We start from the raw sequence: 46,986 nt of genomic DNA, 5'->3' as shown, positions 1-46,986 counted from the left end.
ACACACCCACAACCGGAAGAGCCGGAACTTCCCCACAATCACGCAGAACGCCTGGAAACTCCACAGCGGCGGGCCCCTATGAATAGCCCTCCCGGTCTCTGTGTGTAACTGGTGACGGTCTCGGTGATGGGGAGGGGATGAGGACTAGGCGCCCTGGGAGGGGGTGAGATCGTCCGCTCCCTGGTTGCCTGTGCCCTGGGTACGCACCGGCAACCAGCCGCGGCGCGGCGGCACGGTGGAGGTGACGCCCGGGCGGGAACGGTAGACCACGTAAGGCCGAGTCACATACCCCACCGGTGCGGAAACCGCGTGGACGAGTCGGGTGAAGGGCCAGACAGCGAACAGCAGCAGACCCGCCACCACGTGCAGCTTGAACACCCCGGGTACGTCCCCCATCAGCTCCGGATTCGGGTGCAGGGCGAAGATCGAACGGAACCAGGGACTGATCGTCTCCCGGTAGTCGTAGCCGCCGTCGGCGCCGCCCAGCAGCTGTGTGGAAAGCGTCGCCCACGCGCCCAGGCACACGGGCACCAGCAGCAGCACGTACATGAAGATGTCGTTCCGTGTGGTGGCCAGACGCACCGACTTGACCACAATGCGCCGGTAGAGCAGGCCGGCCAGGCCCACCAGCGTCATTAATCCGGCCAACGATCCGGGTATCACCGCCATCAGGTGGTACACGTGCTCGGGGATACCGGCTGCCTCGGTCCAACTCTTGGGGATCACCAGTCCCATGAAGTGGCCCAGCGCCACCAGCAGAATCCCGAAGTGGAACAGGGGAGAGGCCCAGCGCAAGATGGCCGACTCCTGCCACTGCGAGGACCGGCTGGTCCACCCGAACTGATCGTTGCGGTAGCGCCATATCAACCCTGCCACCAGCAGGATTAAGGACACGTAGGGAAGGGCGGTCCACAAAACCGCCGACTCGAAGGTGTTCATGGCTGCTCCTGGTTACTGGCGGGAGTGAATCCGGCCGGATGCGTCGACGGGCCGGAGGACGACGGCGGGGCGACGCCGGTGGCGTCAACGGGCTCTGACCGCGGCGGTCGGCCGACCGCCGCCACGGGCGGCATGCTCGGGAAAGGCAGGGTGTCGGTGACTCCCACCGTCTCGGTGGGCGGGCCGGCCGCCACTAAGGCCCGTACCCGCTTCGCGGTGGCGGCATCCACCGGCTCCAAGGTGGCGACGACGGCGTCAAGCAGCCGAGCGTACGGGGAGGCCGCGTCGGTCAGGGCTCGGCGCAGCACCTCCAGGCCGTCCCGGTGCGAGGACAGCAGCAGGTCGGCGACCTCATCACCGCTGCGGGCACTCAGCTCCAACACCACCGGCAGGTAGTCGGGCAGCTCATCGCGGTCCAGCTCGTAACCGACGGCAGCCAAGGCCTGCTTGAAGGCGATCAGGGCGGCCCCCCGGTAGCGGGTGTCGCCGACGGTGTAATAGCTCAGGTACAGGCAGCAGCGGCGCCGCCGGTCGAAGACCTCCACATAGTGTTCGGCCAGGGCGCGCGCACCCCGCGTCCGAGCCTGCGCCACGAATTCCGCCAGCGGCCGGGCAGCCGCCTCGGGCAGCGCGGGGGCGGTGGCCAGGGCCGCGGCGACGGCGTCGAGCCGCTCGTTGAAGGTCGCCTCGGCGGGGTAGTCGAGCAGCAGTGAGACGCTCATATGGACGATTGCCCGCCCGGCGGCGTCGATCCCCACCGCGGCGGTCGCCGCCGGCCCCATACCTGCGCTCGTCTTCAACATCATGTCAGCGGCCCCCGACCCGGTCGGCCGCACTCACTTTGACGCCGGGGCCCGCCGCCGGCACCGGGCTACGGCGCACCGTTGGCAGCGGTAGCGTGACCGGCCCGTCCGTGCCCCGCCCGACGGCGGAGCCGCAGGCGGCCGGGGCGCCCTCACCCAACAGGGTGCGCACATCCTCGCCCATGGCGGTCATGCCGCGCGGCACCTCCGGGCTGGCGGTGGGGATGACATAGCGGTCGTCATACTTGGCGATTGCCAGCAAGCGGTACATTTTCTCCAACTGCGCCCCGCTCATACCGACGGCGGCGGCGATGGCCGGATCGGCCTCACGTCCGAGCCGAACCTCGCGCATGTGTGAGCGCATGGCCGCCAGGCGCCGCAGCACCAGTTCCACCGCACCGGTGTCCCCGGCGGTGAACAGGCCCGCCAGGTACTCAAGCGGGATGCGCATCTCGGACACGGCGGTCAACAGCACCCGGTGGTCCTCGCCGTCCAGGCCCGCGGCGGCCACCTCATCCACTACCGGCGACAGCGGCGGGATGTACCAGACCATCGGCATGGTCCGGTACTCCGGGTGCAGTGGCAGCGCCACCCGGTAGGTGGAGATCAGGTCCCACACGGGGGCGTTCTGAGCGGCCTGCACCCACGAGGCGGGCACACCCGCCTCCCGTGCGGCCCGCACCACCTCCGGATCGTGTGGGTCCAGCAGGATCTCCCGCTGCGCCGCATACAGGTCCTGCGGGTCGGCGACGGCGGCCGCCTGGGAGACGCGGTCGGCGTCGTACAGCAGCACCCCCAGGTAGCGCAGGCGCCCCACGCAGGTCTCAGAGCAGACGGTAGGCTGCCCGGCCTCCAGCCGCGGGTAGCACAGGGTGCACTTCTCCGCCTTGCCGGTGGCGTGGTTGAAGTAGACCTTCTTGTACGGGCAGGCGGACACGCACATGCGCCAACCGCGGCAGGCGTCCTGATCCACCAGCACGATGCCGTCCTCGCTGCGCTTGTACATGGCGCCGGACGGGCAGGCCGACACACAGGTGGGGTTCAGACAGTGCTCGCAGATGCGCGGCAGGTAGAACATGAAGGTCTGATCAATCTCGGTGGCGATCCTCCGGCCCATGCCCGCCACGACCGGGTCCTCCGCGAGGGTTTGGGGGGAGCCGCCCAGGTCGTCGTCCCAGTTGGGACCCCACTGGATGGTGGGCATGTACTCGCCGGTCAGTTGGCTCTTGGCCCGCGCCACCGGAATGTTGGGGGAGTCCTTAGGGGCGGACAGCAGCCGGTCGTACTCGTAGGTCCACGGCTCGTAGTAGTCCTGAACGCCCGGCAGGTCCGGGTTGGCGAAAATCTGCGCGAGGCGGCGCAGCCTCCCGCCGGAGCGGGGCCGCAGCCGCCCGCCGGCGGTGCGCTCCCAACCGCCGCGCCAGCGGTCCTGATCCTCCCAACCCTTGGGGTAGCCGACGCCGGGGCGCGTCTCGACGTTGTTGAACCACATGTACTCGGTGCCCTCGCGGTTGGTCCACGCCTGCTTGCAGGTGACCGAGCACGTGTGGCAGCCGATGCACTTGTCCAGGTTCATCACCATGGCGATCTGAGCCATCACCTTCATCAGAAGGTCACCTCCTGGTTGGTGCGACGACGGATCAGCGTCACCTCGTCGCGGTTGTTGCCGGTGGGGCCGATGTAGTTGAAGGCGTAGGACAGTTGGGCGTATCCGCCCGCGAAGTGACTGGGCTTGAGCACGATGCGGGTCAACGAGTTGTGGGTACCGCCGCGGTGCCCGGAGGACTCGGTCAGCGGCGTGTTCATGGTGCGATCCTGGGCGTGGTGCATGAACACCGTGCCCTCGGGGATGCGGTGGGAGACGACCGCCCGGGCCGCCACGATCCCGTTGCGGTTGTAGGCCTCCACCCACTCGTTGTCCCGCACGCCGATCTTGTCCGCGTCCGCCGGGCTCATCCATATCGTCTGCCCGCCTCGGCCCAGGGTCAGCATGTGCAGGTTGTCATAGTACTGGGAGTGAATCGCCCACTTGTTGTGGACCGTCAGGTAGCGCACGGCCACCTGCACGGCGCCGTCGGGCGTGGTACCCACCTGCCCGGGGGCGGCCTCCCCGTACAGGGCGGCGAAGTCCAGCGGCGGGCGGAAGGACGGCAGCGACTCGCCCATGTCCCGCATCCAGTCGTGGTCCAGGTAGTAGTGCATGCGGCCGGTGAGCGTGTGCCACGGCTTGGCGTGCTCAACATTGACCACGAAGGCCGAGTAGCGCCTGCCCCCGTGCTCCGAGCCGGACCACTCCGGGGTGGTGATCACCGGCTGGGGCCTGACCTGGGTGTCGGCGAAGGTGACCTGCTTGCCGGCCTCCTCCTCGCTGAGCTCCACCAGCGGGGTACCGGTGCGCTGGGACAGGGTCCGCCAGCCCTGGGTGGCCAGATGCCCGTTGGTGGCGCCGGACATGTGCATTACCGCGTCTCCCGCCCGGATGGGGGTGTCGATCAGCGGGCGGCCCGCCGCCGCGCCAACGCCGGTGCCGTGAGCGCGCCGCAGCCGCTCCATCTCCCGCTCCGGGTGCAGCATGATGCCCTTGGCTGGGATGCCGGGGGACTCCACCAGGGGGCCGACGGCGTCGAACTTGTTGCGGATCTGGGTGTAGTCCCGCTCGATCGGCACCAGTTTGGGCATGGTCACACCCGGCACCCACGCCTGCGGCAGGGCGGACACATCCCCGTGCGGCATGGTCATGGCGTCCGGGGTGTCGTGGGTGAGCGGGGCGGCGACGACGTCGGTCTGGGTGCCCAGGTACTTGGGCGCCCAGGCACTGACCAGCTCTGCCAGCTGCTGGTAGATGTCGAAGTCGCTGCGCGCCTCCCACGGCGGGTCGATCGCCAGGTTGAAGGAGTGGATGAAGGGGTGCATGTCTGTGGTGGACAGGTCGTACTTCTCATACCAGGTGGCTGCCGGCAGCACGACGTCGGAGTGCAGCGTGGTGGAGGTGTTGCGGAAGTCAGCCGTCCACATAAGGTCGAGCTTGCCCTGGGGCGCCTCCTCCCGCCAGGTCATGGACGCCGGGCGGCGTCCGGCGGGGGTTTCGGTCGCGTTGACATCTCCGCCGGAGCCGACCATGTGCCGCAGGAAGAACTCGGTGCCCTTGGCAGACGAGCCCAGCAGGTTGGTGCGCCAGGAGGCCAGAATGCGGGGGAAGTTCTCCGGGGCGTCCGGGTCCTCGCAGGCGAAGCGCAACTCGCCCTTGGTCAACTGGTCGACGACGTAGTCCTTGGGGGCCATGCCCGCGGCCGCGGCCTGCTGGCCCAGCAGCAACGGGCTGCGGTCGAAGGTCGGATAGGAGGGGGTCCAGCCGCGCCGCATCGCCTCTACCAGCGTGTCGGAGGCGGTCTTGCCGGCCAGGGTGCCGGCCCCCAGGGGTGAGGCGATTCGGTCGGCCGGGGTGTCGTCGTAGCGCCACTGGTCGGTGGTCAGGTACCAGAAGCCGGTGGAGATCATCTGGCGGGCGGGCCGGTGCCAGTCCAGGGCGAAGGCGAACTGCGACCAGCCGGCGATCGGGCGGACCTTCTCCTGCCCCACATAGTGTGCCCAGCCGCCGCCGTTGACGCCCTGGGTGGCGCACATCGAGGTCAGTGCCAGCAGCGTCCGGTAGATCTGGTCGGCGTGGTAGTAGTGGTTGATACCGGCACCCATGACGATCTGGGAGCGGCCGCCGGACTCGATGGCGTTGACGGCGAAGTCTCGCGCCACCCGGATGGTGGACGGTCCGGGTACCCCGGTGAGTTCCGCCGCCCAGGCGGGTGTGCCCGGGACGGTGGCGTCATGATAGTCGGCGGGCCACTGACCGGGCAGCCCGGGGCGGGACACCGCATAGTCGGCCAGCAGCAGGTCGTAGACGGTGGTGATCAGACGCCCGTCGGGCAGGCGGGTTGCGGGCACGCCGCGCCGGATCACTCCGCCTCCGACGGATCCGGTGGGCGTCTGGGAGCCGGGCAGGTCGAAACGGGGCAGCAGGATCTCCGTGGGCTCGACGACGGCGCGCGCCGGCGCGGTGCCGGCCGGGGAGGATGAGACTGCCACGCCTTCGTCGGCGAGTTCGGCGATGGACATGATCGGGTCCACGCCCTCCATGAGCAGGTTCCACTTGCCCTCGCCCTCGGGGGTGAAACGGTCGGCGAGCGTACCGCCCGGGTCTGCGGGGCCGCGCTCGCGGTCCCATACCAGCGGGCGGAACTCGCCGCGGGGCAGGTCGTCGGCCACCCCGTCCACGCCGTCGGCGGTGACGAAGCGGCCCGGAACCGTTCCGGAACCATCGGGGGAGGGGACCAGCTCCACCAGGAACGGGGCGTCGGTGTGACGGCGCATGTAGTCCAGGAAGAACTTCTCGCGCCGCCCGACGTGGAACTCGGACAGGATCACGTGCCCCATGGCCATGCCCAGCGCCCCGTCGGTGCCGGGGGCCACCCGCAGCCACTGGTCGGCGAACTTGGTGTTGTCGGCGTAGTCGGGGGAGACCGCCACGACCTTCTGCCCGTGGTAGCGGGCCTCGGCCATGAAGTGGGCGTCCGGGGTGCGGGTCAGCGGCAGGTTCGAGCCCCACATGATCAAGTACTGGGCGTTGTACCAGTCGCCCGCCTCGGGCACGTCGGTCTGGTCGCCGAACACCTGCGGGGAGGCCGGCGGCAGGTCCGCATACCAGTCGTAGAAGGACAGCATGGTGCCGCCGATGAGCTCGTGGAAGCGGGCGCCGGCCCCGTAGGAGAGCATGGACATGGCCGGGATGACGGAGAAACCGACGCAGCGGTCCGGCCCCCAGGTACGGATCGTGTGCACGTAGGCGGCGGCGATGAGTTCCATCGCCTCATCCCAGCCGACGCGCACCATTCCGCCGCGCCCGCGCGCGGACTTGTAGGCGCGGGAGGCCTCCGGGTCGCCGGTGACCTCGGCCCAGGCGGCCACGGCGTCGCCGTCGTGCCGCCCGCGGGCGGCACGGAAGGCGTCCAGCAGGACGCTGCGCACGTATGGGTAGCGGATGCGGGTGGGGGAGTAGGTGTACCAGGAGAAGGCCGCGCCGCGCGGGCAGCCGCGGGGCTCGTACTCGGGCATGTCCGGCCCCGTGGTGGGGTAGTCGGTGATCTGCTTCTCCCAGGTGATCACGCCGTCGGTGACGTAGACCTCCCAGGCGCAGGAACCGGTGCAGTTAACGCCATGGGTGGAGTGGACCATCTTGTCGTGGCTCCATCGGTGCCGGTAAAAGGAGTCGGCGTCGCGGCCGCCCTCGAGAAACAGCCTGCGGGCGTCGGCGGAGGCCTCGCCCCGGCGCAGGTAGGAGCCCAGGGTGAACAGTCCCGGGGCATTTTCAACCCTGGCGTCGGGTCCGGGAACGATCGGGGCGGCGGGTGTGCTCATCGCGGTTCCTTGACGTGTGTAGGCGGTATGTAGGAGCGGTCTGGCGAGCCGGGTGCGCGGACGGCGTGTCCCGCGTCGTCGTCGGGGGCGTCAGCCGGGCCGCTTGGCGGACGGGCTCGCGTAGCGAATCCAGCAGATGACGGCACACACCACGCAGAAGGCGGCGCATCCGTAGAAGAACGTGGAGGTGGGCATCAGGGTCAGGGCGATGCCCACCAGGAACGGCCCGAGCGCGGCCACGGCGGCGGTGAAGCCGATAGCGCCGCCGGCTTGGCGTTTGGGCATGATCATGGGCATCTGCTTGAAGGTGGCGGCGTTACCCACCCCGGCGAAGAAGAACATGGCCAGCAGACCGATCATGAATACACGGAAGTCACCGGCGTCGTCGGCGGTGGCCACCTGCCAGCCGCAGAAGCCCATGGTGACGGCCATGCCGACGGCTGACACGAAGGTCCAGATCGCACCTCCGAAGCGGTCGCACAGCGGCCCCCAGGCGAAGCGCAGGAATGAGCCCAGCAGTGTGCCGATGAAGGCGTAGGAGGCACCCCTGGGCAGGTCGGCGGCGGCGAGCGTCTGCGCCAACGGGGAGGAGGCGCCGTAGTTGTTATTGATGATATTGGCGGTCTGTGCGGCGAAACCGGAGAAGATCCCGAAGGTCATGATGTACAGGACCGTCATCAGCCAGGTGTCGATGTTTCCGAAGATGTCCAACTGCTGGCGGATATTGGCCTTGACCGGAACATCTTTGATGTAGACGAAGGCCAGTGCCGCCGCGATCAGCGACCACGGCAGGAAGAAGACGGTGGCGTTGAAGACCCGGGGGGCGCCGTCGGCGTAGGGGGCTATCCATGTCAGCCCCAGCAGGCCGGTACTCATCAGGAACGGTGCGGCCAGCTGGATCACGCTCATGCCCATGTTGCCCAGGCCGCCCTGCAGTCCCAGGGCCGTGCCGGACAGACGCTTGGGGAAGAAGAAACCAGTCGATGGCATGTAGCCGGAGAAGGTGGCGGCGCCGATGCCGCAGGTGAAGGACAGCGCCAGCAGGGTGGCGAAGGAGGTGTCGGGGTGCTGTACGGCGAAGAACCAGCCGAGCATCGGGAGCACGTAAAGCAGGGATGACCAGCCGATCATCTTGCGGGAGCCGATAGTGGCGGGCAGGAACATGTAGATCAGCCGCAGCGCCCCGCAGGACAGGCCCGGCATGGAGGTGATCCAGTAGATCTGGTTCTTCGTCAGCTCGAAGCCGATCTCGTTCAGTCGCGGGGCGACGGCGCTGGGAAGGAACCACACCGTGAATCCGAGCATCAGTGAGAAGGTGGTGATCGCCAGGGTGCGCCAGGCGATCGGCGCCGACCAGTGGTCCGGCTCCTCCGGGTTCCAGCCGGCCAACACGCGGCCGGAGGTGTCGAGCTGACTCATGATGCTGTGACTCCTGGGAAGTAGAGGACTTAGTGACCGCGAGCGGGCCGGGGGCGACCCCGACGTCGTCTCCTCCGGGAAGCGCTCCGGGAGGCCTGTTCATATTGCATGAGCGGCGGGTCCGTCCGGGCTTGGCTGGACTTTTCGGCTTGTCTCCGCGGCATCGCGCGAATGTTTTGATACGGAATGGGCCGTAATAAGCAAGAGGGCTGTGGCCTAATGCATAAGCGACGGTGAGGTGGTCGTCTGGCCTGGTCGGTGCGGTTCGTGCCTTGCTGTGCTCGGGATGTCGGGCAGTGTTGCGGTTAGGCGGGGCGGGGCTGGGCGTGTTGTGCGGTGTCGGCGGGAATGGGCGGCGCCGTAGCCGGCTCCGACGTCGAGCCGTGATGCGGACTACGGTGTGGGGCATGAATGAGCTGACGCCGTATACTTCCACTACCGGGCCGGTTTCGGGGGCGGCCGCGCCCAAGGCTGAATCTGTGCGCCAGAAGGGGCTGCAACCGCTGGCCGAGCCCGTCAAGGGCGCTGTCATCACCGTGTCCGACCGCTGCGTGAGTGGCGAGCGTGAGGACGTGTCCGGTCCGCTCGCATCGCGGCTGCTGGGTGAGCACAACGTCATCGTCGACGCCGTGAAGGTGGTTCCCGACGGCGTGGAGCCGGTGCGTACTGCCATCCGGGAGGCCATTGCCGCCGGTGCCCGGGTCGTGTTGACCGCCGGCGGCACTGGCGTCACCCCGCGGGACCTGACTCCCGAGGGCACCGCACCGCTGTTGGCGGTGCGACTGGAGGGGATTGAGGCTCAGATCCGGGCCTACGGACTGACCCAGACCCCGCTGTCTAGCCTGTCGCGCGGACTGGTGGGGGTCACCAGTCGCGACGCAGACGGCGCGCTCGTGGTCAACGCCCCCGGGTCGCGCGGCGGTGTCAAGGACACCATAGCCGTGGTAGGGCCGCTGGTGCCGCACGTGCTAGAGCAGTTGGGTGGCGGCGACCACTGACCCTCGCCCCCTCAACGCCGAGTTCGGTAGATGTTACGTGCCGAGTTCGGTAGATGTTACGTGCCGAGGTCGGTAGATACGGGTGTCGCCGCCCATCACCAGTATCCACAGGGATTGTTCGCCACAACCCGGCATGGGCGTATCCACAGGTAGCCGGCGTTAAGCCGCCCAACTCTTGCACGCTGTCCCCATGGATAACGAGATAATCCCCAGCAAGCCGCAAAGCGCGATTCCGGCGGCACTGGTGCGGCGTTCCACCGTGGGGCGCAGTCTGCTGGAAGACGGGGTCGATTCGGGCCGACTCGCCCAGATACGGCGAGACGTCTATGTGCACGTCGCCTGTGACGTCGCTGGTTGGGAGCAACGTGTCGCCATTCACAACGCGATGCTCGAAGCCTTTCGAGCCGACGCTCTTGAGGGGGTGGTGGTGCTTGAGAGCGCTGTGGTCCTTCATGGTGGCCTGACCTGGCGCACGCCCCAGTCGCTGCATCTAGCTGTCTCATATCGGCCGACGGGTTTGCAAAGACCACCGACGCGACGCGACCCTACGCGTCCGCCCAGTCGAGACCTTGGGCCGCTTGATCGCCGTCGGGCACTTGCTAGCCGTCCCGTCATCAGACACCGTTTCTCTGTCTCAGACAAGGACGTCGTCATGATCAGCGGGGTGCGCGTGACCGGGATCGAACGCACCATCGAGGACTGCGCCCGGTATTTGGAGCCCGACGCTGCATTGGTAGCCGTCGACTCGCTACTCGCCGTGGCCTCGGGAGCTCTGCCGGGCGCCGGTTTCGAGCGTTCCGGGCTTGACGACGTCGATCGCCCTTGGGACCGTGCCGAAGAGATCAACCGTGCGGCGGCTGGCATACGGACACGCGTGTTGGCGCGGTTGGACGATCGGGTCGGGGAGCGCGGAGTGCGGCGTGCTCGCGCCGTCGTTGGGGCCGCCACGCCCTGGAGCCAGTCCCCGTATGAGACTGAACTGCGCCGAATCTGTCTGGTCAACGGAATCATTGCGCCAACCCCACAAATGCCACTGCGTACCGCGACGAACACGTGCTATGCAGATCTCGGCTGGTGGAGCCTACGCAGGGTCGCCGAAGTAGATGGCCTGATCAAATACTTGCACGATGCCAATGGCGCCACGGCTAGACAGTCCGTGCGCGATGAACTCTTCGAGGAGCGAGGTTTTGAAATTGCGCATTTCTCACCGGACGACGTACTTGACTCCGGGCGGGCGCTCGACATGCTGCGCGCTCTGCTGCCCCGGACGGCATGTGAGGAACGGCCGATCGCCGGCCTGCGAACCAAGCGGGAGCGCTCGCGGGTGCAAAACTGAACCATGTGTAGCCACGGCTGCGCTTCCGCCATATCGACCGACTTCGGCACGTAACTTCTACCGACCTCGGCGGGAGGAGTAGGCGCGGATGTCTTCCCAGGTGTCCAGATCGCGGGCGGCGCGGGCACACTCGCCTCCCCTTTCGGAGACGTCGACGTGAATCAGACTCAGCCCACTCATCACCCGCCGCACCGCCACATTCCGCAGACCCGTGCCTACGGGGGCCACCGCCGTAACCAGCGCGACGGTCCGATACACTCCCAGCAGGTACTGCACGTGGTCGTCCGCTATGACGCAGGCGCCGTCGGCTCCCGTGCACTCCTTCAGCGCGTTCACCAACTCCGGTAGGAGCCGCCCCGACTCCGGGGCGTCGCAGGTCAGGACAGCGGTCAGGCGTCCGCCGGCCGTGTCACCCGTATAGCCGGTCTGCCCTGCCTCCGGTTCTTCCTCTGAGGTGGCCAGCCGTGCCAGCCCGGCTGCAATACCCGCCACCGGCCCACCCAACGGCGGATCCTCCAGCGCCCGTAGCACTCCAGACGGAACCGATACCGTAGGCGGCGCCACCACAACCACCCGGCCGGGCGGCAACTGAACGCGCACGTAGTCAATCCCGCTCAGCACGTGATCGAGCATACGGGCGCCGCGAACAACCACGTCCGGCTTCGACGCCCCGCCCAGGCGTTTACCGGTGCCTCCGGCGAGCACCACGACATCCAGTTGCCCTACCTGCGTCAATCTTCCTCCTGATCTGCGCTATCGCGATCACTCGCCGGCGCGGCATGCCCGTCCCCGGAGCCATCTTCTGAACGCAACCAATCACCGGAGCGACCACCGGACTTCGAGGTCACCCTGGCCTCGCGCAGGGCCACGTCCCGATCCACGCCCTTGACCATGTCCACCAGCGCCAGACCCGCGACGGTGGCCGCCGTCAGCGCCTCCATCTCCACTCCGGTGCGGTCCGCGGCACGCACCATCGTCGCGATGCGTACACCTCCGTCATCGATGTGCAGTTCCACGCTGCAGGCGTGCACCCCGATGACGTGCGCCAGCGGCAGCAGTTCCGGCACACGTTTGGCTGCGGCGATTCCGGCGATGCGTGCCACCGCGAGCGCATCGCCCTTGGGGACGCCATTTTCGCGCAGTGCGGCGACTATCGCCGGAGAGCAGGCCACGAAGGCGGTCGCAGTTGCCGTGCGAACGGTGGGCTGCTTGGCAGACACGTCCACCATCCGCGCGGCCCCCGAGTCATCCAGGTGGGTCAGGCGGAGGGGGCGGCCGGCGGCGTCCCCGGCGGGCGCAGGAGTATCAGTCATTGCGTTGTGGTGAGTGTCGGCATGTGTGATGGAATCCGCTGGCGTTCCGACGCCGGGGTCATCCGTGGACGTACTCCTCCCGGCGGGGGCGGGCTTGCGATGGAACAGGCGCATGTGTCTCCTTGAAGTGGGACTTGGAAGTTCAATGGTCGGACAGGTTGCTGCTAACAGGCCGAGCCCGGCACCGGAGCTGCGGGATTCGTCAGCGCGAGCAGACGGACCGGATCTCCGACGCCGACCGCATCAACATCCGCATCAACCACCGCCAGGGCCTGCGCCGCCGACAGTGAGGCGACCAGATGGGAGCCGGAGCCAAGCCGGTGCGACGGCGCCACCCAGATGGTGCCCGACGGTGCCCCTGCGGGCGGCGGATCCGGCGGGTCGACCAGGCGCACTGGCATATGCTGCCGGCGCCCCCGGGGGCTGCGCCACCCGACGGCGGCCCGCGCCGTTGTCTGTGCGCCGCCGACCCGGAGTGGGTGCAGCTCGGCAGCCGCGGCGTGAGCCGACAGGCGGGCCAGGGCGGGGACGACGATCGTCATGAAGGACACGAGTACGCTCACCGGGTTGCCCGGCAAACCGATTACCGGCACTATCCGCCCGTCCCCGGCCTGAATCGACCCGTACCCCTGCGGCTTACCCGGCTGCATCGCCACCTTAGCGGTTGCCAGGTCGATGCCGCCTCCGGCCGGTCCCGCGGCCTGCCCCCGGGCGGCTGCCAGGGCGGCGAAAGGATCATAGACGCCCACCGAAACACCCCCGGAGGTAACGATCAGATCGGCGTCGACGGCGGCTGCGCGTAGAGCCTCGGCCAGCGCCCTAGGCGCGTCGCCGCTGCGGAGGATGGCGGTCGGCCGCGCCCCGTGCTCGGTCACCAGCCCTGAAAGCAGCGGGCCGTTGGAGTCCGGGATGGTGCCGGCAGCCAGGTCCAGCCCCGCATCCGCCAGCTCCGCACCGGTGATGACGATGGCGACGCGCGGCCGGGGTACCGCCCGCACCACGGAGTGGCCCACGGCGGCTACGGCGGCCAGGGCGGTGGCTTTCAGCACCGTTCCCGCCCGCAGCACGACCTGGCCCACGGAGACATCCTCACCGGCGTGGCGCACATTGGCACCCGGTTCGACAGTGGCGCGTACCTCCACCCGCGGGGGCAGCGGGCCCGCGCCAAGAGACTGGTCGGTGTCCTCCACTCTGACCACCGCGTCGGCACCGTCAGGCAGCATGGCTCCGGTCATGATCCGGTGTGCCGTTCCCGCGGCCAGGGATTTCGGCGACGTCCCGGCCGGCACGTCGCCGGTAACCGGCAGGGTTACCGGGGTCGTGTGCGCGCCGACTACGTCAACGGCGCGAACGGCGTACCCGTCCATGGCGGAGTTCGTCCACGGCGGGACCGGAACAGCAGCACGCAAGTCTTCAGCCAACACCAGGCCATGGGCCTGCGCCAGCGGTACCTCGATCGGCTCCAGGGGAGTCAGTGCGCTCAGTACTCGGGCGAGGTATTCCTCGGGCGGCAGCATGGGGGAGGTCATCGCGGGTTCCTTGTCATGCGTTGACGTCGCCGGGCGTCCACGGCGGCTCTTTACCGGATCATCATGCCCTGCGGCCTTCAACGGTCGCACCCCAGTTGCCCGGGGCGCGCAGCCTGGACGCGTGGCGTGTACCCTCCCAGAGGTTCAACGCGGCAGCGTCGTAACCGGACGGGTACGGCGCCGCCAAAACAACAGGTGTTAGGAGGAGATGACAATGACCCATACGAATCCATCCCCCGAGCGCATAGATGCGGACAGTGCCGGCAGCGCCGTATCATCTGTGGCCCGGATCGTATGCGCCGAAATCACCTCCGCATCAATTGACACCGCTGGGCTTGCTGCCACCGTTGCGGATTGGGCCGCCGGCGCGGTCGTCACCTTCGACGGCAGGGTACGCAACCACGACGACGGGCGCGGGGTAAGCGGCATCAGCTACTCGGCCCACCCCAGCGCGAACACGGTGATGGGTGAAATCGCCGCAGAGGCCGCCGACCGTCCGGGACTGCGCGCGGTCGGGATCAGGCACCGTGTGGGCGACTTGGCCGTCGGGGACACGGCACTCGCGGTAGCGGTCAGCGCCGATCATCGCGCCGAGGCCTTCGACGCCGTGCGCGACATCGTTGAAGCAGTCAAGGCACGGCTACCCGTTTGGAAGCAGCAGACCTTCGCCGACGGTTCCACCGCCTGGTCCAACTCGCCCTGAGCTGCCGACTGCTGCTTTTGCGCCGAGCGGGATGTCCCGGATCCTGCCAGTTCCAGGCATCCGCCCGGCTGGGTACCCTTCGCGGGCTCAGCCTCCGGCGAAAGGCGGCAGGACATCTACGCGATCGCGGTCGCGTAGTTCAGCAAGCGAGTCGGCCGGGGCGGACAGCGAGTTGACCAGGTAGCTGGATACGCCGATCACTTTGGCCAGCTCCAGGCCGCGTCCGGCGAGCAATTCTCGCAGTCCTGCCAGGGTCGTGCCCGTGGGGAGTTCTAGCCTTTCCTCCGTGCGGCCGGCGGCGTCGGCCGCGGCGGCGAAGTAGTGCACCTCGATGTCGATCGTGCCGGTTGCATTCGTGTCGGTGCGGGGTTCTGGGATGTCGGGCACGCCTGTGTCCTCGTCTGGTTGTTCATCATGGTCATACCCGCTCCCCGGCCACCGTGTGCCAGCGGGTTGGGGCGCGAGCTCAAGCACCGACTGTATCTGCGCGAATGCCTTGGCCGCTATGCGGTGTCCAGGGCCGAGCGGTAGATACGGCTGCGCGCCTACGCAGATGCACCCAAGGTCCCCTGATGGGCGGGCGAATTGGCCGGAGGCGTCGCGATCTGGCTAAGTAGTCAGGAGCGGCCGAAGCTGGTCAGCCGCCGATGGCGGACATGGTGCGAGTGGGCTTAGTGAAATCTGAGGGCGTCTGCAGATCATCCGCGCCGTGCGCGCGGGGCTTGTTCCAGACGGCCCGCGCCCAGATGCGCGCCAGATCGTGGTCGTCCGCTCCGGCGCGCATGGGGCCGCACAGGTCGACCTCCGCCGTAGCGAACAGGCAGGTCAACAGTCTCCCATCAGCTGTCAGCCGGGTGCGGTCGCAGTCGGCACAGAAGGGGGCCGTCACCGAGGCGATTATCCCGACCCGCCCCGCCGGATAGTCCATGCCGTCAAGGCTCCTGCCGGCGGCCACGTCCCACAGTGCGGCCGGGCGCCGATCGGGTCGACCCGCGGGGGTGAGCACGAAGCCGGCGCGCCGTAGCACCATCAGTACCTGCTCGGCGCTGACGATGTCGTCAGCTCGCCAAGAACCACGTGGTCCCAGGGGCATGTGCTCAATGAACCGGAGCTGCCAACCGCGGCGCAGGCACTCGGTCAGTAGGCGCGGCGCCCGCTCTGCCAGGCTCCCCTGCACGGCCACTGCATTGACCTTAATCGGATCCAGGCCCGCCGCCTGCGCCCCGGCCACCCCGCGCAGCACGGCGTCCAACCGGTCGCGTCGTGTCAGGGTCGCGTACTCCTGCGGATCCAGGGAGTCTATCGATACGTTGATGCGATCCAGCCCGGCGCTGCGCAGTGCGGAGGCTCGCTTGTCCAGGCCCAGGGCATTGGTGGTCAGGCCTATATCTGGTTTGAGTCCGGTGCGCCGAGCGCGCAGTGTGGCAATGGCGGTGACGATGTCCTCCAGGTCGCGTCGCAGCAGCGGTTCCCCTCCGGTCAGGCGGATCCGCTCCACCCCCAGCTGCTCCACGGCCACGCGCGCCAACCGGGAGATCTCGCCCACCGTCAACAGTTGTGGGCCGGGCAGCCATTCGAGGCCGTGCTCCGGCATGCAGTAGGTGCAGCGCAGATTGCAGCGGTCGGTCACCGACAGGCGCAGGTCCCGTACGGTACGCCCGAAGCGGTCCACCAATTGCCCGGGGACCGCTTCGGGCGCGGTGACGACGGCCGAAGCTCTCATGCGGCGATGCTACTCAGCCGACTCGGATGATCTCCACGCGGGCGAATCCGTCTTCGGCCTCCAGCAGCGTGTGCTTGACGGTGATCGGCAGTTGGTCCATCTGCGCCAGCAGCGGCGTGGGCACATGCGGGGCGATCAGATCGAAGCCCTCGCCCACTCGCAGGGAGGAGACCGCTCCGAGCACGGCGGGGTGGCGCAACCGGTGGGGGATGGGGCGCACGTCAAGGGTCATGCGGTCGTCCTGTACTGCGCCGCAGCCACAGCTGCTGTGGGAGTGGTTCTCCTGAATCGGGATGAGCCTGGGGTCTTCACTCACTGATGTCTCCTGATGCATTGGTAGGGGTGTAGGTCTTCCCGGCGGGAACGCGCGGGTGCCGGTGTGCCGCACCTAAGTGGTGGGAACCCCACCATTTTATTACGGTAATAGGCGTGGAAAACAAGGTGGCGGTCGGCCATGCCGGGCGGCGCCCGCCGGCGGGAACGGGCGGGCGGGGCGGCGCGCCCCGGAGGAACAGACGGCGGCGCACACAGATTCGCCGCAACGCCGTCGTACTGGCCTGGTTCGTAGCCGCAGCAGTGCTCACGGTCGGTGTCATCGCCGGGCCCCTGGCCGGCTGGGGCGGCTGGCTGCCGCTGCACGCCCTGCTGGTCGGCGGAATCGGTTCGGCTATCACCATATGGTCCGCTCACTTCGCCGATACCCTGCTGCACCGCCCCGCCCTGGGTGGGGCGGTGCTGCTTGACACGCGTCTGTACGCCCATTGCGTCGGCGCCGTCGCCGTTCTAGTGGGGATCACTACCGAGCGTTCCGCGCTGACGCTGACCGGAGTCGTGCTGGTGGTTGCCTGCGCGTTGGCGGGAGTGGCGGCCATCTGCGTCCAGTACCGGCGCGCCCTCGCCCCCGCGATGGCGCCGCTTGCGATTCACTACCCGACTGCGCTGGTCGCATTGGCAATCGGCGCAGTGCTCGGGTACCTGATCACATGGGCGGACGCGCGCGGAGCGGCCGCGTCGGCCGATGCCCTCTACCTGGCCCACACCACCACCATGGTGATGGGCTTCGTTGGTATCACCGTGCTGGGAACGCTGACGGTGCTGTGGCCGACAATGCTGCGTACCAAAATGGAACCGATGGCGGCGCGCTGGGCTGCCCGCGGTCTGCCGGCGCTCGTGGTCGGCACTGCCGCCACCGCCGGCGCGGGTCTGTGGCGCCCGGCAGCGGCTATTGGTGCGGTGGCGTATCTCACCGGCGCCGCCACCGTGGTCTTGCCCGCCGCCATGACAGCCAGGCGCGTGGCCCCCACCTCTTTCGCCTCCATGAGTGCGGCCGCAGCCGTCAGTTGGCTACTGGCCTGCGTGGGGTACATCGGCACCGGAATCGTCATGGCCGACGACACGGCCGCCGCGCGTGAGGTCATTCATACTGTTCGCGTCGCTCTTGGGGCGGGTTTTGCCCTGCAGATCGTGGCTGCAGCGCTGAGCTACTTGACGCCTGTAATGCTCGGCGGCGGCCCAAGTGTCGCCCGTGCCACTAACGCCATATTGGATCGCGGTGCCACCTATCGGACGGCGACCGCGAACCTGTGCCTGCTGCTTGCTGTAGCGCGGGTGCTGCCCTGGGAGGTGCGGTTGGTCGCCGCGGCGGGTGCCGGCCTGGTATCCGCTTATGTGCTTGTGGGCATCGCCCTGGCGGTGGCGCAGGTGATGCGGGGTACCGGACGCAAGCGTGCCGAGTCGACGCCGAGAGCGGTGGCCGACCGAGCCGCCGGTGGGGCGGTTGTAACCGATGAGAGGGACTTCCATGAACAGTAATCGTGAACTGGACGATGCAGACCGCAATGTGCCGCGAGCCGGCAGGCGGGCGACCCCGGCAGCCGGCCGGAACCCAGATGCGCTGCCGAACCGGGCGGCTGTGACTGCGGGCACCGCTCCCGCCATCGGCCGCGGCAAACGCAACCAGGCAGGTGGGAAGGACTCCCGTGGTGCCCATCTGGACCGGCGCGGCTTACTCCTGGGAATGCTCACCGCCGGAGGGGCTGTGGGAGTCGGTGCCGGCGTCGCCGCCTGGCGCGCCAACCGCGACCCGAGCACCGTCGCGAACGGGGTTGCCGTCACCGGCCGGACTACTGCGGTCACCGTGCAGGTTGAGGGCATGCGCTTCGTGCCCGATACGGTTGATGTGCCTGTCGGCAATCGGCTGGTGCTCACCCTGAACAACACCGGTGACCAGGTCCACGACCTCGTGGTCCAACGGGACGACGGCGCCACCGTCTCCACCGGGCGGGTCGCTGCCGGAGCTGCCGGCGACCTCGACGTCGGCGTGGTGTCGGGTCCACTGGAGGGATGGTGCTCCATCGCCGGGCACCGTGCCCAGGGCATGGTCCTTCACGTCACCGCCTCCGGGCAGGTCGCCACGGCACCCACCGCAGCGACCGCACTTGATCGGGATGGCACGGCCGTTCCCGACTACACCGCTGTTCTCCCCGACGACGTGGCCGCCTTCGATGCCGTCCTGGCTCCCGCCGACATCTCGGCCTCGGTCCACGAGCACACCTTCACGGTCACCGAGCAGACCCTGTACGTGGGCGGCGGTGTCACCCAGCGGCGCATGACGTACAACGGGCGGGCCCCCGGGCCGGTACTGCGAGGCAAGGTGGGCGACACCTTCCGCATCACCCTGCTCAATGACGGGTCTATGAGTCACTCACTCGACTTCCACGCTGGTGTGATTCCGCCCGATGACGTGATGCGCTCCATTGATCCCGGGGAGTCACTCGTCTACGAGTTCACCGCGCAGCGCTCAGGAATCTGGCTCTACCACTGCTCCACCACCCCAATGAGTGTGCACCTGGCTGCCGGCATGCATGGTGCGGTTATCATCGACCCGCCCGGGATGGGGGACGTGGACCGTGAGTACGTGCTGATCCAGTCGGAGATCTACCTCGGTCCGGAGGCCGGCGAGACGGATGCGGACAAGGTGGCCGCTAAGACTCCCGACCTGCTGGCCTTCAACGGTATCGCCTTCCAGTATCGTGATCGGCCGCTCACGGCGGCGCCGGGCGAGCGGGTACGCCTGTGGGTGCTCGACGCCGGACCCTCACTACCGATGTCCTTTCACGCCGTCGGGCTGCAGTTCGACCAGGTCTTCGCCGAAGGAGCCTGGATGCTGGGCGGGCCAGAGGCCGTAGGTGCAGCCTGGTCAGGTGGCGGACAGGCCCTGGGGCTGCAACCGGCCCAAGGCGGCTACGTCGAATGCGTGCCGCCGGCGCCAGGCACATACACCCTTGTCAGTCATGCCTTCGCCGACATGGAGAAGGGTGCCATGGGTTACCTGAAGGTCACCGTTTGAGCGGGTGGTGGGCGGTGCCGTCTTCCGGGTGTGAGTCTGCGGTTTCGGTTTCCGTCGCGGCTGTGACATGACAGCCGTCGGCACACAGGGGAGTCAGCGCGAATCGGCGGAAGGCAGTGGGCGCGCCCTGCTCGCCGGCGGAGTTGGAGGTGTCCTCACGGGATTGGGCGTAGCGCTCGTTCAGGAATCCTTCGTGCATCACGCACACCAGGGGATGCGGTGGACGAGATCCGGTCACCAGGGGGCACGCTTTGAGGATGATGCGTTCGCCGTCGAAGTCGGGGGCGAAGCCCATCAGCGATAAGTGGGGGAGTAGGGCCTTCAACCGTATCGCCGGGTCGGCGGCCTGCGTGGTGGCGGCCGTGGGCTCGGGGGGAGTCAGCCGCGCCCAGCGGCGGCCGATCTCAAGGGCTCGGCTTCGGGCTGACTCGCCGTCGCCGAGTTGTTCGACGACGGCGTCCAGCAGGGCCAGGTAGGAACCGGTCACCTGGGCCGGATCGGGTCCCGCGGGGGCATAGCGCAGGGCGGGGCGTCCCCGACGTCCGGTGGGGTTTGCGGATACGGTGACGAGGTCGGCCTCCACCAGGGCGTCCAGGTGCTCGCGGACGGTGTTGTGGTGCAGGTTGAGCGCCCGGGCCGCCTGTGCTGCGGTCAGCGGGAGAGATGATTGTTCGACCATCTCGAGCACACGAAGACGTGCCTGAGACAACTCCGCACGTGCCGACAGGTCTGCCCAGGCGGGACGTGGCGGTCGCACCGCGGCAGTTGAAGGAGCAGACATATGCATAGGCTAACGCCTGTTTCGGGTCGGTGGTGAGTGGACGTGCTGGCGCGGGTGGTGTGCTCAAGTGTTGACAGTGGTGGAATGCGCTCACCGGCGGTGCGCCGCCGACGTCGTGGGGTCCTCGGCCTCCAGCGCGGGGGTGAGCAGACGCCGGAAGGAGTCCAGCCGGGCCCTGCGTTGCTGCCGTTCGGCCGAATTCAGGGCTGTGTTGGTGGCCCACTCGTCTAGGGCGCACTCGATCACGTCCGCCTCGTGCGTGCAGCCGCGCGGGCAGTCCTCGGCGACCTCGGCCAGGTCCCGGAAGCCGCGCAGCACGTCCGCGCTGGACACGTGCGCCACCCCGAAGGACCGCACCCCGGGGGTGTCGATCACCCAGCCGCCGCCCGGCAGGTCAAGCGCCTGCAGGTTGGTGGAGGTGTGACGGCCGCGGCCCGTGACCATATTCACCTCGCCGGTGACCCGCTCTGCCCCGGGCACGAGCGCGTTGATGAGCGTGGACTTGCCGACCCCGGAGTGACCGACGAACACCGAGGTGCGGCCGCCGATCAGCTTGCGCACCGCCTCCACGCCGTCGCCGCCGGCACGAGAGGCCTCCGCCCGGCTGGATGGGTCCAGGCGCGTGGTCACCGAGCGCACCCCCAGCGGCTCGTAGAGAGTCAGCAGCGGGGCGGCGTCGGCCAGGTCCGACTTGGTCAGGATCAGCAGTGGCTCCATGCCGGCGTCGTAGGTGGCCACCAGGTAGCGGTCGATCATGCGTGGGCGCGGCTGCGGATCCGCCAGGGCGGTGACGATCACCAGCAGATCGGCGTTGGCCACCACCGGCCTCTCCGTGCCGGCCGCGTCGCCGTCCTCGGCGCTGCGGCGCAGCAGGGTGCGCCGTTCCTCCACCCGCACCATGCGGGCGAGGGTGTCCTTGCGGCCGGAGACGTCCCCGACGACGGCGACCCGGTCCCCGACCACGACCTTCCCCCGCCCCAACTCACGGGCCTTCATCGCCGTGATGTTGCCGGCGCCGTCGGCGGTCAGAGAGGGGTCCTCCAGGCGGATGCGGTAGTGACCGCGGTCGATGCGGGTGACCATGCCGGGCACGGCGTCGGCGTGGGCGGGGCGCTGCTTGGTGCGCGGACGCGAGCGCTTCCCGGGACGCACCCGCACGCGCGGGTCATCGGTGCCGATGTCGCGGCGGGCCATCAGCGCCCCTCCCGGTCGGCGAGCAGGCTCGCCCAGAGAGTGGGGAAGTCGGGCAGAGTCTTGGCGGTGCAGGCGATGTCGTCCACCTCGACGCCTCTCACCCCCAGGCCGACGACGGCGGCGAAGGTCGCCATCCGGTGATCGGCGTAGGCCCGCAGCCGGGCCGGATGCAGACGCGCCCCGGCGGGCAGGGCGGCGATCTCCAGCCCGTCGGCGGTCTGGCGGGCCGTCCCGCCGATGCGGTTGATCTCGGCCACCAGGGCGGCCAGACGGTCGGTCTCGTGCCCGCGCAGATGGCCGATGCCGCGCAACCGGGAGGCGTGCCCCTGTGCGGAGGCGAGGGCGGCCAGCGCCGCCACGGTGGGGGTCAGTTCCCCGACGGCGGACAGGTCTGCGTCGATTCCGTGCAGTTCGCCGGTGCCGACGGCGGTAAGCGTGAGCGAACCGTCCGCCTCGCGGGCCTGCTCGACGGCGCCGCCCAGGTGGGGCAGCAGCCACCGCCAGGCGTCGCCCGCCTGGGTGGTGTTAGCCGGCCAGTGGTGTACGCCGACGCGCCCGCCCGCCACCAGGGCCGCCGCTAGGAACGGGCCCGCATTGGACAGGTCCGGCTCAATGAACAGTGTGCCGGCCCGTGGCGCGCCCGGGTGGACCGTCCAGGTGCGCGCGCCCACGGAGGCACCGGCATCCGGTTCGTCCACGGTGATGCCGCGCCCACGCAGGAACTCTACGGTCATGGTCACATGCGGCAGGGAGGGCACCGGCCCAGTGGGGGTGATGGCCAGGCCTCCGGGCAGTAGGAACCCGGCCAGTAGCAGTGCGGACAGGAACTGGGAGGAGCCGGCGGCATCTACGCTCACCCGGTGCGGGGCCTCGGGGCGGGCCGGGTCGGTGGGGTGTAGCGGGCCTCCGCCGCCGGGGCCGACGCGCACGGGCAGGAAGCCGGATTCACCCAGATAGGCGACCTGCGCGCCAAGACCCTCCAGGGCGTCCAGCAGTGGCGCCAGGGGACGACGGCGGGCGGCGGAGTCGCCGTCGAAGACCACGGGCGTGTCGGCCAGGGTGGCCAGCGGCGGAATGAAGCGCATCACCGTTCCGGCCAGACCGCAGTCGATGCGGGTCACTCCGTCGGTGTCGGCGCGGGTCGGGAACGGGCGCGGTGCGGGCGTGACCCGCAGGGCGGTGTCGGTGCCGCTACCGGCATCATCGGGTAGCTCCTCGAAGCGGGCCCCGAGTGCTGTTAGGGCGGCGCGCATGAGATCGGTGTCGCGTGAGCTCAGGGCGCCGCGCAGCGTCGTCGGGGCCTGCGCCACCGCCGCCGTCACCAGGGCGCGGGCCGTAAGCGACTTCGACCCCGGCAGGTCGATGACGGCATCGAGCGGGCCGGAGGCCACCGGTGCCGACCAGGGCGAGGGCGCGGCCGGGGATGCTCCAGTCACCGCGGTCACAGCGCGTCGACGATGGCGTTCAAAGCCTTGCTCGGCCGCATTACGGCATCGGCCAGGGCCGGATCGGGCAGATAGTAGCCGCCCAGCTGGACCGGGCGACCCTGCACCGCCACCAGCTCCGCCTGCACCTGCTCGTTGACCGCACCCAGTTGCTCGGCCACGGGCGCGAAGCGGGCCGCAAGCTCGGCGTTGGCCGTCTGCTCCGCCAGCTCACGCGCCCAATACAGCGCCAGCCAGGCGTGAGAGCCGCGGTTGTCGATACCGCCCAGACGACGGGCGGGAGAGCGCTCCTCCTCCAGCAGCGTAGTGGTTGCCGCATCCAGGGCATCGGCCAGCACCGTGGCGCGCGCGTTCCCGCTCACCTGCGCCACGTGCCGCAGCGCCTCCGCCAGCGCCAGGAACTCGCCCAGGGAGTCCCAGCGCAGGTAGTCCTCCTGGAGCAGTTGGCGCACGTGCTTGGGGGCGGAACCCCCGGCGCCCGTCTCATACAGGCCGCCGCCGTTCATGAGCGGCACCACCGACAGCATCTTGGCGCTCGTACCCACCTCCAGGATGGGGAACAGATCCGTGTTGTAGTCCCGCAGCACGTTACCGGTAACCGAGATCGTGTCCTCGCCGCGGCGCGCCCGCTCCAGGGACAGCTTGGTTGCGGCCACCGGGTCCAGGATGCGGATGTCCAGGGCGGCGGTGTCCTCATCGGCCAGGTAGCGCTCCACCAGGGAGGCGATAGTGCGGTCGTGGGCGCGCTCCGGGTCCAGCCAGAACACGGCCGGCGCTCCCGTGGCGCGCGAGCGCACCACAGCCAGGTGCACCCAGTCCCGCACGGCCGCATCTTGAGTCTGGCAGGCGCGCCAGATGTCATCGGCCTCGACGGCGTGAGACAGCAGTACCGTGCCGGCCGGGCTGCCCGCGCCCTCGGTGACGACCACCTCGACGGTGCCGTCGGTCGGGATCAGGAAGGTCTTGTCGTGACTGCCGTACTCTTCGGCCTTGCGGGCCATCAGACCCACATTCGGCACCGAGCCCATGACGGACGGGTCCAGGGCGCCATGCGCCTTGCAGTCGTCAATGACTGCCTGATAGACGCCCGCGTAGGAGGAGTCGGGGATGACGGCGAGGGTGTCGTCCGGGTTGCCGTCGGCGTCCCACAGCTTGCCGCCCGCCCGGATCATGGCGGGCATGGAGGCGTCGATGATGACGTCGGAGGGTACGTGCAGGTTGGTGATGCCGCGGGTGGAGTCCACCATGTTCAGGCGCGGGCCGAGCGCCAGCTCCTCATTGATGCACGCCCGGATGCGCTCGCCCTCGGGCAAGGCGTCCAGACCCGCCAGGATGGAGGCCAGGCCGTCCTCGGGGCGCAGGCCGGCAGCTTTCAGGACGCCGCCGTAAGCGTTGAAGGTCATGGGGAAGAAGGCGCGCACGGCATGCCCGAAGAGCAGCGGGTCCGACACCTTCATCATGGTGGCCTTCAGGTGCAGTGACGCCAGCACATCATCGTCCTTCGCCTCCGCGTTTGCCGTCACCAGGAAGTCATCCAGCGCCCGGGCCGACATGAAGGTCGCGTCCATCACCTCCCCGGCGGTCACCGGCAGTGCCTCGCGCAGGACCACCGGCTGCCCGCCGTCGGCGGGCACCAGCCGGATCTGCACCGTGCCTGTCTCCGGGATCACCACCGAGGCCTCGTTGTGGCGGAAGTCGTGGCCGTCCATGGTGGCCACCCGCGTCTTGGAGTCCGGGCTCCACGTTCCCATGGAGTGCGGGTGGGAGCGGGCGTAGGCCTTGACGGCTGCGGGGGCGCGGCGGTCGGAGTTGCCCTCGCGCAGCACCGGGTTGACGGCGCTGCCCTTGACGGCGTCGTAGGTGGCGCGCACCTCCCGCTCGGCGTCGGTGGTCGGCTCATCGGGGTAGTCGGGAAGGTCGTATCCCTTGTCGCGCAGCTCGGCGATCGCGGCCTTGAGCTGCGGCAATGAGGCGGAGACGTTGGGGAGTTTGATGATGGTGGCGGCCGGATCCTGGGTGAGGGCACCGAGGTGGGCCAGGTCGTCAGTGGCCAGGCCGAAGGCAGCCAGGATGCGGCCCGCCAGAGAGATGTCCGCCGTGCTCACCCGCACATCGGCGGCGCGAGTGAAGCCCTTGATGATCGGCAGCAGGGAACGGGTAGCCAGCGCAGGAGCCTCGTCGGTCAGCGTGTAGATGATGTCGGGCGTTGCGGCGGGGCCGCCTGGGGCGTTCTGATCGGTCACCGGTCGTGTTCCTTCGTGTTCCTTAAGGTCGGGGCGGGATGGTTCCTCGAGCGCTGTGGGCACCGGCGGTCGGGGAGACGACTCCCGGCGCTGAGCGTAGCGCGACACCTTGGTGGTTTGCTTCGGGCTCGGTACAAGCGACGTGCCGAATCCCGTCGAATTGCTTCGGGTGGCGGACCTGGTGAAGGCGGCCCGGTTGGGAGTCATGCACCTTGTTACCGCTGAGCGATTCAGACCGGCTGTGCCGGCTCGTACCGGGCCCGTACCTGGGCCTCAACCGCAGCCATGGCGGCCTTGACCTGGCGCCGGTTCTCCCGCCGCCACGCCAGTGAAGGGCGACCCTCACGGTCAACTGCGGACAGCGCCAGCCCCGCCCCGACGGCGGCCGAGCGCATCAGGCCGGACAGTGCCCGCCTGCGCGCATCAGCATCCTCAGCCGCCCACACCGGGTGGTTGACCAGCGTCAGAGGGATATTGAGCGCGGCCAGTACGGCGGCGCAGGTGCGCGGCGCTCGGCCCGTGGCCAGTCCGAGCCCGGCGAAGACGCTGACAGCTCCGCTGATGCGGGTGAGCAACTCAGCATCCGAGTGCAGCACCGGCGGCATCCCGGCCCGCTCCAGTACGGGTTGCACCTTCTCGAACTTCTCCGCGTGTCGCCCCGGTCGGGCGAGCGCGTCGAGGCCATCGACGACGAAGGGTGCGGCAAGCGTCGGACGGGCAACGGTACGCAGAAGGTTCATGGCCTAATCCTCGCTCACCAGGTGACTCGATGCCAGCCAGTAGCGGGTGTTTGCGGGAATTGCCGGGGCCGTCTGACGCGATCGGGAATGACTTCGACACCGGAACGGTTTAGACGGCGATGATCACTTCCTCCGTGCTTCCCACCGTGACGCGGGCGCCGGCCTCGTCCAGGCGCTCGCGCCGCCCCGCGTCGTCGCGCGCGACCGGGCGCGGCCAGCTAGGCTCGCGGGCGATGATGGACACAGACAATCTCAGCCCGACGGGTCCGTCCGGGGGGGCGGTGCATGCGTCCGCCGGTCAGGTGGATCCCGACGATCTCGATCGCGCTCCGGCAGACGAGTCCGCCGATGCCCGTGCGGCCCGCTTCGAGGCCGACGCACTGCCCTACCTGGATCAGCTCTATGGAGCCGCCCTGCGCATGACCCGCAACCCGGCTGACGCCGAAGACCTGGTTCAGGACACCTATGTCCGGGCCTTCAGTGCCTTTCACCAGTACCGGCCAGGAACGAATCTGAAGGCCTGGCTCTACCGCATCCTGACCAACACCTTCATCAACACCTACCGCAAGAAGCAGCGCGAACCGCAGCAGTCCGACGCCGATGCGGTTGAGGACTGGCAGTTGCACCGGGCCGCGTCACACGACTCGGTCGGGCTGCCGAGCGCCGAGAATCTCGCCCTGGATGAGTTGCCGGACGAGGAGATCAAGGCGGCTCTGGGGGAGCTCAGTGAGGATCGGCGTCTGGCCGTCTACTTGGCCGACGTTGAGGGATTCTCCTACAAGGAGATCGCCGAGATCATGGGCACCCCGATCGGCACCGTCATGTCTCGCCTGCATCGTGGGCGGCGGCAACTTCGCGAACTACTGGCTGACCATGCCCGACAGTTGGGCTACACGAGCGACGAGGAGCAGAACTGATGGGTAAGAACAACCGGAACGAACCCTGCTCGTGCACGGAGGCCCTTACCCACCTCGAGCGGTTCCTGGATCACGAGGTCGATCGGGATCTTGAGGCTCGCCTGGCGGAGCACGTTGCCTCCTGTGAGCACTGCTCGCGTGCGGCCGACGCCGAACGGCACCTGCGCGAACTGGTCCGCTCCCGCTGCGCCGAGCAGGCGCCCGCAGCGTTACGGGCCCGCGTGCTGGGGTATCTGTCGACCGCGTCCATCACTTCCACGACTACATCCGCCACGTCAACCACCCGGATCACGACGGCGGTCGTGCACGTCGAGCGCCGCTAGCTTCCCGCCGGCCGATGCGCCCTGTGGGCGCATTCACCGTGCACACGGGGCGCTCAGCTGGCAGCACCCGCCTCCGATATGCGAGGATGAAGGGTGTTCCGTGCCCCTCGGGGCGGAGGATAATCACCACGACATGAGGAGGCACCAATGAGCAAACGTGGTCGCAAGCGTCGTGCACGCGCCAAGAACAGCGCCAATCACGGCAAGCGTCCCAACTCCTGAGTCGGGACTGCAGCGCTGAGGCACAGTCCCAGGCATCGCATCGACGACCGGCCGGCCACCGCCAGGTGACCGGCCGACGTCATTAGCACCGGCATATCAACCCGCCCGCAAACTTCGCCGTCGGAAGATGAGTAGAGACACAGGCAGCAGTGTGGCCGCTGCTGCCCCCTGGTATGCGATCACTTGCGGATCGGGGTCATCGACGGGCAGTACTCCAACCAGGTGCGCCGGTGAAAGATCGCGTGCCCATTCCGGTAGATCCAGTGCCTCGGCGAGGAACCCGACCACCACCATCCACAGGACGATCGCCCAGCCCAGCACCGGCCAGCGTGGGCCCAGGGCCGCCAGCACGGCGGAAGCTGCCGCGATGAGAAGAACAGCGGGCAGGTAACACGCGCCGATCTTCAAAGCCGTGCCTAATGCTCCTCTTTCCCCGGACACCGCCCAGGTGCTCATTCCCAGCAGCAGAGCGGACGCAACGAGCACTGCCGCCGATGAGAGCAGCGTCGTCGCCCACCAGCCACTCCATAGCCGCGCCCGGCTGCAGCGAGTGGACAGCAGCATTCCCAGGCGGCCTGCTGACTCCTCCGCCGTCAAGCGTGAGGCTCCCAGCACCCCGACGGTTCCGGCGGCAGCGACCATGACGGTTGCAGCCATGGCGGCCATCAGGTCCGTGCCCCGTTCCAGCCCCATGGCTGCCAGCAGCGAGGGATTTGCCTGGATGATCCGAGTCATCTCTTCGCTGAACAGCCCTATGAATAGCGTCCACAGACAGGTGATGAGAAGCAGCGGCGTCGTACCCGTCCGCTCCAACGCCAGTGCCAACCGCCACGCCCGCTGCTGTGCCTGGCCACGTGCCGGCCCCGGGCGAGGGGCGAACACGCCGGCTCCCGCATCCCGATGCCAGGCCGCAATCGTGCAGGCGGCTAGCAGGATGAGAGAGCCGACGGCGTACGCCGCCAGAGGCCAGGCCCGCGGATCATCGAAGGCACGCGCCTCCGGCAGCCACCCGAGCGGGCTCGCCCAGACAGCATCCCACTGCAGGCCATCAACGATGAAACGGATCAAGAAGGCCATCAGCACAAGGCCGATTCCAAGCTGCCGGGCGGTTATGGCTTGCTGGCACAACTGGCCCAGCAGGAGACCGATGGCGGCGAAGAACAGCGTGCAGGCACTCGCTCCGGCGGCATACCAGGCGGAGCCTTCAGCAGGCAGCCCTGTCGCCGCCATTCCAATCGTCATGAGCAGCCCGGTGGCGAGGGCGACGAACGTCAGCAGAATGGTCGCAGCCGCCAACGGCGCCAGCCGTCCCACCCGCGAGGCGGTCAGTAGCTCGGTGCGCCCGGTCTCCTCCTCCCGGCGTGTAAGGCGGATGGCCGTCAGTAGGCCCATTAGTGGAAACAGCAACTGCCCCGTGAAACCGACCTCCACCCCGGTAATTCCGCCCAATGACGTCAACCCGTAGCCGCGCCCGTTGAAGGCGATGCTGGGGACCGACGCGCCGGCGGTGGCCGCATACTCCGCTCGCGCGGCCGCAGACGGATACAGGCCCTTGACGCCGATAGCGACCGCCACCACCAAGACCACACAGGTACCGGTGGCCAGGGCGATGGCCACCCAGGAGGTGCGCAGCCCCAGGGCCGTCACTCGTGCCAGACCGGTGAAAGGGCGAGCGCCGATTAGACGGCGATTGCTGCTACTCACCGTGACTCACCTCCATTCGCGGTGTAGTTGTCCAGAAACAACTGTTCGAGGCTTGGCGGACGGATCGTGAGTTGTGCCGGATGCGCCACGCTCAGTGCGGCCAGGACCGCGGGCAGGGCTTCGGCGGTGGCCAGAAGGGTGGTGCGCACCCCGCGGGGCACGTCTTCAGTTTGTAGCCGGTCGATGCCCTCAATTCGAGCCAATTCAGGCAGTGAGACTGCCGTGACCGCGTCGACGGCGGTGGCGCGGCCGGAACGCAGCTCGGCCAGTCGGCCGTTGAAGACGGCGCGCCCCGCACGCACCACGGTGACTGTCTCGCACAGGGCCTCGACCTCGGCGAGGATATGGCTGGATAGCAGAACGGTGGTACCCGCCGCGGACCGCTCGGCCACGACCTGCTGGAAGACGGACTCCATGACGGGGTCCAGCCCCGAGGTGGGCTCATCCAGAATGAGCAGTTCGACGTCGCAGGCCAGTGCCGCCACCAGCGCCACTTTCTGTCGGTTGCCCTTGGAGTAGGTGCGGAAGCGGCGAGTGGGGTCGAGGTCGAAGCGCTCGATGAGTTGGTCGCGCCGGCTGCGGTCCATGCCGCCGTGGAAGCCGCCGAGGAGGTCGATGCACTGCCCGCCGGTCAATCCGGGCCACAGCATGGTGTCTCCGGGGACGTAGGCGAGGCGGGCGTGAATATCGACGGCGCGTGCCCACGCGTCCATGCCTAGGACCGTGACGCGACCACGATCCAGCCGAAGTTGGCCGAGTGCGGCGCGAATGGTGGTGGACTTGCCTGCGCCATTGGGGCCGAGGAAGCCGTGCACCTCGCCGCGGAACACGGCGAGGTCGAGTCCGTCCAGCGCGGTGACCCTCCCGAAGTGTTTAACCAGTCCGGAGGCATCGATAACTAATTCTGACAGTGACTGGCTCATGACAGTGACTCTACTTGATAGGGTTTGGCTGTCAAGCTCGCGAAGCGAGTGTGAGGTGACAGGAGGTGTGACGCCATGTCCGATTCGTCCCCGGAGCCGGTGGTGGCGACGCCGCGTCCGGGCCTGCGCGCACGCAAGAAGGCCGCGACCATGCGTCACATCCAGGATGAGGCGCTCCGCCTGTTTGAGGCGCGGGGCTTCGACGCCGTGAGCATTGAGCAGGTGGCCGAGGCGGCGTTGGTCTCACCCAGCACCGTCTACCGGTACTTCGGTACCAAGGAAGGGCTCATCCTCCACGACGAGTATGACGACCGCATTCGTGACCAACTGGGGTATTACTTGATGCGGGGAACCAGCCTGGTCGACGCCGTAACCCGAGTTCTGGACGAAATCTGGGGCGACCACTTCGTGGACAATGCCGAGACCGTCATGCTGCGCGCCCGCCTGTGCTTCGAGGTTCCCTCGGTTCAGGGGGCGATGTCTCTCGTGATCAACCAGGAGGTTGACGCCATCGCCCGGGTGGTGGCCGCGTCCGGGCGCTGGGACTTCCGCACTTCCCGGGTGCTCGCCTCGGGCGTGATCTGGGCGATCATGGGCGTCTTGCGCAACTGGTACGACGACGGTTTCACTACCCACCTGCGTGAGGGCGTCGACGAGGTACTCGCCTGGCTTCCCGCCCTGGAAGAGGTGTACTCCTGATCACTCCTTGACGGCTCCCTCGGTGAGTCCGCCCTTCCAGAAGCGTTGGAGCACCAGCATGAGAATCGCCAGTGGGATGACGCTGAGCAGTGCCCCACCGATGGTCAGCTGGTAGAACTCCGGCAGCCTGCTGGTTTGAGACAGCCAGGTGTTCAGGCCCAGGGTTATGGGATAGAGGCGCTCATCGGCGAGCATGATCAGGGGCAGGAAGTAGTTGTTCCAGATCGCCACGAACTGGAACAGGAAGACGGTCACCAGAGCGGGCACCATCTGTCGCAGCGCAATCCGGTGGAAGATCGTGAGCTCGCCCGCGCCGTCGATCCGTCCGGCCTCGAGCAGCGAGGTGGACACCGCGGCGTCGGCGTAGATCCGGCACAGGAACAGTCCGAAGGGGGAGACGATGGCGGGAATGAGGACGGCCAGATAGGTATTGGTGATTCCGATCCGGCTGAACACGAGGAACAGCGGCAGGGCGGTGGCCGTGCCGGGTACCAACACCCCGCCCATGACCAGCCCGAACATGAGGTTCTTCCCACGGAACTCGTACTTGGACAGGGCATAACCCGCGGCGGCGGCGAAGTAGGTGGCCAGCAGCGCGCCCGCCCCAGAGTAGAGCAGGGAGTTGACGAACCAGCGTGGGAAGATCCCGCTGTTGGAGGTCAGGATGTTCCGAATGTTGTCCACGAGGGCGAAGGTCCCGCCGAACCAGAACCCATTGGTGGAGAACAGGTCATCGGTGGTCTTGGTGGCATTGATGACCACCCACAGGACCGGGATGATGAAGTAGAGCGACACCAGCACCAGGACGCTGGTCACGAAGAATGTTGTGGAACGGCGCGTGCCCGCCTCGCGGCTGCTGTGACCGGCCATGTCAGTCTCCTCCCCTTCCGGTGGTGGCCCGCAGGAATATGAAGGACAGGACGAAGGCGGCCGCCGCGATGATCACGGCCTCGGCGGCGGCGACGCCATAATCGTTGTACTGGAAGGCCCAGGTGTAGGCGGAGTAGTTGGGCGTGTACTCGGTGTTGATCGCCGGGGCGATCGTTGCCAGGATCTGAGGCTCGGCGAACAGCTGCAGGGTGCCGATGATGGAGAAGACGATGGTCAGCAGCAGCGCCGGGCGGATAAGCGGGATTTGAATGGCGGTCGCGATGCGTACCGGCCCCGCCCCATCCACTTTCGCGGCCTCGTACACCTCGGCGGGGATGGCCTTGAGCTGGGCGATGATGATGAGCATGTTGTAGCCGGTGTACGCCCAGGTCACGATGTTGGCGATCGACCACAACACGTTTCCCTCGGCGAGGAAGTCGTACTGAATACCCACCACCGCCAAGGCGTCCACGATCGGCGACAGCCCGGGGATGTACAGGAATGACCACAGGATCGTGGCGATCACCCCGGGCACGCCGTAGGGCATGAAGTACAGGGCGCGGAACAGTCCCGGCCAACGTGCCGCGGCGGACTCGAGCAGTAGTGCCAGCACGGTGGCGGCCCCGATCATGACGGTTACCTGGACGACGCCGAACAACAGCACCCGCCCGATTGACTGCGTGAAGTTGGCGTTGGCCAGCGCGGTGGCGTAGTTGTCCCAGCCCGCGAAGGTCTCGGAGGCGCCGCCCTCGCCGTAAAGTCCCGTGTAGCGAGTGCGGGTGAAGGACTGTGCCACGGCCACGACGATCGGCACAATGAATGTCAGTAGGAACACGAGCATGAATGGCGCGACCAGCAGGTAGGGCGCCGCGTTCTTCTTCACTGTTCCGCCTCCCGGGCCCGCAGCCCACGACGCTGGAAGGCCTGGACGATCTCGGCCTGAGAGTTGGACAGGGAGTCCACCAGCGAGGTGCCGTCGGTGAGTTTCCGCCGCATTCCGTCGGCGACGATGTTGATCGACTGCTGGCACAGCGGCGGCCAGAGCCAGTCCAGGTTCTGCTCTCGGGCCATGGGTGCGATCACCTCGGTGTTGTAGCTCTGACCGGAGAAGAACTCGCTGGGGCCCTCACGGACCTTGCCGATGTAATCCGCCGCGGGCGACCAGCCGGTGCCACAGTTGGTGATCAGGGAGTCCAGGGCGTCGGGGTCGGAATGCATCCAGACGATGAAGTCCGTGGCCTCCTGTGGGTGCTGGGAGTTGGCCATGACCGCCGCCGTCGACCCTCCGGAGTAGCTCGACCCGTATCCGCTCTCCCAGCGGGGCATGGGGGCGACCTTGAACTTCCCCGATCCGCCGGGTACCGCCTCGATCAGTGCATCCGCCCAGGAGCCGTTGGTGTGCGTGGCCAGAGCGCCGGCGCCCATCGCGGACATCCAGGGGGAGGAGAAGGAGCCGAATGCCGTGTTTACCAGTCCGTCATCGATCGCCGTATCCCAGAAGCCGGCCACCTTCAGGCAGGCCTCATCGGTGAGGTTGATGACCCACTCCTCGCCCTCGGGGACGAACCAATTCCCGCCCGCCTGCTGGCACAGTGTGGCGAACATATTGCCGTCGGCCACGTTGAACACATCCATGTAGGTGCCGGGCCGATACTCCTGAATGAGTCGGGCCGTCTCGGCCCATTCCTGCCAGGTGGTGGGTGGCGGGGCACCCACTTCGTCGAAAACGTCCGTGCGGTAGAACAGGGCCACCGGCCCCGTGTCCTGAGGGATGCCGTAGACGCCGTCGGCCAGATCCACGTAGCTCCAGGCCGCAGGGTCGAAGCGATCCTGATGGTCCCGCGCGCCGTAGCGCGAGATGTCCACCAGATCGCCGGCGAGGACGAACTCGGGGACCATGCGCATCTCCACCTGGCCGATGTCGGGTCCGCCACCGGCAGCGAGCGCGGAGTAGAGCTTCTGATAGCCGCCGGAGGTGGAGGAGGGGATCCACGTCACCTCCACCTTCACGTTCGGGTTGACTCGGCTGTACAGGTCGGCGACCGTCTGCAGATCCTTCAGCCACGACCAATAGGTGAGTGTCAACGGGCCCGAGGCGGGAGCAATGGTGCCAGCGGTATCGGTGCGGTTACTGGCGGTTGAGCAGCCGCCGACGGCCATTGCCGCAGCGGCGCCGAGACCGAGGAGGGCACGTCGTGGAATGGGCGTTTGCACTAATCGTTCCTCACTCATCATCGAGTTCAACCGTGAGCATCTCCAGCGACTATCAGGAGAAGCCGCGAAGAAATGTGACGATTCTAACGTGCAATGTTTCGGATGGGAACCCTCACCCGGACGTCTGGTGGATTGAGGTCGACTCGGAGGCCCACTCACCGGGGGGCAGACACTCCCAGCCACTCATACCAACCGCGGTGCAGCACCAACCAGGCCAACAGCCCGTAGCCGGCCTGCCCCGGGTGCTTGCCGCCCTCCGAGGCGACATCGGTCAGCCACTGGTCGTGATTGCGCAACGGCTCAAAAGTCTCCACGAACGGGATTCCCCGCCGCTGGCAGACTTCACTGACCGCACGCGACAGAGCGGCCGTGCCGTCGGGGTCGGCGCTCGGCAGCGGCGGCGGACCGACCACGAAACAGGCACGGTGCTCGCCGACGGCCGAATCCAACACGTTGGCTACTGCCAGCCGGGAACGTGCGGGGGAGATGCCGGCGAGCACATCCGCCACGCCCAGGCCGATGACCAGGCGGTTCACACCCGTGTGCGTGGTGCGGCGGGCGACCTCTGCCTGCCAGCGCTCGGCGAGTCGCGCCGTCGTCTCGCCCGGGACGGCGAGCGTGCTCCACATGATGTCCAGTTCGCGGGGCGTGCGAGCCATCACCCGGCCGGTCCAGCCCAGGGCGCGGGCATCCCCGTATCCGGCCACCAACTCGTCCCCGACGAAGCACAGACTCACATCGTCCATGGACACCTGGTTCCCTCCCTGACTCGCAGACGGCTTCCGAAGCCCATCCTGCCATCGCCCGGCCCGTGTGCATGGCACCGCGCGGCCCATTTTCCGTGAACAGGCGCAACACCACCCGGCTACGAGTGATAGCGTGCCTGCACTATGCGACGACACGCTCGCCGGGCGCGCAGACGCACCGCACGCACCAGTTCAGAATCCGACCGCCCCCACCCCGACTCCCGCCGCCTGACACCCGCCGGAGGGTGCGTGTGAGGGAGTGGCTCATGGTCGCCGTCGGCGTGCTGCTGACGGCCGGAACCGCACTGTTCGTCGCCGGGGAGTTCTCCCTGGTGGCCCTGGACCCCTCCACCGTCGAGACCCGTGCCTCCGCCGGCGACCGCGGCGCCGCCCGGGTCGGTCGGGCCCTGACCCGGTTGTCCACGCTCTTATCCGGCGCCCAGGTGGGCATCACCCTGACCACCGTCCTGCTCGGCTACACCATGCAGGCCGCGCTGGCCACCCTCCTGAGCGGGCTGCTGTCCAACTGGCTGGCACAGACCGTCGCCACCGGCGTCGCGGCCGCCACCGCGCTCATAATCGTCAACGCCTTCTCCATGGTTGTGGGCGAACTCATCCCCAAGAACGCGACCCTGTCCGACCCCATGCTGGCCGCCCGCGCCGTCACCCCCTTCCTCACGGGGTTCAGCGCGCTCCTGCGGCCGGTGATATCCGTGCTCAACGGCACCGCCAACGCCATCCTGCACCGAATGGGGATCGAGCCTGCCGAGGAGATCAGCGGCACCCGCTCCGCCTCCGAACTGGCGGCCCTGGTGCGCCACAGCGCCGACGAGGGCGTCCTGGACGTCTCCACCGCCGCGCTGCTGACCCGTTCGATCGGCGTGGGGCGACTCACAGCCGTCGACGTCATGACCGACCGCGGCCGGCTGCATACGCTGACCGGCCAGGACACGGCCGCCGACGTCGTCGTACTGGCCCGGGCCACAGGCCATTCCCGCTTCCCCGTCCTCGGCGACGACGCCGACGACGTCCTCGGTATCGTGCACCTGCGCCGAGTAATCGCCGTCCCGTATGAGAAGCGCTCCGAGGTCCCGGTCACCTCCTCGTCCCTGATGACCCCCGCCCACCGGGTGCCGGAGACCATGCCGCTGGACTCCCTCCTGGTGGAGCTGCGGGACACCGGCAGTCAGATGGCGCTGGTGGTAGACGAGTATGGAGGCACCGCCGGGGTAGTCACTCTGGAGGACGCCATTGAGGAGATCGTCGGTGACGTGGCCGACGAGCACGACCGGCGCCGCTCCGGCGCTCATGCCGACGCCGCCGGGGACTGGCTGGTACCCGGTTGGTTGCGCCCCGACGAACTCGCGGACCGGGCCGGTGTGCGGGTGCCCGACGACGGCCCCTACGAGACGCTCGCCGGTCTGGTGATGACGGAACTCGGCCGCATCCCGGAGGTGGGCGCGGCCGTGGAGACCCCGCTGGCCCGGATCACCGTTGCGGCCATGGAGGGGCGTCGCATCACCCGCCTGCGCATTCGGCCGCTTCCCGGCCCGGACGGCGGGTCGGAAGTGTCCGCCGACCCATTCACCGAGGGGTAGATGCAACGATGAGTACCTCCCTGGCGCTCATGCTGACTGTGGTGCTGTTGGCGGGAAACGCCTTCTTCGTGGCGGCGGAGTTCGCCGTCACCTCCTCGCGTCGTGCCCGGCTCGAACCGCTGGCTGAGGCCGGCGACCGGCGGGCGGTCACGGCGCTGTGGGCGCTCCAACACGTATCCCACATGCTCGCCACCGCCCAACTCGGGGTGACCGTGTGCTCCACCGGACTGGGAGTGGTGGCTGAGCCGGCCATCGCCCACCTGCTCACGCCACTGCTGCATCGGCTCGGGGTCGGTACCGCGGGGGCGCATGCGATCGCGGTGCTGCTGGCCCTGGTGCTCGTGGTGTACGCGCACGTGGTCCTGGGAGAGATGCTGCCGAAGAATCTGTCCATAGCCGCGCCCGAGCGTGCCGCCCGCTGGATCGTCCCTACACTCGTGCGCATCTCACGACTGTTCGGCCCCATGATCACCGCCCTGAACGGCTTCGCCAACGGCGTGCTGCACCTGTGCGGCGTACAGACGCGGGAGGAGGTCTCGGCGGCCTTCAACGCCGCCGAGGTCGCCTCGATCGTCGAGCGCTCCACCGCGGAGGGCGTGCTCGAGGATGAGACCGGGCTGCTGTCGGGCGCCCTGGAATTCTCTGAGGAGACGGCCGGCAGTGTCATGGTGCCGGTGGGTTCGCTGACCACCCTTCCCGCCGGATGCACGCCTGAGGACGTCGAGCACGCGGTGGCGGGGACCGGCTACTCGCGCTTCCCGGTCGTCCGCAACGCCATGGAGGCAGCGGCCTTAGGTGTTGTCGACGCAGCGGGCGGCCGCAGACAGGAAGTCGACTCCGCCGCCGACCAGGACGCCGGCCTGATCGGCTACCTGCACCTGAAGGACGTGCTGTATGCGGAGTCGGAGGCGAGAAGCGACCCGGTGCCGCCGTGGCGGGTGCGCGCCCTGGTCCCAGTGCGCGCCGACGACGAAGTGGAGGACGTGCTGGCCGCCATGCAGCGCTCCGGTGCGCACCTGGGCCGAGTCCAGGACGAGGCGGGAAAGACGCTCGGCGTGGTCTTCCTGGAGGACATCCTGGAGGAACTCGTCGGTGAGGTGCACGATGCGATGCAGCGTGACGACCACCAGCGGCGAGACCACGGGCAGGGGGGAGCCTAAAAGGGGTGTGACGGTGGTCCTGGCATAGGCCATCACGGTTGGTTAAAGTGCTGCGGTCGGTCGCGACGGCGGCCGTGAACACTACCTCTGGAGGCACTGCGTGGCCCAACAGCCCATGACACGGCGCCAACGCCGTGACGCGGAGCGAGCCGCTGAACGCGAACGGTCGGCCGTCACGGCAGAGCGAGACTCGGGGGCGGCGGCCCCGGCGGAGCACGAAGCGGAAAAGGCCCCGCAGGCCGCTGACCTCCCCCCATCATTCCGTCCTTCGTCGTACGCGTCCGCGCGCGCAGCGGCACGTGCCGCCGCTGTTCCCAGGCCTTCTGCGCCCGTGGCGAACGGCGAATCCGGGCGGACCTCCTCCCGCCCCGCATCGCGGCGCCACCGCCGGATAGGTGCGGTCGGACGCGCCGGTGTGCTCGTGGTCCTCACCCTCGTGACCGTCATCGCCCCTCTGAGTTCGAATCTCCTGACCGGCCCGCAGGCGGCTGCGGCGTTCAACGTCGGCAGCGAGGAACCGGCCGCCACTCAGACCACCGACTCCTCCTCCTCCTCGGTCGCGGCCGCCGTGCTCGGCTCCGATGCCGACGTCGACACCGATTCCGATCCCGAACTGTCCAACATTCCCGACGCTGCCACCCTGGCCCGCATTCGCGAGGCCTACGAGAATGCCACCGCCACCTGTGCCGTTCAGTCCGCCGGGGCCTCGGGTGACACAGCCGCCTTCAATACTGCGCCCGAGGTGTTCTATCCCATGATCGCGGGCACTTACACCGTTTCCTCAGCGTACGGCTATCGTCTTCATCCCACTTTGGGCTATATGAGGCTGCACGCCGGTCAGGACTATGCCGGGGCCGCCGGTACGCCCATCTACGCCGCTGCCGCGGGCACCGTCGTTGAAGCCGGCATGTCGGACTCCACCGGCACCGTCACCATCGAGCACAAGCTCGACGGCGAGGTCTGGTACACCAGGTACCTGCACATGTACGAGGACGGCATCTACGTGTCTAAGGGCGACCAAGTGGAGGCCGGTCAGCTCATCGCGGGTGTGGGATCGACGGGCTACTCCACCGGCCCTCATCTGCACTTCGAGGTGCGTACCGCCAACAACAGCGAGGACTCCTCCTCGGTGGAGCCGCAGGCGTGGCTGGAAGAGCACCGCGCCGCCGAACTGACCACCGACTGCTCCTGAACGGCTGCATCAGCCGCAGGCGTCCGAGACGAACGACAGGAATCCGACTATGGGCCCTACCCGCCATTGCGCCGTCGTCGCCCACCGGGGCGGAGGCGGCGAGGTCCCCGAGAACACGTGGACCGCCGTCGAACACGTGGTCGAGCTCGGCCTGACCTGGATGGAGACCGATCTGCGAGCCACCGCCGACGGCGTCGTCGTCCTGTCACACGACGCGGACCTGGCCCGTACCGCCGGCGACGCGCGCCATATCCGCGGGCTGACCTGGGAGGAACTGGCCACAGTCGATGCCGGCGACGGCCGCCCATTCGTACGCCTGGATGAGGCTCTCGCCGCCCACCCACAAATCCGTTTCAATATCGACCTGAAGGACTCTGCGGTGGTTCAGCCCGCGCTGCAGACGGTGCGTGAAGCCGACGCACTGGAGCGGGTGCGTTTCGCCTCCTTCTCGGCGCGCCGCCTGGCGGTGCTGCGGCGTCAGGAACCGCGGGCCGTCACCTCCCTCGGCGTCGGAGACGTGGCCGGGCTCATGCTCCTCAGTGAGGCGGCCGTACCGCTGCCGCACAGCCGCTGGGCCTGGACCAACGGGAGGGTAGACGCCGTCCAGGTGCCGATCAGCTTCCACGGAGTGCCGGTTATTACTCGTCGTTTCATCGCCCAGGCGCACACCGCCGGGCTGGAGGTGCACGTGTGGACCGTTGATGATCCCGAGCAGATGCGCAGGCTCGCCTCTCGGGGCGTTGACGCGGTCATCACCGACCGCCCCACCCTGGCACTGGACGTGCTCGGCCGACACTGAACCAGGGAGTCGGGGTGCGGCCGGCGGAAGTGAACGAGCACTGAAACCGTGACAGGAGGACTGCGTCGGGTGACAATCCGGGTATGGCAGCCGCACAGTCCCCCGCCCAGCATGTCGCCTACACGCCTATCGCCGTACCCATCGAGCGGGCCGGCCCCCTGGTACATACCGCCGCCGGACAGGTGCGCGGGGTATGGCGCAAGATCGTCTCCGCCCCGGAGCGAGTAGGCACACCCCCGCGCTACGAGAACTCGGCCGCTTTCTACGGCATTGCCTATGCCCAGGCGCCGGTGGGGGAGCGGCGTTTCAAAGCGCCCGTGCGGCGCGAGCCGTGGAGTGGGGAACGACCGGCCCTAGTTCCGGCCGCTACCCCGCAGCGCGGCTCGATCTTCCCCGATCCGGCCATCCCCGAGCCGAGCGTGCCCGGGGACGACTTCTTGACCCTCAACGTCTTTACTCCGGCCCCCGGGGACGAGGAGGCGCGGTTGCCGGTGTTGGTGTGGATTCACGGCGGTAGCTGGACCTCAGGCTCGCACAATTCGCCCTGGTACGACGGCGCCGCCTTCAACCGGGACGGCGTGGTCACCGTGTCTGTTGCCTACCGGCTCGGATTCGACGGCTACGGCTACGTCCCGGACTCCGACGCCCCCTACAACCGAGCGGTCCTGGATCAGGTCATGGCCCTGGAGTGGGTACGTGACAACATTGGCCGCTTCGGAGGCGATCCCGCCAAGGTGACGATCGGCGGGCAGAGTGCTGGGGGTGGGAACTGCCTGGTACTACTGTCTGTTCCCCGCGCTCGCGGGCTGTTCCGCGGCGTGATCTCCGAGTCCGGCGCCGTCCCCGACCTGCCCGCGGCGCGCAACGCCGACAATGCCGCTCGCATGGCCGCCGCCCTCGGTGTGGAGCCGACACTCGCCGGGTTCAGCGCACGCAACTATGACGAGATCTTCACTGGGCAGAACGCTCTGAACACAACCGACGACGACGGCGCCAACGTGGCCGGGCCGGATCCGGTTGCGGCTGTGGCTGGGGTGCTGACGGGCATCGGCCGGCCCGATACGGGTATCCCGTTCAGCCCGACCGTTGACGGTGAGATCATCACCGCCCCGATCCGGCAGTCCCTGCGCCGGGGAGACGGGGCACAGGTCCCGATCTTGGCCGGCTCGACTACTCATGATTTCGCCTTGGCCGGCATGGTCTACGCCGAGGCGATGGCGGGGCGGGACCCGCGTGAGGTTCTAATATCCGGCGGGCTGAGCGAGGTGATGGCCGACCGCCTGCTCACGGCTCATCCCGAACACGCCGACACCCCGCATATGGTTATCGGCAACCTCATCTCGGATGGCGTCTTCCACATTCCGCTCGCGGGGTGGTTCCTGGAACGAGCAGAATACGCTCAGGAGGCCGGTGGCCGGGCCGCGGACGGCGAGCAGTCGGCGAGCCTGGACGGTGCGGGAGTTTCTGCAGCGGAGGCAACCGGCAGCTATGCCTACGAGTTCAGCTACTGCTGCGGGCCGACTGGGCTGGCGACCCACTGCATGGAGATTCCCTTCGCCTTCGACTGCCTGAGCGAGCCCTACTGCGAGCACACGCTCGGCGCGGCGCCGCCGCAGGCGCTCGCGGATGCGATGCACTCGGCCTGGGTGAGTTTCATTGAGACCGGTGATCCCGGTTGGGAGGCTTGGACGAGGCGGAGCATCGGGCGCCGCTTCGGTGACAACCGCACCGGGGAGCTGGCCGTGTCCGAAGACCGGGTCATCTTCGACACGGACCGCGATCTCGCCGCCGGGGTGCGTTGAGCGCAGTGCGGTAGCGTGCGGGCAACGGTGAAGCCCCGCCCCGACGTGTGACCACCCGACCTGTTTTGTGCCCATTTGGCTTGCCAGCCTGGCAAGCCGACGGGCACAATAGAGGGGAGCCACCCGGATGGTACCCGGATGACTCCCCAAGGCAGGCGGTTCAGTTGAGCCACCTGCTGAGGGCATCCACAAGGACACCAATGGCCCGGATCAGATGAGCGGTTGACTCAATCACTTCGCTCAGCTTCCGGGCCATTCCCTTGCCCTTTCGGACTTTGACATGTCGGCCTTTCGGCTTGGGCATGGCCCCCACCTCCTTCCTGGCTCCTACCTTCTCGGCCAAGGACATTGAATGTTCCGAGAGGAGGTGCCGAAAAAGGCATGTTCAGCGTAACAGCGGCCACCGACGCGCGACCGTGCCCCGGTTGGCGACGGTGCCTTGAGCTGCCGGGGACTCGGGGGCATTGTGTACAGCAACCCTCAGGATCGACGGAGCCCCCGCCGACTCGGGGTCGGGCGGGGGCTCGGGGCCGGTGCCCCGGACAGGATTCGAACCTGCGACCTTCTGCTCCGAAGACCATCCTGAGGTCGAAGACACGGACGAACCCTGCGAGGTAATCCAACTCGCCGATCTCCGGGAGGTAGCGTCATGACAAAAACGACCACCCTGAGCCTCGCACAGCAGCTACTGCTGATAGAGGCCGTCAACGAGATGGCCTTCCACGTGTGCGACCGCATCGCTGTCATCGGTCATACCTGCAACCGGTAAGGAACACCACAGTGGCACTCATTATTGTCCCAGCCTACTGCGCCATCATCGTGTTTGGGTTCATCGGAAGCGCCACCTTCTCCGATCGTGTCAGACGCGTATGCGAAGCACTCTTCGTCGTGGCCTTGATAGTCATCCTGGCAGCGACCCTTTGGCAGTTCTGGCAGGTCTGCAAGACGGCGATCACGACCGTCACGACCGTCGACAGTATCACCCCGACCGCCACTGCCACACCCAAGGAGTGAACCAACAATGATCATCTTCGTCGCCGTCGTGCTCGTACTCGCAACCATGATCGCGCTCACCGCCGGCGCCAACTGGCTGGCCCACCACGCCACGGAACGGACCGCATACGCAATTCTTATAGGGGTCCTCGTGCTCGTTCTGCTGGTCATCATCCTCGAACCGGGCAACCGCATCGTCCCAGACAACACGCCCGCCACTCCGACCGCTACGACCACGCAAGAGATTGGATAAGAATCATGCCGTTGCGAGCTAACCACTTGACATTCGAACAACAGTGCCTACTGACCTACGCCATGGAGCAAGTTGTCACCGAACTACGCAGCTCACTGTCTGGCGGTGATCTCAGTGCGCCTGAGCGCGACCGCCTACTCCAGGAACTCGCCGGCGCCGAGGCGCTAGACCACCTGACTAGCCGCACGATCACGCTCATCACTGAGGGCTAAGACACCGTGGGTTCGACTATGATCCGCGTCCTCGACCTCTTCGCGGGGGCCGGGGGACTGACCGCGGGCCTCCACGAGGCGTCGGACCGCTTCCGGAGCGTCGCCGCGGTGGAGATGGACCCCTACGCCGCCGCCTCCTACCACGCGACCTTCCCCGAGACGGACGTCTACGCCGGCCCGATCCAGGACTGGCTCGCCGAGGACGCGGTGCCGAGCGGGATCGACGTCGTCGTCGGCGGCCCGCCGTGCCAGGGGTTCAGCACCCTCGGCAAGCAGGACGCGGAGGACGAGCGCAATAGGCTCTGGGAGCAGTACGCGCAGGTCATCAAGAGGGCCGAGCCCAAGTTCTTCGTGGTGGAGAACGTTCCCGCCTTCGGCAAGTCCCCCCAGTACCGGGACTTCCTGGGCGCCACCAGTCCCGGCGGGTTCCTGGAGGACTACTCATTCGACTTCCGCGTGCTGAACGCGGCCGACTACGGCGCCCCGCAGACGCGCAAGCGCGCCGTCCTCATCGGGCACCGCAGGGACATGACCGCGCCCGGCTTCCCGGAACCCACGCACAGCCCCAACGGGAACGATGATCTGAAGCCCTATGAGACGGTGCGGGACGCGCTGCGGGGCGTGCCCGCGAGACCGGACATGGACGCGCGCTTCGACGAGGTCCGCACGCAGGTGGGGTCGCGGGAGGTTCCCGGGGCCTTCTCCCCGCGCGAGCTGCACGTGTCGCGGCACTACACGCCCAAGTCTCTGGAACGCTTCGAGAACATCCCCGAGGGCGGTAACCGGGCCGACCTCCCGGACGACCTGAAGGCGCCCTGCTGGCTGCGGCACACCACCGGCTCCATGGACGTCATGGGACGCCTGCACTGGGACAGACCCTCGGTCACCATCCGCACCGAGTTCTTCAAGCCTGAGAAGGGCCGCTACCTGCACCCCGTGGAGCACCGCGCCATCACCCACTACGAGGCCGCCCTCCTGCAGGGCTTCCCCGACACGCACCGCTTCATCGGCTCCCGCACCGCGATCGCCCGCCAGATCGGCAATGCCGTCCCCATCCCCCTGGGCGCCGCCATCGCCCGCCAAATTCTAAAAGCCTGATTCGAAGAGCAGGCCGACAATGCTCAGGCAGTTTGCCTGCCTCACGGCCACCGAGCGAGCCACGCTGAAGCGATGACTCACCTCCGAATCGTTACCCCAACCGAAGCGCCCGCACTCCTCATCGACGCCTGGGCCGACAGCATGCGAGGACAAGGACTGTCCCCACGCACCATCACCGAGCGCGTCCGCGTCATCACCCAGCTCGCCCGTGACACCGGCATCGACCCCGCAGCACTAACCAGCCGCACACTCAGCGCCTGGCTCGCTCAGCTGCCCTCACCAGCCACCCGCGACGCCTACTACTCAATCACCCGAGCCTGGACCCGCTGGCTCGTCCTCACCGGCGCCCGGGACGACGACCCGACCATGCGCGTCCCACGTCCCCGCGTACCCGCAACCCGTCCCAGACCCATCACCGACGCCCAGCTCGACGCCGTCCTCGCCCTCCCACTGCGCCCAACCACACGCACCAAGATTCTCCTCGGCGCATACGCCGGCCTCAGAATCCACGAGATCGCCTGCATCCGCGGCACCGACATCGACACCGTAGCCGGCACACTCCACGTAGCAGGCAAGGGCGGCCGCGACGACATCCTGCCCGCCCACCCGGTGATCCTCGACCAGGCCTCCGACTACCCACCCGGATACTGGTTCCCCTCCCAGACCGAAGACCAGCCGGTGAAGGCCAAGACCGTCGGCACCGTCATCTCCCGAGCATTCGCCCGCGCCGGAGTCAACGCCAGTGCCCACCAGCTACGCCACTACTTCGCCACCTCACTCCTGCGCGCCGGCGCCGACAGCCGCGTAGTCCAGACCCTCATGCGCCACGAGTCACTCGCCACTACCGGCCGCTACCTCGGCGTCGACGACGACCAGCAACGCGCCGCCCTCAACCTCCTGCACCCCCGACCGACCGTGTGACAACCCGACCCATCGTGTGCCTATTTGGCTCGCCGGACAGGCTTGCCAGCCCGGCCAGCCGCGGGCACAATAGAGGGGAGCCACCCGGCGGCAACCGGATGACTCCCCGATGCGGAAGGCTCATCTAGAACCAACCGCGGAGGGCGTCCAGAAGAACGCTAATGGCCCGGATTAGATGAGCGATCGCAGTGATCCGCTCGCTCGTCTGCCGGGCCTCTTCTTCGTCCTTCCAGCCTTTTGCATGTCCGCCTTTCGGCTTCGACATGGCCCTCACCCCCTTCCTGACTCCTTCCTTCCCCGACAGAACGCCATGAGGTGATCGGGGAGGAGGTGCCGGAGGAAGCAGATCCAGCGTAGCAGCGGATACCGACACGCAACGGCGGCAAGCCTTGTAGGCCTGCCTACCGGTCTACGGTGTAGGTGCCGTCCCGTCCTCGATCTGTTGGTTGTGTTTGTTGTGCTGGTTATCGTTATTGCCTGTAATCTGTTGGTTGTGTGTGTTACACTGGATGTGTTCGACAGGAGGCGTACACATGACCATTTACGTCATCGCGACACCCAAAGGTGGGGTCGGCAAGACCACCACCGCGGCCGAGATCGTCGCAGCACTAGCGCGCGCCGGCCGCAAGGTCCTCGCGCTCGACCTCGACCAGCAGGGCAACCTCACCGGCAGGCTCGGCGTCACCCCGGCCACCGAGGTGGCTGGCACCATGGCCGACATCCTCGCCGGCGACATCGAGCTGACCGAGGCCGCCGTGCCGGCCCCCGCGGTCGACGGTGTCGACGTCGCAGTCGGCGGCCACGCCTTGGCTGACGTCGAGGCGGCACCGCCCGGGGACCTCATCACCTTCCTGCGCGACGAGTTGCGCACCGACGCTGTCGCCGGGCGGTGGGATGACGTCGTCATCGACACGCCCCCATCCGTCGCGGCCCTGTCCCTCGCCGGCCTGGCAGCCGCCGACACCATCATCGCGACCGTCACTCCCACGGTGGAGGCCTTCGACCAGCTCAAGCGCCTCCAGGCCCTCATCGACGCACGCCTAGGCCGTCGCATCAACCGCGGCGCCCGGATCGACTGGATCGTGCCCGTCATGTTCGGTGCCGGCGCGGTCGCCGGTCGGGGTCGGCTCCTGGACCGCGAGGTCCTCCAGCAGCTAAAGGCCACCTACGGCGACCGCGTCACCGCGTCCGTTCGGGAGGCCGTCGTGGTCCGTGACGCCTACATGGACGGCCGGCCCGTCAGCGTCTACGACCCGACCGCACCTGTCACCGCCGACTATCACCACGCGCTCCAGGCGATCCTCGGGACGGAGGTTGCGGCATGAGTCCCCGACCCCGCCGGCGGAGCCTCGCCGAGCGTGAAGCCGAAGCCATCCAAGGCGCAACCAACACAACCCCAACAACCAGCAGAACCGCCACACGGCGCAAGCACACGCCGCCGCGCCGGAAGGCTGCCGCGCAAGCCTCAACCAACACAACTAATACAACCGACACTACTGCGGTGTCCGCCCGGTCGGTGACCATCTGGGTGGACGCAGCAACGTGGGGGAGGGCGCAGACCGTCTACCTGCGCTCCACGACCGCAACAGGTCAGCAGCTCGCGTGGAAGGAGTGGATCGCCCAGACGGTCAGCGCCTACCTCGACCAGGTCGACGGTACCGGCCACCAGCAACGAGATACGGCGTCGGTGTCCGGTCAGCGCAGCGTGTGGCTGCCCGGCACTGTCATTGAGCAGCTCGACCATGCCGTGGCCGCCCGGGCGATGGCCGGCCAGGCAACCACGCGCTCCAGCCTCATCGTCGAAGCCCTCGCCCACACAGTAGACGCCGCAGGCGGCGCTGACGTGCCCATCTTCACCGGTCGGCTACCGCGCGGCCCCCGCCCCCGAACCTGAACCCGACCTTCCGAAGGAGTGTCCCTGCAATGCTGTTCCTCACCACCGCTATCCGGACCGTCATGGCGCTGTTCGTCGGTGGCCTCGTCGTACTGTCCTACACCTCCGAGGCCACCGCTCGGGTGGGACAGGAGGGCTCCGGCGTCGGCCGCGCCGCCCTGTGCGCCATGGTCGTCGTGTTCACCCTGTGGGCAACCAGCCTCTACCGGCGTGCCGGCTTACGCCGGCCCTGGTGCTTCATCATCGCCTTCCTGCTCTCAATGCTCACCTCCGGAAGTGCCATCGTCACCGACGAGGACCCGATGGCCGGGATCGGCGCTGGTTTCACGCTTCTGTTCGCCTCTTACGTGATTCTGGCGATCGAAACCGCGTGGCTGCTCCGACGGGCGCGCCGGCGCTCACGTCCCCGTCCCGTCAGCCGCGCGTAGCCGCAATGACAAGAGGGCCGGGCCACCCGTGGTGGGGGCGGGCACCATGTTGTTTTTCTCCGGGGGTTGGCGGTTGACGGCGTCTGCCGGGGGC

General features: G+C 68.1%; 44 protein-coding genes. 21 read left to right on the top strand and 23 right to left on the bottom strand.

Features of this window, described 5'->3' with window-relative positions; genetic code table 11:
- Positions 1-144 precede the first annotated feature (144 nt).
- The 5 genes from narI to Q4A20_RS02440 all read right to left on the bottom strand — a co-directional run bounded on the left by narI (position 145) and on the right by Q4A20_RS02440 (position 8,570).
- Positions 145-939, bottom strand: coding sequence for a respiratory nitrate reductase subunit gamma (gene narI, locus Q4A20_RS02460; protein WP_303119845.1), 795 nt, complete (start codon positions 937-939; stop codon positions 145-147).
- The gene (narJ, locus tag Q4A20_RS02455; RefSeq protein ID WP_303119864.1) at positions 936-1,742 is read right to left on the bottom strand and encodes a nitrate reductase molybdenum cofactor assembly chaperone; all 807 of its coding nucleotides are present in this window, start codon (positions 1,740-1,742) and stop codon (positions 936-938) included. Before narJ ends, narI begins: the two co-directional genes overlap by 4 nt.
- 4 nt (positions 1,743-1,746) lie before the next feature.
- Positions 1,747-3,348 carry a nitrate reductase subunit beta gene (narH, locus tag Q4A20_RS02450; RefSeq protein WP_303119842.1) on the bottom strand — a complete coding sequence of 534 codons (1,602 nt, stop codon included), beginning with the start codon at positions 3,346-3,348 and terminating at the stop codon, positions 1,747-1,749.
- Positions 3,348-7,151, bottom strand: coding sequence for a nitrate reductase subunit alpha (locus Q4A20_RS02445; RefSeq protein ID WP_303119839.1), 3,804 nt, complete (start codon positions 7,149-7,151; stop codon positions 3,348-3,350). Before Q4A20_RS02445 ends, narH begins: the two co-directional genes overlap by 1 nt.
- Before the next feature lie 90 nt (positions 7,152-7,241).
- Positions 7,242-8,570, bottom strand: coding sequence for an MFS transporter (locus tag Q4A20_RS02440; RefSeq protein ID WP_303119836.1), 1,329 nt, complete (start codon positions 8,568-8,570; stop codon positions 7,242-7,244).
- A gap of 407 nt (positions 8,571-8,977) precedes the next feature.
- On the opposite strand from Q4A20_RS02440, the gene Q4A20_RS02435 reads away from it, so the two are divergent.
- Positions 8,978-9,568, top strand: coding sequence for a molybdenum cofactor biosynthesis protein B (locus Q4A20_RS02435; protein WP_303119833.1), 591 nt, complete (start codon positions 8,978-8,980; stop codon positions 9,566-9,568).
- A gap of 190 nt (positions 9,569-9,758) precedes the next feature.
- Entirely contained in the window at positions 9,759-10,904 is a 1,146-nt protein-coding gene (locus Q4A20_RS02430) for a hypothetical protein (RefSeq protein WP_303119830.1), read from the top strand.
- Between the two features lie 57 nt (positions 10,905-10,961).
- Here Q4A20_RS02430 and Q4A20_RS02425 read toward each other — a convergent pair whose 3' ends face one another.
- The 3 genes from Q4A20_RS02425 to glp form a co-directional block, all read right to left on the bottom strand.
- Positions 10,962-11,639, bottom strand: a complete 678-nt coding sequence (locus Q4A20_RS02425; RefSeq protein ID WP_303119828.1) for a molybdenum cofactor guanylyltransferase — start codon at positions 11,637-11,639, stop codon at positions 10,962-10,964.
- Entirely contained in the window at positions 11,636-12,217 is a 582-nt protein-coding gene (gene moaC, locus Q4A20_RS02420) for a cyclic pyranopterin monophosphate synthase MoaC (protein ID WP_303119825.1), read from the bottom strand. Before moaC ends, Q4A20_RS02425 begins: the two co-directional genes overlap by 4 nt.
- Positions 12,218-12,381: 164 nt before the next feature.
- Positions 12,382-13,746 (bottom strand): gephyrin-like molybdotransferase Glp, encoded by a 1,365-nt coding sequence (glp, locus tag Q4A20_RS02415; protein ID WP_303119821.1) that lies wholly within the window; start codon positions 13,744-13,746, stop codon positions 12,382-12,384.
- Positions 13,747-13,960: 214 nt separating this feature from the next.
- Between glp and Q4A20_RS02410 the strand changes: the two genes are divergently transcribed.
- On the top strand, positions 13,961-14,449 hold the full coding sequence (locus tag Q4A20_RS02410; RefSeq protein WP_303119818.1) for a molybdenum cofactor biosynthesis protein MoaE: 489 nt from the start codon (positions 13,961-13,963) through the stop codon (positions 14,447-14,449).
- An 87-nt stretch (positions 14,450-14,536) separates the two neighbouring features.
- On the opposite strand, the gene Q4A20_RS02405 is transcribed toward Q4A20_RS02410, so the two are convergent.
- The 3 genes from Q4A20_RS02405 to Q4A20_RS02395 form a co-directional block, all read right to left on the bottom strand.
- The gene (locus Q4A20_RS02405; protein WP_303119862.1) at positions 14,537-14,827 is read right to left on the bottom strand and encodes a MoaD/ThiS family protein; all 291 of its coding nucleotides are present in this window, start codon (positions 14,825-14,827) and stop codon (positions 14,537-14,539) included.
- 259 nt (positions 14,828-15,086) lie between these two features.
- The gene (gene moaA / locus Q4A20_RS02400; RefSeq protein ID WP_303119815.1) at positions 15,087-16,172 is read right to left on the bottom strand and encodes a GTP 3',8-cyclase MoaA; all 1,086 of its coding nucleotides are present in this window, start codon (positions 16,170-16,172) and stop codon (positions 15,087-15,089) included.
- 13 nt (positions 16,173-16,185) lie between these two features.
- Complete coding sequence (locus Q4A20_RS02395; RefSeq protein WP_303119812.1) at positions 16,186-16,488, bottom strand: DUF2249 domain-containing protein; 303 nt, start codon at positions 16,486-16,488, stop codon at positions 16,186-16,188.
- A gap of 113 nt (positions 16,489-16,601) precedes the next feature.
- Here Q4A20_RS02395 and Q4A20_RS02390 point away from each other — a divergent pair, with 113 nt between their 5' ends.
- Together Q4A20_RS02390 and Q4A20_RS02385 are read left to right on the top strand one after the other, a co-directional pair.
- On the top strand, positions 16,602-17,984 hold the full coding sequence (locus Q4A20_RS02390) for a hypothetical protein (RefSeq protein ID WP_303119809.1): 1,383 nt from the start codon (positions 16,602-16,604) through the stop codon (positions 17,982-17,984).
- A complete protein-coding gene (locus Q4A20_RS02385) occupies positions 17,974-19,521 on the top strand; it encodes a multicopper oxidase domain-containing protein (RefSeq protein ID WP_303119806.1) in 1,548 nt (515 codons plus the stop codon). Before Q4A20_RS02390 ends, Q4A20_RS02385 begins: the two co-directional genes overlap by 11 nt.
- On the opposite strand, the gene Q4A20_RS02380 is transcribed toward Q4A20_RS02385, so the two are convergent.
- From Q4A20_RS02380 to Q4A20_RS02355, 6 genes are all read right to left on the bottom strand, one after another.
- Complete coding sequence (locus Q4A20_RS02380; RefSeq protein ID WP_303119803.1) at positions 19,511-20,308, bottom strand: metalloregulator ArsR/SmtB family transcription factor; 798 nt, start codon at positions 20,306-20,308, stop codon at positions 19,511-19,513. The genes Q4A20_RS02385 and Q4A20_RS02380 overlap by 11 nt on opposite strands.
- Positions 20,309-20,392: 84 nt before the next feature.
- Positions 20,393-21,496, bottom strand: coding sequence for a ribosome small subunit-dependent GTPase A (rsgA, locus tag Q4A20_RS02375; protein WP_303119800.1), 1,104 nt, complete (start codon positions 21,494-21,496; stop codon positions 20,393-20,395).
- Positions 21,496-22,932 (bottom strand): 3-phosphoshikimate 1-carboxyvinyltransferase, encoded by a 1,437-nt coding sequence (gene aroA / locus Q4A20_RS02370; RefSeq protein ID WP_303119859.1) that lies wholly within the window; start codon positions 22,930-22,932, stop codon positions 21,496-21,498. The genes rsgA and aroA overlap by 1 nt, the downstream gene beginning before the upstream one ends.
- Before the next feature lie 5 nt (positions 22,933-22,937).
- On the bottom strand, positions 22,938-25,184 hold the full coding sequence (locus Q4A20_RS02365; protein ID WP_303119797.1) for an NADP-dependent isocitrate dehydrogenase: 2,247 nt from the start codon (positions 25,182-25,184) through the stop codon (positions 22,938-22,940).
- 230 nt (positions 25,185-25,414) lie between these two features.
- A complete protein-coding gene (locus tag Q4A20_RS02360; RefSeq protein WP_303119795.1) occupies positions 25,415-25,924 on the bottom strand; it encodes a DoxX family membrane protein in 510 nt (169 codons plus the stop codon).
- Between the two features lie 109 nt (positions 25,925-26,033).
- Positions 26,034-26,174, bottom strand: a complete 141-nt coding sequence (locus Q4A20_RS02355; protein WP_303119793.1) for a hypothetical protein — start codon at positions 26,172-26,174, stop codon at positions 26,034-26,036.
- A gap of 31 nt (positions 26,175-26,205) precedes the next feature.
- On the opposite strand from Q4A20_RS02355, the gene Q4A20_RS02350 reads away from it, so the two are divergent.
- Both Q4A20_RS02350 and rsrA read left to right on the top strand, forming a co-directional pair.
- Complete coding sequence (locus tag Q4A20_RS02350) at positions 26,206-26,841, top strand: sigma-70 family RNA polymerase sigma factor (RefSeq protein WP_303119791.1); 636 nt, start codon at positions 26,206-26,208, stop codon at positions 26,839-26,841.
- The gene (gene rsrA, locus Q4A20_RS02345) at positions 26,841-27,164 is read left to right on the top strand and encodes a mycothiol system anti-sigma-R factor (protein ID WP_303119790.1); all 324 of its coding nucleotides are present in this window, start codon (positions 26,841-26,843) and stop codon (positions 27,162-27,164) included. Before Q4A20_RS02350 ends, rsrA begins: the two co-directional genes overlap by 1 nt.
- A gap of 318 nt (positions 27,165-27,482) precedes the next feature.
- Here the strand turns inward: rsrA and Q4A20_RS02340 are convergent, their stop codons facing one another.
- Both Q4A20_RS02340 and Q4A20_RS02335 read right to left on the bottom strand, forming a co-directional pair.
- Positions 27,483-29,090, bottom strand: a complete 1,608-nt coding sequence (locus tag Q4A20_RS02340; RefSeq protein ID WP_303119789.1) for an ABC transporter permease — start codon at positions 29,088-29,090, stop codon at positions 27,483-27,485.
- Positions 29,087-30,013: an ABC transporter ATP-binding protein gene (locus tag Q4A20_RS02335; protein WP_303119788.1), complete on the bottom strand. Its 927-nt coding sequence runs from the start codon at positions 30,011-30,013 to the stop codon at positions 29,087-29,089. Before Q4A20_RS02335 ends, Q4A20_RS02340 begins: the two co-directional genes overlap by 4 nt.
- A 75-nt stretch (positions 30,014-30,088) precedes the next feature.
- Here Q4A20_RS02335 and Q4A20_RS02330 point away from each other — a divergent pair, with 75 nt between their 5' ends.
- Complete coding sequence (locus Q4A20_RS02330; protein ID WP_303119787.1) at positions 30,089-30,712, top strand: TetR/AcrR family transcriptional regulator; 624 nt, start codon at positions 30,089-30,091, stop codon at positions 30,710-30,712.
- On the opposite strand, the gene Q4A20_RS02325 is transcribed toward Q4A20_RS02330, so the two are convergent.
- The 4 genes from Q4A20_RS02325 to Q4A20_RS02310 all read right to left on the bottom strand — a co-directional run bounded on the left by Q4A20_RS02325 (position 30,713) and on the right by Q4A20_RS02310 (position 34,542).
- Positions 30,713-31,582, bottom strand: coding sequence for a carbohydrate ABC transporter permease (locus Q4A20_RS02325; RefSeq protein ID WP_303119785.1), 870 nt, complete (start codon positions 31,580-31,582; stop codon positions 30,713-30,715). It abuts the gene before it with no gap.
- A 1-nt stretch (position 31,583) separates the two neighbouring features.
- A complete protein-coding gene (locus tag Q4A20_RS02320; protein ID WP_303119783.1) occupies positions 31,584-32,465 on the bottom strand; it encodes a carbohydrate ABC transporter permease in 882 nt (293 codons plus the stop codon).
- Positions 32,462-33,796, bottom strand: coding sequence for an ABC transporter substrate-binding protein (locus Q4A20_RS02315; protein WP_303119782.1), 1,335 nt, complete (start codon positions 33,794-33,796; stop codon positions 32,462-32,464). The genes Q4A20_RS02320 and Q4A20_RS02315 overlap by 4 nt, the downstream gene beginning before the upstream one ends.
- Positions 33,797-33,951: 155 nt before the next feature.
- A complete protein-coding gene (locus Q4A20_RS02310) occupies positions 33,952-34,542 on the bottom strand; it encodes a GDSL-type esterase/lipase family protein (protein WP_303119781.1) in 591 nt (196 codons plus the stop codon).
- A 251-nt stretch (positions 34,543-34,793) separates the two neighbouring features.
- Between Q4A20_RS02310 and Q4A20_RS02305 the strand changes: the two genes are divergently transcribed.
- From Q4A20_RS02305 to Q4A20_RS02245, 13 genes are all read left to right on the top strand, one after another.
- Positions 34,794-36,140, top strand: a complete 1,347-nt coding sequence (locus Q4A20_RS02305) for a hemolysin family protein (RefSeq protein ID WP_303119779.1) — start codon at positions 34,794-34,796, stop codon at positions 36,138-36,140.
- Positions 36,141-36,148: 8 nt separating this feature from the next.
- Complete coding sequence (locus Q4A20_RS02300) at positions 36,149-37,300, top strand: hemolysin family protein (RefSeq protein WP_303119777.1); 1,152 nt, start codon at positions 36,149-36,151, stop codon at positions 37,298-37,300.
- Positions 37,301-37,631: 331 nt separating this feature from the next.
- On the top strand, positions 37,632-38,492 hold the full coding sequence (locus tag Q4A20_RS02295) for a M23 family metallopeptidase (protein ID WP_303119775.1): 861 nt from the start codon (positions 37,632-37,634) through the stop codon (positions 38,490-38,492).
- A 49-nt stretch (positions 38,493-38,541) separates the two neighbouring features.
- Positions 38,542-39,291 (top strand): glycerophosphodiester phosphodiesterase, encoded by a 750-nt coding sequence (locus Q4A20_RS02290; RefSeq protein ID WP_303119766.1) that lies wholly within the window; start codon positions 38,542-38,544, stop codon positions 39,289-39,291.
- A gap of 83 nt (positions 39,292-39,374) precedes the next feature.
- Entirely contained in the window at positions 39,375-41,093 is a 1,719-nt protein-coding gene (locus Q4A20_RS02285; RefSeq protein WP_303119764.1) for a carboxylesterase/lipase family protein, read from the top strand.
- Positions 41,094-41,873: 780 nt separating this feature from the next.
- Positions 41,874-42,107 carry a hypothetical protein gene (locus tag Q4A20_RS02280; protein WP_303119761.1) on the top strand — a complete coding sequence of 78 codons (234 nt, stop codon included), beginning with the start codon at positions 41,874-41,876 and terminating at the stop codon, positions 42,105-42,107.
- 7 nt (positions 42,108-42,114) lie between these two features.
- Entirely contained in the window at positions 42,115-42,339 is a 225-nt protein-coding gene (locus Q4A20_RS02275) for a hypothetical protein (protein WP_303119759.1), read from the top strand.
- Between the two features lie 5 nt (positions 42,340-42,344).
- Positions 42,345-42,551 (top strand): hypothetical protein, encoded by a 207-nt coding sequence (locus tag Q4A20_RS02270; protein ID WP_303119756.1) that lies wholly within the window; start codon positions 42,345-42,347, stop codon positions 42,549-42,551.
- 18 nt (positions 42,552-42,569) lie between these two features.
- Positions 42,570-43,649, top strand: a complete 1,080-nt coding sequence (locus Q4A20_RS02265) for a DNA cytosine methyltransferase (protein ID WP_303119753.1) — start codon at positions 42,570-42,572, stop codon at positions 43,647-43,649.
- 72 nt (positions 43,650-43,721) lie between these two features.
- On the top strand, positions 43,722-44,570 hold the full coding sequence (locus Q4A20_RS02260) for a tyrosine-type recombinase/integrase (RefSeq protein WP_303119750.1): 849 nt from the start codon (positions 43,722-43,724) through the stop codon (positions 44,568-44,570).
- Positions 44,571-45,103: 533 nt separating this feature from the next.
- Positions 45,104-45,895 (top strand): ParA family protein, encoded by a 792-nt coding sequence (locus tag Q4A20_RS02255; protein WP_303119748.1) that lies wholly within the window; start codon positions 45,104-45,106, stop codon positions 45,893-45,895.
- Between the two features lie 176 nt (positions 45,896-46,071).
- A complete protein-coding gene (locus tag Q4A20_RS02250) occupies positions 46,072-46,464 on the top strand; it encodes a hypothetical protein (RefSeq protein ID WP_303119745.1) in 393 nt (130 codons plus the stop codon).
- 29 nt (positions 46,465-46,493) lie between these two features.
- Positions 46,494-46,892, top strand: coding sequence for a hypothetical protein (locus Q4A20_RS02245; protein ID WP_303119743.1), 399 nt, complete (start codon positions 46,494-46,496; stop codon positions 46,890-46,892).
- Positions 46,893-46,986: the final 94 nt, after the last annotated feature.

Source organism: Actinomyces sp., from assembly GCF_030530635.1.
Lineage (GTDB): Bacteria > Actinomycetota > Actinomycetes > Actinomycetales > Actinomycetaceae > Actinomyces.
Note: the sequence above shows the minus strand (reverse complement) of the source record. Positions and strands in the feature narration are given on the sequence as shown.

What these genes read in the sequence shown, in the direction of transcription:
- Q4A20_RS02265 (WP_303119753.1), top strand. Translation starts at nt 42,570, where the DNA reads ATGATCCGCGTCCTCGACCTCTTCGCGGGGGCCGGGGGACTGACCGCG.
- Q4A20_RS02270 (WP_303119756.1), top strand. Translation starts at nt 42,345, where the DNA reads ATGCCGTTGCGAGCTAACCACTTGACATTCGAACAACAGTGCCTACTG.
- Q4A20_RS02330 (WP_303119787.1), top strand. Translation starts at nt 30,089, where the DNA reads ATGTCCGATTCGTCCCCGGAGCCGGTGGTGGCGACGCCGCGTCCGGGC.
- Q4A20_RS02290 (WP_303119766.1), top strand. Translation starts at nt 38,542, where the DNA reads ATGGGCCCTACCCGCCATTGCGCCGTCGTCGCCCACCGGGGCGGAGGC.
- Q4A20_RS02285 (WP_303119764.1), top strand. Translation starts at nt 39,375, where the DNA reads ATGGCAGCCGCACAGTCCCCCGCCCAGCATGTCGCCTACACGCCTATC.
- Q4A20_RS02435 (WP_303119833.1), top strand. Translation starts at nt 8,978, where the DNA reads ATGAATGAGCTGACGCCGTATACTTCCACTACCGGGCCGGTTTCGGGG.
- Q4A20_RS02310 (WP_303119781.1), bottom strand. Translation starts at nt 34,542, where the DNA reads ATGGACGATGTGAGTCTGTGCTTCGTCGGGGACGAGTTGGTGGCCGGA.
- moaC (WP_303119825.1), bottom strand. Translation starts at nt 12,217, where the DNA reads ATGACTGATACTCCTGCGCCCGCCGGGGACGCCGCCGGCCGCCCCCTC.
- Q4A20_RS02440 (WP_303119836.1), bottom strand. Translation starts at nt 8,570, where the DNA reads ATGAGTCAGCTCGACACCTCCGGCCGCGTGTTGGCCGGCTGGAACCCG.
- glp (WP_303119821.1), bottom strand. Translation starts at nt 13,746, where the DNA reads ATGACCTCCCCCATGCTGCCGCCCGAGGAATACCTCGCCCGAGTACTG.
- Q4A20_RS02430 (WP_303119830.1), top strand. Translation starts at nt 9,759, where the DNA reads ATGGATAACGAGATAATCCCCAGCAAGCCGCAAAGCGCGATTCCGGCG.
- Q4A20_RS02300 (WP_303119777.1), top strand. Translation starts at nt 36,149, where the DNA reads ATGAGTACCTCCCTGGCGCTCATGCTGACTGTGGTGCTGTTGGCGGGA.
- narI (WP_303119845.1), bottom strand. Translation starts at nt 939, where the DNA reads ATGAACACCTTCGAGTCGGCGGTTTTGTGGACCGCCCTTCCCTACGTG.
- Q4A20_RS02445 (WP_303119839.1), bottom strand. Translation starts at nt 7,151, where the DNA reads ATGAGCACACCCGCCGCCCCGATCGTTCCCGGACCCGACGCCAGGGTT.
- Q4A20_RS02260 (WP_303119750.1), top strand. Translation starts at nt 43,722, where the DNA reads ATGACTCACCTCCGAATCGTTACCCCAACCGAAGCGCCCGCACTCCTC.
- Q4A20_RS02380 (WP_303119803.1), bottom strand. Translation starts at nt 20,308, where the DNA reads ATGCATATGTCTGCTCCTTCAACTGCCGCGGTGCGACCGCCACGTCCC.
- Q4A20_RS02275 (WP_303119759.1), top strand. Translation starts at nt 42,115, where the DNA reads ATGATCATCTTCGTCGCCGTCGTGCTCGTACTCGCAACCATGATCGCG.
- Q4A20_RS02245 (WP_303119743.1), top strand. Translation starts at nt 46,494, where the DNA reads ATGCTGTTCCTCACCACCGCTATCCGGACCGTCATGGCGCTGTTCGTC.
- Q4A20_RS02410 (WP_303119818.1), top strand. Translation starts at nt 13,961, where the DNA reads ATGACCCATACGAATCCATCCCCCGAGCGCATAGATGCGGACAGTGCC.
- rsgA (WP_303119800.1), bottom strand. Translation starts at nt 21,496, where the DNA reads ATGGCCCGCCGCGACATCGGCACCGATGACCCGCGCGTGCGGGTGCGT.
- narH (WP_303119842.1), bottom strand. Translation starts at nt 3,348, where the DNA reads ATGAAGGTGATGGCTCAGATCGCCATGGTGATGAACCTGGACAAGTGC.
- Q4A20_RS02360 (WP_303119795.1), bottom strand. Translation starts at nt 25,924, where the DNA reads ATGAACCTTCTGCGTACCGTTGCCCGTCCGACGCTTGCCGCACCCTTC.
- Q4A20_RS02255 (WP_303119748.1), top strand. Translation starts at nt 45,104, where the DNA reads ATGACCATTTACGTCATCGCGACACCCAAAGGTGGGGTCGGCAAGACC.
- narJ (WP_303119864.1), bottom strand. Translation starts at nt 1,742, where the DNA reads ATGTTGAAGACGAGCGCAGGTATGGGGCCGGCGGCGACCGCCGCGGTG.
- moaA (WP_303119815.1), bottom strand. Translation starts at nt 16,172, where the DNA reads ATGAGAGCTTCGGCCGTCGTCACCGCGCCCGAAGCGGTCCCCGGGCAA.
- Q4A20_RS02335 (WP_303119788.1), bottom strand. Translation starts at nt 30,013, where the DNA reads ATGAGCCAGTCACTGTCAGAATTAGTTATCGATGCCTCCGGACTGGTT.
- rsrA (WP_303119790.1), top strand. Translation starts at nt 26,841, where the DNA reads ATGGGTAAGAACAACCGGAACGAACCCTGCTCGTGCACGGAGGCCCTT.
- Q4A20_RS02385 (WP_303119806.1), top strand. Translation starts at nt 17,974, where the DNA reads ATGAACAGTAATCGTGAACTGGACGATGCAGACCGCAATGTGCCGCGA.
- Q4A20_RS02325 (WP_303119785.1), bottom strand. Translation starts at nt 31,582, where the DNA reads ATGGCCGGTCACAGCAGCCGCGAGGCGGGCACGCGCCGTTCCACAACA.